Source organism: Nocardia sp. NPDC004711 (genome assembly GCF_053601595.1).
The window spans coordinates 56,840-112,404 of record NZ_JBSGCB010000004.1 but is presented as its reverse complement, the minus strand read 5'-3'; the positions used below and the strand labels follow the sequence as shown (position 1 = coordinate 112,404).

The window sequence follows — 55,565 nt, the reverse complement described above, 5'->3', positions numbered from 1 at the left end:
CCGGCTGCATGTGTTCGTCCGGTTTACGAAATGTTCTGCGGCGAACGGTGCGTCACCAATAATGGGAGCGACCGCCGATCGGGCGGCCGGCCATACCGAGCAGCCAGGCGACTGCGCCGACGAGCATCAGGACAACGCCGACGGTCGTCAGGATCGAGAGGCCGAAAACAATTCCCACGATCAGCAGAATTAGGCCCAGGATGATCATGATTATTCCTTTCTACGCGATTGAGGCATCCTGGCTGTTCCCGGTGTACGAGCGCTCAAACTTGGATTACCAACATTTTGCTGAACAGCGAAATACCTGCTGTCGCAGCGCTTTGATCAACTGATGCGGGAGTTGCGCGTGATGCCGGCGGGTATGCGCCTGACCTGGTAATTTGCAGCCAATTGCAAAGAAGGCGTTCAATGGTGCGAGAACTGGGTACCCCATCTTCATGCAGTTCAGCCGAATACGGGGTGATTCCGATGACGGGTGACAGCTACGACGATATCGAGCCGCTGCTCAAACAACTGGCTGTAGCCGTCGAAACCGATGCTCCCGAGCGAAGCGCCTTGCGAGAGGAAGCGATAGATCGCTGCCTGCCGCTGGCCGATCACATCGCACGCAAGTTTTCCGGTCGCGGCGAAGCATTCGAAGACCTGCTCCAGGTCGCACGGCTCGGGCTGATCCAATCCATCGACCGTTTCGATGTGTATCGCGGCTCCCGCTTCCTGTCCTTCGCGGTCCCGACCATCATGGGTGAGGTCCGCCGCTACTTCCGGGACAGCACCTGGGCCGTGCGGGTGCCGCGGCGAATCAAGGAGACCCAGGTCCGGCTGGGCACCGCCATCGAGATCTTGGCCCAGCGCCTGGGCCGGATGCCGAAGGCCCGCGAACTGGCCGCCGAGCTGGAGGTCGATCCGGAAGAGCTGACCCAGGCGATGCTGGCGTCCAACGCCTACCAGAGCGCCTCATTGGAAGCGGCCTGCCCGGATGACGGGGAGAACACTCCGCTGGCGATGCTGGACGCGCTGGGGGACGAAGAGGCCGGCTACGAACACGTGGACCAGCTGCTCGCGGTCCGGCCGCTCATCGCCCAGCTGCCGGATCGGGAGCGCCGGGTCCTGGTGATGCGATTCTTCGAGTCGATGACCCAGAATCAGATAGCCGCACGCCTCGGCGTCTCGCAGATGCAGGTATCGCGCATTCTGGCCAAGACCCTCGGGCAGCTCCGCGCCGAATCCCTCGCGAATTGAGCGGGTGACCGATCTCGCCGGGGCGGTGACCGATCTCGCCGGGGCGGCACGGCTCGCCCCGGCGGATGTCAGAAGCCGACCAATCCCGAAGCCAGGTCCGGGAATTGGATCGCCTGCACGGCCGCGTCGCGGACATCCGGGCAGGCGGCCGTGGTGGTCTGGTCGATGACCGAGCGATTGCGCATCACCGCGAAATTCACGCCGTTGTTGCGCAACGCCCAATCCTGAACGGTGGCATTGAATTTCAGTCGTGCCTCGGTGGGGCCGTCGGCGCGCCACTTGTCGACCTCGGACCGGATCATGTCGCAGAGCCGCTGCGCGGCATCCGCGGTGATGGTGGGCCCGCCGGACGACTGCCCGGAGGGCTGCGGCGCACCGGTTCCCGGAACGCCCGGCGCGGTGCTGTTCGCGCAGCCGGCGGCGACGGCGACCGCCGTCGCCGCCGCGCACAGCCACAAACCCGTTCGGGCCGTTCGGGATACGACGTGCTGAGACGTCATGGTGTCGGCTCCCGTCATCGTGTCCGGCCGGCGGCGTCGCGAGCCGCGTCCGCCGCCCGCTCACCGCGTTCCCGCGCGGCCCGTGCGAGCCGGCCGCCGCGCTCGCGCGCGGTGGTGGCCAGCTGTGCGCCCTGCTCCCGCGCGGTTCCGGCGAGCTGTGCCCCGTGCTCCCGTACGGTGTCCGCGAGCGGCCCGCCGTGTTCCCGTGCGCTCTCGGCGAGGTGGCCGCCGTGCTCGCGCGCCGCATCGAGGAGATGGCCGCCGCGTTCGGAGGCGGTCCTGCCCCACTGGGCGCCGACATCACGGGTGGTCTCCGCGAGCTGTTCGCCGCGGTGCTGTGCGGCCTCGGCGAGGCGCTCGCCCCGATCACGCACTGCCGCAACGAGTTCGGGACCATGCTCGCGGGCGGACTCGGCGAGGCGTTCACCCTGCTCCCGTAGTGTCGCGGCCAGTTCCGGTCCGTGTTCCTTCGCGGCATCGGCGAGCTGGGCGACGCGATCGTGGGCCGGGCCGGTTTCCGAGTGGAGCTTGTCGAGGGCGCGACGGCCGCGCCAGCCGAGCGAGGGCTTGCCCTGCCGATCGGTGGAGGCGATCAGCAGGCCGCCCAGCAGGCTCATATCCTTCAGCAGCGCAGTGCGTTTCGCCGCGCGCCGCTCCGGGTCCTCCTCGCTCCAGTATCCCGGTTCGGACAGCGCCGCGGGGACCACGGTCGCGGCGAGCACCGCGGTGGACAGCCGCGGCAGCTTCCCGAGCGCCAGCAGCACACCGCCGCCGATGCGGACCGCCGCATTGATCCGGACCACGCGCCCCGGATCGCCGGGCAGGTACTTCGCCAGCTGCGGTGGGAGCTTCTGCTCGCCCTTCTGCACTGCGGAGGTCGCGGTCTTGACCCGGGGATCCGGATTGGTGAGAGTGTCGATTCCGTCGACGACGAAGACGGTCGCGAGCATGGGGTGGGCAATTCGCCGCAGCATGGTGGGCTCCTTTCCGGAAGACTTGCCTTACGTGGGCTCGACGTTGTCGCTGTTCCCGGCACACCTCTCTTCCATGTTGGTTACGCGCGTTGCGCCAGGCGGGGTATCAGGCCGCCGGCCAGGACGTCCTGTACCTGTCGTGGCGAAAGACGATGCCGGACGGTGAAAGTCGTTTCCTTGCTCATGTTGAGCACCTGCAATGTCGTCCGGTGCGCGATCTCGCCCGGATCGTCGATGCGCAGGAAGTCGTCACGGTCGATGCCGTCGTAGTCGGCGGGATCGGCGAATTCGAGTGCCAGGACACCGAAGTTGGCCAGGTTCTGCCAGTGGATGCGGGCGAAGGATTTGGCGATGACCGCTCGCAGTCCGAGGTAGCGGGGGGTGATCGCGGCGTGCTCGCGGGAGGAGCCCTGACCGTAGTTCTCGCCGCCGACGATCAGATGGCCGGATTCGGAAACCCGTTGTGCCCGTTCCGGATAGGTCTCGTCGATCTGGGTGAAGGTGAACATCGCCAGCTTGGGGATGTTGGACCGGAAGGGCAGGGCCCGTGCTCCGGCGGGAGAGATCTCGTCCGTCGAGATATTGTCGCCGACCTTCAGCAGCACCGGCCCCTCGATCCGTTCGGGCAGCGGGGCCAGGGGCGGCAGGCTGGAGATATTGGGCCCTTTCACCGGCCGCACCTGCCGGGCCTGTTCCGGATCCAGTGGGGCGACCAGCATCATGGTGTTGATCGCGGCGCGTGCGGGCAGATCGAGCTTCGGGTAGTCCATGCGCACGGTGCGCGCCCACTCCCGCGGATCGGTGATCACGCCGGTGAGCGCCGACGCCGCGGCGGTTTCCGGCGAGCACAGCCAGACCGAGTCCTCCTTCGTGCCCGAGCGGCCGGGGAAGTTGCGCGGCATGGTGCGCAGTGAGTTGCGACCCATGGCCGGCGCCTGGCCCATGCCGATGCAGCCCAGGCATCCGGCCTGATGGATGCGAGCCCCGGCGGCCACCAGGTCGGTGACGGCCCCCATCGCGGTCAGATCGGTGAGGATCTCCCGCGAGGTGGGGTTCACGTCGAAACTGACCTGTGGCACGGTCTGCCGCCCGGCCACCATGGCGGCCGCGATCGCGAAATCGCGCAGGCCGGGATTGGCGCTGGAGCCGATCACCGCCTGCGCGATATCGGTGCCCGCGACCTCGCGTACCGGCACCACGTTGCCGGGCGAGGACGGCTTCGCGATGAGTGGCTCGACGGTGGACAGGTCGATCGAGTCCTCGAGGTCGTAACCGGCGTCGGCATCCGCGGCCAGCTCGACCCAATCGTTCTCGCGTCCCTCCTCACGGAGGAAGGCCTGTACGGCCGCGTCGCTCGGGAATACCGTTGTGGTGGCCCCGAGTTCGGCGCCCATGTTCGCGATCACATGGCGATCCATCGCTGACAGACTCGACAGGCCCGGGCCGTGATACTCGATGATGCGGTTGATCCCGCCGCTCACGCCGTGGCGGCGCAGCATCTCGAGAATGACATCCTTGGCCGAACACCACTGCGGCAGTTCGCCTTCCAGCCGGACACCCCACACCTGGGGCATCCTCAGGTGCAGCGGCCGACCCGTAATCGCCAGCGCCACTTCCAATCCGCCCACTCCGATGGCCAGCATGCCCAGCGCACCGGCCGCCGGAGTGTGCGAATCCGAACCCGCGAGAGTCTTGCCCGGTATCCCGAACCGCTGCATGTGCGTCGGGTGCGATACACCGTTGCCCGCCTTGGAGAACCACAGGCCGAAGTGCTGGGCGGCCGTGCGGAGATATTCGTGGTCCTCGGCGTTCTTCTCATCGGTCTGCAGCAGATTGTGGTCGACGTACTGAACGCTGACCTCGGTGCGCGCCCGCTCGAGGTTCAAGGCCTCGAGTTCCTGCATCACCAAGGTGCCGGTGGCGTCCTGGGTCAGTGTCTGGTCGATCCTGATCGCGATCTCCGCACCCGGCGTCATCGCACCGGACACCAGGTGCGACTCGATCAGTTTCCGAGCCAGATTCGCCGACATGGTCGCGGGCGGGTCTAGGAGGTGGCGGCCTGCGGTCCGACCACGAAGGTGGCATTACCCTTCGCGTCGAGGCCGGCGTCGAGAATCTTGTCGTCGAAGAATTCGGCGGCCTTGCGGTCCATGAAGACGCGGGCTCCCTCGGCGGTCAGCACCTCGTCGTCCTGCGACGGCTCGGCGGCGACGGCCAGGTGGAAGCTCTGGGCGTCATCGGGGGTGGAGATCCGCAGTCCGGCGTCCTGCGGCGCGCCTTCTCCGGAGGTGATATCGCGAACTGCCTCGACGGCAGTGGGGGTGAGCATCAGCATGTTTTTCGCCTTTCCGCTGTCGTGAGCGCCGGCCGGACTGCCGGCAGTCGGTCGAGTAACCGGGAGAATCACCGCGAAACATCTCGCGCCGGGGGAATCGTGTTTGTTCGAGGTTGCCGCGGGTACGGCACCGGTATGGACCACGACGACCGGGACACCGGGACCCGCCTGGGGCTGCCGGGTGCGATCAGCGCGGTGTTGTTCGACATGGACGGCGTGCTGACCGACTCCGCCGGGGTGCACGAGCAGGCGTGGAAGAGCGCTTTCGACGACTTTCTGCACCAGCGCTGCGGCGCTGGATTCCAGCCCTTCTCGGAGCGGGACTACGAACTGTACGTGGATGGGAGACCTCGGTTGGACGGAGTGCGCGAATTCCTGAAGTCTCGGGACATCGAGCTGCCCGAGGGCTCCGACGAAGACGGTCCCGACGCGCAGACCGTGCATGGCATCGGTGAGAAGAAGAACGAGCTCGTGCACACGCTGATCGAGCGAGAAGGCGTGCGCGCCTTCCCCGGGTCGGTGCACTATCTTACCGCTGTGCAGCGGGCCGGTCTGCGGATCGGCATCGTATCCTCGTCGGCGAACGCCGCGGCGGTGCTGGCCGCCACCGGTCTGGATCGCTACGCCGAGATCCGCATCGACGGGAACACGTTCGAGGAGCGTGGGCTGCCCGGCAAGCCCGCACCCGATGGGTTCCTGGCGGGCGCGGACGCCCTGGGCGTCGATCCCCGGGCCGCGGCGGTGTTCGAAGACGCGGTCGCCGGAGTGGAGGCCGGCCGCGCGGGCGCGTTCGGATTCGTCGTCGGCGTCGACCGCACCGGCGACCCGGACCATACCGATCAGCTGTACCGGGCCGGAGCCGACGTCGTCGTCCACGACCTGGCCGACTTGCAGGAATCCTCATGAGTGATGCGAGATTCGAAGTAGCGCCCTGGGAGTTGCGTTGGCGCGGGCTCGATCTCGATGCGCTGCAGCGCACCGAATCGATCTTCGCGCTGTCCAACGGGCACATCGGCCTGCGCGGCACCCTCGACGAGGGCGAACCGGTCGGCAAACCGGGCACCTATCTCAACGGCTTATACGAATCCCGGAAGATGCCGTACGCCGAAGCCGGATACGGCTATCCGGCGGAGGGCCAGACGGTCGTCAATGTGACCGACGGCAAGATCATCCGATTGCTCGTCGAGGACGAGCCGATGGATCTGCGCTACGGCAATACGGTCGAGCACGACCGCGTCCTGGATTTCCGGTCCGGCACCCTGCGCCGCTCCACCGTGTGGACCTCGCCGACCGGCCGCCGCGTGCGGATTCGTTCGGAGCGCCTGGTGTCGTTCACCGAGCGGGCGCTGGCGGCGATCCGCTACGAGGTCGAGCCGCTCGATGGCGATCTCGAGGTGGTCGTGCAGTCGGATCTGCTCGCCAATGAACCGGATCCGGTGAAACCGGACGATCCCCGCTTGGCCGCGGCGCTCGATCACCCGCTCGTGGGGGAGTGCGCCGTGGCGCGCGACCTCTTCGCGGTGCTGGTCCATCACACCCGGCGGTCGCAGCTGCGCATGGCGGCCGCGATGGACCACGAGTTCGATGTCAGGGTGGCCACCCGCTGCGATGTGCGCGCCGAGGACGACCTCGCCCGGATGACGATCGCCGCGGGCGTACCCGCGGGGGATCGCCTGTGCCTCACCAAGTTTCTGGCTTACGGGTGGTCGGCGCGGCGCTCGGCGTCCGCGCTGCGGGCCCAGGTGGAGGCCGCGCTCGCGGCCGGGCTGGAGATCGGCTGGCAACAACTGCTCGACCGTCAGCGCGCCTATCTCGACGACTTCTGGGCGCAGGCCGACATCGAACTGGACGGCCCTCCCGAGCTGCAGCAGGCGGTGCGATTCGCGCTGTTCCATGTGCTGCAGGCGGGCGCGCGCGGTGAGGCGCGGGCGATTCCCGCGAAGGGCCTCACCGGTCCCGGATACGACGGCCACGCATTCTGGGACACCGAAACCTATGTGTTGCCGGTGCTCACGTACACCATGCCGATGGCGGCGGGTGACGCGCTGCGCTGGCGGCACTCGACCCTCGGGCAGGCGCGGCAGCGGGCCCGGGAGTTGGGGCAGGCCGGGGCGATGTTCCCGTGGCGGTCGATCAACGGTGAGGAGGCGTCCGGGTACTGGCCGACCGCCACCGCGGCCGTCCACGTGAATGCCGATATCGCCGACGCGACCGCCCGCTACCTGGACGCGACCGGCGACGAGCAGTTCGAGACCGACTGCGGTGTCGAGCTGCTGGTCGAGACGGCGCGGCTGTGGGTGAGCCTGGGCCACGACGACTCGGCCGGGGACTTCCGCATCGACGGCGTGACCGGTCCCGACGAGTACTCCGCCCTGGCCGACAACAACATCTACACCAATCTGATGGCGGCTCGGAACCTGCGCGAGGCCGCCGAATCCTGTACGCGGCGGCCCGATCTGGCCGAACGGCTCGGTGTGGAGCTTGCGGAACTCACCCGCTGGCGTCACTGTGCCGACTCCATGTATCTGCCCTACAACGACGAACTCGGGGTACACGAGCAGTCCGAAGGGTTCACCCGGTACGCCCCATGGGATTTCGCCGCCACCCCGCCGGAGAACTATCCACTGCTGCTGCACTACCCGTATTTCGATCTGTATCGCCAGCAGGTGGTCAAACAGGCCGACCTCGTGCTGGCAATGTACCTGTGCCCCAACGCCTTCGGTCGCGATCAGAAGATCCGCAACTTCGAGTACTACGACCCGCTGACCGTCCGCGATTCCTCACTGTCGGCGTGCACCCAGGCCGTCCTCGCCGCCGAGATCGGTCACCTCGCGCTCGCCTACGACTATTTCCGCGAGGCCGCGTTCACCGACCTGCACGACCTGCACCACGATGTCGCCGCAGGCATCCACATCGCCTCGGTCGCAGGTACCTGGATCACCTGCGTCGGCGGCTTCGGCGGCATGCGCGACCACGACGGCGACCTCGGCTTCGCCCCGCGCCTCCCGGAGCAGCTGAATCGGCTGTGCTTCCGAATCCTGTGGCACGGCAGCCGGATATCCGTCCACATCACCGCTGAGTCGACCACCTACCGGCTCGAATCCGGCGACAGCGTCACCCTGACCCACCACGGCCGCCGTATCACCCTGACCGACAGCCCGGTGGAGCTACCCAACCCGACGGCAGCCGCGGGCGCAGCTGCGGAATAGGTTCCGATGGCCCGGGCTCCGGAAGCGGATCCGGCGGCGCCGGAATCGGTGGTCCGGGTGCGGGGAAGGGCACGGGCGGCGCGGGTTCCGGAATGGGCTGCCCCGGCTCCACCGGCGGGATCGGTTCCGACGGCCGGATCGGCGGAACCGGAACAGCGTACGGTCCGGCACGGAGATCGAGATGTACAAGTTCCATACCGCCCGCTTACCCGGCACGGGCGAGGGTAAGCGGCAAGCGGGGAGAAGAAACGAACATTCGGCGGAAGGGAACCGCTTCCGCCGCGCCCGGACCGAGAGCCGCACGAGCGGCGCACCGCCGGTTCACCGGCTATCGGGCATGATGCGTCCCGTTCGGTGCAGGTGCCGATGTTCGGCGGGTACCCGGACATCGGGTCGGCAATCTCCGCGCACCGCTCGAACCGATAGGGTTGCCGAGTGGATGAAGCGATCCGGGGACTGCGGGCGGTGCGACATTTCCGGGCGGATCCCGTATCGATCCCCGTGGTCGAGCGCATCATCGACACGGCCCGCTGGACCGGCTCCGCGCGCAATCGGCAGCCCTGGCGCTTCGTCGCCGTCACCGATTCGGCGGCGCGGGGGGAGCTGTCCCGGCTCGGCGGCTATGCCGTCCATCTGGCCGCCGCGCCCCTGGTGCTGGTCCTGGCCTCGCAGGACAACGGCTTCGCCGACACCGAGTTCGACATGGGCCGGCTGACCCAGTCGCTGTGTCTGGCCGCCGCCGGACAGGGGCTCGGCAGTTGCCCGACCACCCTGTATCCCGCCGAGAATGTTTCTCGCGCAGCCGAATTGCTCGAGCTCGCGCCGGGATGGCTGCCGCGGCATGCCATCGCCCTCGGGTACCCGGATCCGCTGCCGGCGGGTGCGCCGAATGCGATTCCGAACGGCAGGCTCTCGGTCGGTGAGCTGCTGACCTGGAAGTAGCGGTCGATGGATGCACGCCGCCGCGCCGCCCGGAAGCTGGGCGGCGCGGCGATCGGGATGGTCAGGCCGCGGTGGCGAGTTCGGGTCGCTGGTCCGCGGTGGCCTGCGGGCGAGGCTCGATGTGCGGGGGAATTACCTGCTCCGGGTCGTGGCGAGGCCACATCCGGTGGGCGACCGCGATTCCCACGGTGGCGAACACCGCCAGCGTCACCCAGGTGGTGGTGAATCCGGTTGTGGTGGTGAGCCATCCGGTGACCGGGTAGGTGAGTAGCCAGGCCAGGTGCGAGAGCGAGAACTGGGCGGCGAAGACGGCGGGGCGGTCGGCGGGTTGCGAAGAGCTGCGCAGCACCTGGCCGGTCGGGGTCAGGATCGCGGCAGTGCCCGCGCCGACGGTCGCCCACACCGCGATGGCCGCGCCCCACCGCCAGTCACCCGAGCCGGCGAGCGACAGTTCGATGGCCGCGCCGAGACCGGCCAGCAGGATAGCCGCGCCCGTGAGCATGACCGGTCGAGCGCCGATGCGATCGAGCACCCGGGGGAGCGACAGGGCCACGAGCATGGTGCCGAATCCATTGGCCGCCAGCAGCATTGCCACTCCGGTCTGAGTGCCGCCGAGGGTGTCGCGGACGTAGTTGACCGTGTTGACCATGATGATCGAGCCCGCGGCGGCCACCACCAGGTTCAGGCCGAGCAGCCCGCGCAGGCGCGGCGTCGCGGCGAAGATCCGCAGGCCCACCGTGATCCGCTCCCGGAACGAGTCTCCGCTGGTGGCGGTCGCGTTCGGGATCCTGGTCGCGATGACCAGTGCGGCCGAGACGGCGAATCCGATGGCGGTGCCGGCGAACAGCCAGTGGAAGCTCATGATCGTCAGCGCGGCGGCCGCGAGCATCGGGCTGAGCAGGGTCTCCATGGTGGCGGCCAGCTGCGCGGCCGAAAGCGCCCGGGTGTATTCCCGCTCATCGGGCAGGATGTCGGGGATGACCGCCTGATAGGTCGGTGTGTATGCGGCGGAAGCGGTTTGGAGGACCGCGATGAGCACGTAGATCTGCCAGATCTGGTCGATGAACGGCAGCGCCAGGACGACGGCGGCGCGCGTGAGGTGCAGGGCCGTCAGGAAGGCCCGGCGGGGAAAGCGATCGGCGTACGCGGCCACGATCGGCGCGACCGTGACGTAGACGAGCATCTTGATGGTGAGCGCGGTGCCGAGGACCGCGGCGGCACCACCGCCGGCGAGGTCGTAGGCGAGCAATCCCAGTGCGACGGTGGTCAATCCGGTACCGAAGAGCCCGGAGACCTGGGCGGTGAACAGGCGCAGGTAGTCGCGGTTGCGGAGGAGCGAGGTGAGCATGGGCGCGGAACGCATCGGAATCACTTCCTGGAGACGGGCTGGGGCGGGTCGCGGGGGCGGGGACAGTCGCATTCGCACATCTCGTGGCTCCTCGGTGGGTGGATGGTTCGACATGGGAGAAGTTAATACCCCACGGGGGTATGTTCAAGTCTGTGTGCTGTGATGCGGGCCACCGTGCGTCAGGCTCCTTGCCAATACCCCCGGGGGGTGGCGGGTCAAGTCGGGCTATGCTGGCTGACGTGGCTGATCAGCGCGTTGCGCCGCGAGTGACCGGATACGTCCGGCTGCTCGGAGTGCTGGCGCTCCTGTTCGGGATCGCCGCTATGCACGCGGGTGTGTTCTCGGCGCACCACAGCACGCCGGGTTCCGAGATGTCCTCGGCGACGATGGCGATGCCCTCCGTCCCGCAGCCGGGACCCGACGCGGGAATGCACGGCGACAAGCCCGGCGGGCACGGGCTCACCCACGCCTGCGAATTCTTCGTCCTCTCCGCCGTGACGGTCGCGATCGGCCTGGTACTGCTGCACTGGGCCGGAGACCGGCCCCGTGACGCCCGCCCACCGAACTTCCCGGCCCGGCGAATCCATCGAGCCCGTCCACCGCCGTGGACGGTCCCCACCCTGGCCGAACTGTCGATTCTGCGGATCTGACAGGTCCGCCGCGCCCACCGGTCGCGGCCGACTTCTTGATCCCGGCCGCCGCCGACCACCGCGTGGCGTGCCCCACATTCGACCAACCAGGGAGAAGCCATGTCCTCCAATCGATTTCCACTCGCGTCGCCACTGAGTCGGCGCGGATTCCTAGCGCTCGGAGCGGGTGCCGCGGCCGCCGCGACGCTGGCCGCGTGCACGAAGAACACGACAGCCGCGCCCAGCCTCGTGCAGCCCGATTCCGAGGCGGTCCGGGCCGCCGAGGCCGCGCGTCGCGCGGCCGGCGCCACCGTCCGCGACGTGACATTGCGTGCCGAGCCGACCACCGTCGACCTCGGTGGCGTCCAGGTGCCGACCTGGGCCTTCGGGGGCACGGTGCCCGGCCCGGAAATCCGCATCGCCAAAGGTGAGGTGGTGCGCGCCAACGTCATCAACGCGCTTCCGGCGCCGACCACGGTGCACTGGCACGGCATCGCCCTGCGCAACGATATGGACGGCGTCCCCGATGTCACCCAGGCGCCGATCGCGGCCGGAGGCAGTTTCGGTTACGAGTTCACCGCGCCGGACTCCGGCACGTACTTCTTCCACCCGCACGTCGGGGTGCAACTCGATCGAGGCATGTACGCGCCGCTCATCATCGAGGATCCGGCCGACGGCCGCGACTACGACACCGAAGCCGTTGTGGTGCTCGACGATTGGCTCGACGGCGTGAACGGGCGTGACCCGGACAAGGAGTTGCAGGCGCTGCGGGACAAGGGCATGGCGGGCATGGCCATGGGCGCGATGCCGGGCATGAACCACGACGGCATGACCATGGGCTCGGGCGGAATGTCCATGCCCGCCGACCCGAACGCGCCGCTCGGCTCCGACGCCGGCGACGTCACCTACCCGTACTTCCTGATCAACGGCCGCCTGAGCAGCGACCCCGCCGTCGTCACCGCGCGACCGGGGCAGCGCATCCGGCTGCGGATCATCAATGCCGCCGCGGACACGGCGTTCCGGGTCGCCGTCGGCGGACATCAGCTGCGGGTCACCCACACCGACGGTTTCCCGGTGCGGCCGATCACCACCTCCAGCCTGCTCATCAGCATGGGCGAACGCTTCGACGTCATCGTCGAACTGGCGGACGGCGTCTTCCCGCTGGTCGCCGCGGCGGAAGGCAAGACGGGCCGCGGATTCGCGCTGATCCGCACCGGCGGCGGCACCCCACCCCCGGCCGACGTGCAATCGGCCGAACTCGCGGTGGCGCCGCTGACGGCCGATCGCCTCACCGCCGCGGAACCGGTTCGCCTGCAGGCGAAGCAGCCCGACCAGACCCTCGACGTCACCCTCGGCTCCGACACGAAGAAATACATCTGGACCATCAACGGCAAGGCCTACCCCGACCACACCGCCCTGAATGTCTCCCAGGGGCAACGGATCCGCCTGCGCTTCCGCAACCAGACCATGATGTACCACCCCATGCACCTGCACGGCCACACCTTCCAGCTCGTCAACCGGGCCGGATCCGGGCCGCGCAAGGACACCTCCATCGTGCTGCCCATGCAGACGGTCGAAGTCGACCTCGACGCCGACAACCCCGGTCAATGGATGCTGCACTGCCACAACGCCTACCACGGAGAAGCGGGCATGATGAGCATCCTGTCCTACGTGCGCTGAGCTCGCCGCCCCGCCGCGGGTAGGTTCATCCGCATGGCCCGTACGACACCGTCCCAGTCCGAGGAAGCGGACACCGAGCCCGGCACTCCGGGGCCCGCGGGCTACCGGCGATCCACGGGTTCGGCCCGCGGTACCGCCCGGCGCGACGACCTGCTCGACCGGGTCACCGACGATCTCGCGGCCAACGGCCTGGTGGATTTCTCGCTGCGGCGGGCGGCGCGGGCGGCCGGCACCACCCACAAGGTGCTGCTCTACCACTTCGACGGCGTCGACGATCTGCTCGCGCAGGCGATCGTGCGATTGCGGGACCGGCGGATCGGCGCCGCCTTCGCGATACTCGACCGGCAGCAACCGACGCTGTCGGCGCGGGTGCGGGCGCTGTGGCCGGTGCTGGTCGACGCGGAAACCGGGCTGCGAGTTCTCGATCAGGCCATCGGACTGGCGATGTACGACCCGCAGCGGCATGCCGCACTGGGCCGGGAGGCCTCGAAGCAGTATCTGCCGCTGTTGCTTTCGCTGTGTCCCGTGGCTTGGCCGGAGCGCCGGAAGCGGGAGGTGGCCGAGCTGATCCTGGCGGCCCTGCGTGGCTTCCTGATCGACTGGCTGACCAGCGGGGATACCGCCGGAGCCGAGACCGGGCTCGAGGCGCTGTCCCGCGCCCTGGACCGGGAAGAGGCTGCCGTCGAATAGCTCTGTCCCGCACGGTATTACAGCGGGAGTCCTCGCCGTTGACATGAAGTGAACCAGGTGGTTCACTTCTTGGTATCCAGGACCCACCGAAAGGCCGGTGTGCGAATGTCCATCGAACGTGAGAAGCGTCGCTTCACCAGTGGCAGTGACGAATGCGTGGCCTGGCATTATCCAGGAACCAACGGCGCCTGCGTGATCATGGCCGGAGCCATCGCGGTCACCAAGGAGCCAGGCGCCGACCGTTTCGCCGAACGGTTCCATCAGGCCGGATTCACCGTTCTCGCCTTCGACTATCGGCACCTCGGCGACAGCGGCGGCATGCCCCGCCAGCTCGTCCGCATCCGCGAGCAACTCGACGACTGGCGGGCTGCCATCGAATTCGCCTCGGCCCTACCGGAAGTCGACCCGGCCAAGCTAGCCCTGTGGGGCCACTCGCTGTCGGGCGGCCACGTCCTGAACATCGCAGCGCATCACCCGGGCGTGGCGGCCGCGATCGCCCAATCGCCTCACGCCGATGGACCCGCGATCTCCCGCAACGCCTCTCGCCACCAGAGACCCCTCGCCCTGCTGCGCTTCACCGCCCGCGCCCTCCTCGACATCGCCGCCGGTCTGGCCGGCAGGTCACCCCTGCTGATTCCTCTGGTCGGCGCCCCGGGAACCGTCGCGGCCCTCACGACACCGGACGCCCCGGACATGCCGCATGCCCTCGACCCGCACGGCAGATACCCGGCCTGGCAACAATCCGTAGCCGCCCGCTCGGCCCTCCGCACCGCCCTCTACCGGCCCGGCCGCCACGCCTCCCACATCCACTGCCCCCTCCTGGTCATCGCCTGCAACCAGGACCGATCCGCCCTCACCGCCCCCGCACTCCGCGTCGCCGCCCGAGCCCCACGCTCAGAGCTCGTTCGCGTACCCGGCGGACACTACGCAACCTATCTCGAAGCCCACGAAGAGACTGTCGAAGCAGAACTGTCCTTCCTGCACCGACATCTCCTCACCCCGCACCCGACCAGCGACGTCACGGCCGGCCAGCCCGGAGCCGGTACCCACCCTTGACCCGTATCGAATTTCACTGTCACCAAACCGATTTCACACAACAACCCGCTCCGAACGCTGCTCCCGGCCAACCATGATCATCACGCCGCGGCTCGAGCGGACTCGAGTCAGCGTCCAACTCTCAGCGAAGCCGGTCTACTGCGCACTCGGGAGGTATTGCGGCAGTCCGAATGTGGGGAGGACAGTGCTTTCGAAGCGGGTCATGGCGCCGATTCGGTCGCCGGCCAGGGTGAGGACGAAGAGGCCGGATCCGTGGATGCCGATGGAGGGGTGTCGGTAGACCCCGAAGGCCGGCTGACCGTTGGCTCGCGTCGGCACCAGTTCGAATCTCTGTGCCGAGCCGAAAATGAGTGCGAAGAAGCGGGCCACGAGGTCTCGGCCCTGGTATTCCAGCGGCATCGGTGGCATCGACATGAAGACGTCGTCGGTCAACAGAGCCACCAACGCGTCGATGTCGGCAGCTTCGTAGGCGCTGACGAACTTCGCCACGATCGCGTGCTCGGCAGGTGAGTCGCCAGCGGGCGGCTGCTCGCGGGCAGTGGTCACCGGCAGTCGGCGCTGCATTCCCGCACGCGCGCGTTTGAGGGCGCTTTTGACCGATTCGACGGTCGTGTCCAGCATGTCGGCTACCTCGTTCGCGTGGAATCCGAGGACGTCGCGCAGGATGAGGACGGCGAGCTGGCGAGGCGGCAAGATCTGCAGGGCGGTCACAAAGGCCAGGGAAATGGATTCGGTCTGCTCGTAGCGCGCCTCCGGACCGAGCGGCACACCGATCGCACTGTCCAGCAGGTCGTCGGGATAGGGCTCGAGCCAGTGGATTTCGCCGAGTCCAGTGGGTTCCGGTAGTTCGATTCCCGGGATGTCCCACTGCTTCGCGGGACGTCGGCGAGCAGAGCGCAGCGCGTCGAGGCACCGGTTGGTGGCGATGCGGTAGAGCCAGGTGCGAAGTGAGGCGCGCCCGTCGAATCGTTCGAGACCTCGCCAAGCGGCGAGCATCGTGTCCTGGAGAGCGTCCTCGGCATCCTGAAACGATCCGACCATCCGATAGCAGTGCACCTGTAGCTCGCGACGGTGTGGCTCGGTCAGCGCTCGGAATGCCTCGCCGTCGCCGGCCTGCGCCCTCGACATCAGGTCCGTTCTCGCCAACTCCACTCCCGCCACCTCATTCCTTGTGTGCAGTTCCACGCCGTATGGACGCCGGCCGAGGCGCGAACGGGGCGGTCGCGGAGCGCCTCCTTTTCCGATGCTGCGGCGTCTGGACCAGTGATAGCCGACAACATTGTCAAAGGAGCACGGAAATGGGCAAGATCGTCATCAGCACCAACGCCACACTCGATGGAGTGGTCCAGGACCCGGACGGCCAGGAAGGCTTCGAGCTGGGCGGCTGGTTCCACCAGTTCGTCGGGGGCAAGGACCTCGAAGACTGGGCCGCCAACGAGACGGAGGAACTGCTGGGTGCCGAGGCGCTACTGCTGGGCAGGCGGAGCAGTGCGTGGTTCGAGTCCCGGATGCGCGATGGCGCGGAGGTCCGCGTAAGCCGCGAGTGGGCGGACAGAATGAACAGCATCCCCAAGTACGTCGTGTCGTCGACTCTCGAACATTCTCAGTGGAGCAACACCACGGTCCTCAATGGCGATGCGGTAAAGGAGATTTCGGAGCTGAAACGGAACGTGGACGGGGAAATCCTGGTCTACGGCAGCTATCAGCTCGTGCGCACATTGATCGCACAGAACCTGGCCGATGAACTGCGGCTGGTAATTTTCCCGGCCGTGCTGGGAACCGGCCTGCGTCTCTTCGACGAGACCAGCGACAAGAAGCCGCTGCACCTGGTCGACACACGAAAGATCGGTGACGGCCTGGTGCTCGACACCTACGAATTCGTGCCAGGCCACCGGCTGTAAACAGCGACGAAGTCGCGTTCGTCGCCTCTCGTCGGCTTCGCTGCCATCGAACTCGATGTCGAACGCCGGAGAGCGGCCGGTGAACGGGCCGAGGCCCGTGTTCCGAACCGTGAATCACTGTGAGTCATCGACGAATACACCGAGCAGGCCAGGTGCCGTGGCATCGACGCGTTCACCGTGCGGCGAAGCGCGGAAATGGCGCACGCCGTCGACCCGCAGGCGCGCCGGGAGCTGCTCGCGCGGGAACGCCCGAGCAACTTCCGGCCGCCGCTGGACCGGGTCGTCGACCACTGGAGGTGCGCTTCGGCCGCCGATGTGTGTGTGACGTGGGATTTGGCTGGTCCGTGGCGGAGTCACGACGCGCTGACCTTGACGTTCGGCCGGTTGGTGGCGTATCGAATGGGGTAGAGCTACCTATGTAAGCGGTACGACGGCGCGTGGAGAGAGGCGGTCCAGGTGTCGATGCGTCCTTCGTTGCCGACTCGGCTCTGGCGGGTGCGGCCGTGGAACCGGAATCCGCTGCTGCGTGTCTCGGATCGGGCCGAGATGGTGCTGCGGGCGGTGGCCGTGGTGGTCGTGGCCGCGGCGGTGCCGGTGGCGGGGGCGGTGGGGAGCGTGAGCTATACCGGCGCGCAGGATCGGATCGCGGCGCAGGATGCGGGGAAGGTCAGGGTGACGGCCACCGAGACCGCGGATGCCGTGCGGCTGCCGGATTCGGATCATTACGCGGGCAATCAGGCGCGGTATCAGGCGCCCGTGCAGTGGAACAGCGACGGCAAGACCGAGACCGCCACCGTGGACGTGCCCGGGCCGGAGGTCGCGGGGGCCACGGTGACGGTCTGGATCAAGAACGGGCAGCCGACGCAGGCGCCCGCACGGCCGGGAGCCGCGGCCGCCGAGGGGATCGGGACCGGGCTCGCGGTACTGGTCGAGACGTGGTGTGCGGCCGCCGCGACCGTGTGGTTCACGGGCACGGTGTTCGACGCCAGACGCTATGCGCGCTGGGAGCGTGAGTGGCGTGGCATCAATCGGCCGATCGGGAAGGACACCCTGTAGCGGGGTGGGATCGGCTGCGCCGGTTCAGTATTCGCCGTTGATGAGGTTCTGTGGCGGCTCGCCCGCCAGGTAGCGTGCGATCTCCGCGGTGGCGATGGCCCAGCCGCGCTGCAGGTTTCCGCTGCTGCTGCCGCCGACGTGCGGGGTGAGCAGCAGGCCCGGTGCGTCCCACAGCGGGTGGCCGGCGGGCAGCGGTTCCGGATCGGTGACGTCGAGGATGGCGCGCAGCCGGCCGGATTGCAGTTCGGCCAGCAGGTCGTCGCTCCGCACCACGGGGCCGCGGGCGGCATTGACGAGAATCGCGCGGTCGGGCATGCGGGCCAGGAACGCCGCGTCGACCATGCCGATGGTGGCCGTGGTGACCGGAACCATGAGCACGACCGCATCGAAATGCGGGAGCAGGTCGGGGATTTCGCCGACGCCGTGCACGCCCTCCCGGGCCTGCGTCCCGACCAGTTCGACTGTGGTGTCGAACGGCAGCAGCATGCGGCGCAATTCCGTCGCCAGATCACCCGCACCGATGATCAGGATTCGCTTGCCGTGCAAGGTGTCCGTGCGGTGCTGGATCCAGCGGTGCTCGCGCTGGGCCACGGCGAATTCGGTGAATTCCCGGTAGACCGTGAGCAATCCGGTGATCGTCCACTCGGCGGTGCTCGCCCCGTGCGCACCCCGGGCCGTCGAGATCATCACCTGATCCGGCAGCTCGCCCACCCAGGCCTCGGCGCCCGCGGTCAGCAGCTGCACCAGCCGCAGCTTCGGCAGCGACCGCGCCAGCGCCAGGCTCTTCGGCCGGCCGGCCAGGAAGGCGGGCACCAGCACCTCCGCCGCGTCCGCCCCGGCGGGCAGCGGCGCGCCGAGGGTGTAGCGCACCGGCCGCGCCCCCTCGAGCCGGGAGATCGTCGCGAAACCATGGTCGTCGGGAACCAGCACCGTCACCGTCATGTCAGCGACGCTAGCCGACCGGGCGAATCCCGGTCGGTGCAGTCGGTTCCGATCAGTATCGGGGATGGGCGAGGTAGCGGGCGGGTGCGCCCAGCAGCCAGCGGATCAGCGCCACGGTCAGCACGATGATGCCGAGGGCGGTGAGGGCCGGGGTGGCGATGAGCCAGCCCGCGTCGAGCAACGCGAGGCCGAGCACGGCGAGCATTCGATTGTCCTCTGCGGACCGGAGTCCTATTTGGCGGCGGATTCGGTTTTCGCGGGTGTCCCCGGACGGTTGAGGAAGCGGTTGACCGACCAATTCGGCTTCGCGAATACACGTTTCGGCGTCGTCTCGGCCATGGGAACCGCCTGCTTTCGGGGCTGCTTCACGTTACGCGCCGCCGTGGCCGCCGGTGCCGGTTTCGCGAGTTCCTTTCGCGCCGCTGCCATCTCGCGCCGCGACCGGCGCAGCTCGCGCCGCGCGACCGTGCCGCGCCGCGACGTGGTCCAGATTCCGGCCAGCGTGAGGATGAATCCCGCCGTGCCGATCGCGCCGATCAGGATTCCGTAGGCGAACAGCAGCCCGGCGGATCCGTGATAGGTGTGGTCGAAAACGGCGAAGCCATTGGGAAGCGCATGTGCACCACCGCTGTTGGCCTGGATCCCGGCCACGCCCACGGTCACAGCACCCAGCAGAGCGATGAGCCCGATGATTGTGAACATAGTGGGGCAATGCCCGTTCATCCGCTGGTCAAACCCCGGACCGGTGGGTTGTCCGGCGAGTCCCGTCCGCGGAGTCTGTCGGCACACGGCCATCCGGTGTCCCGTCCGTGGACTGTTCCTGTGCCGTGATGCGCTGCTGGTAGGTCCGTAGGACTGTCAGCTGGGCCGATTCGGCGGCGTGGTCGGCCTGGCGGAGGGCCGCGACTTGGTCGGGTGGGTCGGCGACGAAGAAGCTGCCGCTGCCGGGTCTGCCGGCGATCCCGAGTCGGTTCATCTTCTTCGGCACCGGTGCGCCCTGGTAGTCCAATGGGATTGGGTGGCCGTGGTCGTCGACGGGGCCGAGTGCTTGGTGCAGCTCGATGTATTCGCCATGGGGGAGGCGACGAATAACGCCGGTTTCGATGCCGTGCTCGAGTACGGTCCGGTCGGCTCGCTGCAATCCGACGCAGATCCGGTAGGCGATGAAGTAGGCCAGCGGCGGCAGCAGCAGGATGCCGATGCGTCCCGCCCAGGTGGTTGCGTTGAGGGAGATGTGGAACTTGTAGGCGATGATGTCGTTGGCGCCCATCAAGGTCAGGATCACATAGGTGGTGATGGACATGGCACCGATGCCGGTGCGCACCGGCACATCCCGGGGACGTTGCAGCAGGTTGTGGCGGGCGGTGTCGCCGGTGAGGCGCTTCTCGATCCACGGATAGACGATCAGCACCGCGAAGATCAGGCCCATGATGAGGGCGACCCAGAATGCGGCGGGGATGGTGTAGCGGCCCAGATACAGTTCCCACGGTGGCATGGTGCGGGCCAGACCCTCGGTCCACATCATGTAGAAGTCCGGTTGCGATCCCGCCGACACCTGGGAGGGGTTGTAGGGGCCGAGGTTCCAGATCGGATTGATCTGCAGCAGGCCGCCCATGAGTGCCAGCGCGGCCAGCGTGAACGCGAAGAACGCGCCCTGGTCCAGGGAGAAGACCGGCACGATCCGAGTGCCGATCACGTTGCGTTCGGTTCGTGCCGGACCGGGGTATTGCGTGTGCTTCTGATACCAGACCAGGGCGATGTGAGCGGCGATCAGGGCGAGCATGATGCCGGGGATCAGCAGCACGTGGGTGATGAACATGCGGGGCACGATGATGTCGCCGGGGAAGTCGCCGCCGAAGAGCATCCAGTGCAGCCAGGTGCCGATGACGGGCAGGCCCATCGTGATGCCGCCGAAGGCCAGCCGCAGCCCGGTGCCCGAGAGCAGATCGTCGGGCAGCGAATAGCCGAAGAAGCCCTCGAACATGGCCAGGATCAACAGGATGGCGCCGATCACCCAGTTGGCCTCGCGTGGTTTGCGGAACCCGCCGGTGAAGAAGACGCGGAACAGGTGCACGATCATCGAGGCGACGAACAGCAGTGCGGCCCAGTGGTGGACCTGACGGATGAACAGGCCGCCACGGACTTCGAAGGAGATGTTCAGGGTGGATTCGTAGGCCCGGGACATCGTGACTCCGCGCAGCGGCTGATACGGCCCGTTGTAGACCACGTCGGTCATCGACGGATCGAAGTACAGCGTCAGATAGACGCCGGTCAGCACCAGGATGATGAAGCTGTACAGGGCGATCTCACCGAGCAGGAACGACCAGTGCGTGGGGAAGACCTTGTTGATCGACCGTTTGATGAACGCCGCGAGACGATAGCGCTCGTCGGCCGCGTTCGCCTGGACGGCGAGGGCGGATGTGTGGCGTCGGATCCGTGCCATGACCGGTCTCCTTGGGCATGCCGGGCGGCGTCCGCCCGGCAGATCGTGACATCACGCCTTGTCGATCTTGGTCTACGCCGCGAAGATGAAGCATTCATGAAGATCAACTCGCTGCGTTCCGGAGGCGCGGTGTGGGCGTGGTCATGAACGGGATGGACTTTCGTGCCGGGGTTGCCCGGCGTTGCCGATGCCGAGAGTGCGGGCGGGAGGTTGATCCATATGCGGGTGCTGGTGGTCGAGGACGACCCGAAGATGGCGCGGCTGCTGCGGCGTGGGCTGACCGAGGAGGGGTACGCCGTCGATGTCGCGGCGGATGGACCCGATGGTTACGGTGCGGCCGCCAGCCGCGCCTACGACGCGGTCGTGCTGGATGCGATGCTGCCCGGATTCTCGGGGTTCGAGGTGTGCCGGCGATTGCGGAACGAGGGCATCTGGGTGCCGGTGCTGATGCTGACCAAGCGCGGCGCGGTGCGCGACCGGGTCACGGGCCTCGACGACGGTGCCGACGACTTCCTCACCAAACCGTTTCATCTCGACGAGCTGTTCGTCCGGTTGCGGGCCCTGATCCGCCGCGGTCCGGTCCCGCGACCGGCGGTGCTGCGGGTCGGCGATCTTCGCATCGATACCGCGGCACGACGATGCTGGCGCGGTGACGCTGAAATCGTGCTCACCGCAAAGGAATACGCACTGCTGGAGATGTTCGCGCGGCAGCCCGGCGCGGTGCTGACCCGGGAACTGCTCACCGAGCACTGCTGGGATTTCGCCTACGAATCGCGCTCCAACGTCGTGGACGTCCATATCCGCGGGCTACGGGAAAAGATCGACCGTCCGTTCGGCGTGATATCGCTGGAGACCGTGCGCGGCGCGGGATATCGGCTGCGTAGCGACGGCGGCCGGATAGGAAGTCCCACAGCATGATTCGCCGCCGGCCTATCCGCATCAAGCGCACCGTCGCGTTCCCCCGGTCATGGCGGCGGTGGGGTACGCCTGCAGACCGATCCCGCGCAGGATCGGTGCGGGCAGTCAGTCGAGAATGTCGAGTGCGGTGAGGATGTCGGTGGTTTCGGTGCGGGTGGCGTAGTTGGGGTGGACGTCGATCCAGCGAATTGTTCTGTCGCCGTCGATGACCAGCACCGTCGGCATCGGCAGGCCGTATCCGTTGTCGGCGTTGAATGTCGGCAGATCCAGGCCGAGGCTTCGCTGGGCTTCGCGGACCCGGTCGGTGGGTGCGGTGAGGACGCCGAGTGCTCGGGCGATCTGGTTCCCGGGATCGGAGAGCACGGTGAAGGTCAGGTCGTTCTTCTCCGCCATGGTCAGCGAGCCGTCGGGCTTCTGCGGACTGAGTGCGATCAAACCGATGCCGCGCTCGGTCAGGGTCGGCGCCAGTTGCTCTTCGTATGCCCGTAGAGCCAGGTTGCAGTAGGGGCACCAGGCACCGCGGTAGATGACGAGGACCGCCGGCTTCCCGGCGAGGGCCGCGTACAGGCTGGTGGGGTTGCCGTGCACGTCGAGGAGGTCGGCGTCCGGCATCGCGGTTCCCGCCTGTGCGACGCCCCCGGGGACCCCGTCACTGGCGAGGCCGGCCTGCTCGGCGCCGAAGGCGGCCAAGGCGCTCTCGGGGATCTGGCCGGCCATGGACTGGTGCATGAGCTCGACGCGCTGGGCGATGGTGGTGTTCGTGCTGGTCACATCCGTCCCTTTCCAGGCAGTGGAAGCGAGGAGGCAAGCACCCGGCTTATTCGGCCCGGTGCTCGGCGAAAATGGATTCGCTGCTCCAGTCCTACCTAGAAGAGATTGGAATATCAATGCCACTTTTCTGCGCGCCGTCCGAGGCGGGCCGGGTGCGCGACGCGATGTGGTCGATCATCGTGTCCAGGGCGATTTCCAGTGGCGCGGTGTCGCGTTGCAGCTGGGTCAGCAGCAGCGCGCCCTGCAGCGCGGCCAGGGTGGTGGTGGCAAGTTTGTCCGGGTCGGCGGCGGGATCCAGGCGACCGGCCTCGGCCATGGACCGCAGCCCGGACCGAACCCCGGATTCCCAGCGACGGAACGCGGTGGCGACATCGGCGCGGGCAGTGGAATTGATCTCGGCCAGTTCACTACCCAGGGAACCCAGGGGGCAGCCGCCCCGGCAATGCATCCGCCGCTGGTGCGCGACGAGGAAGTCGCGCCAGGCCCGGAAACCGTCGATGGTGTCCAAGCGGGCGAACATGGGTTCCTGCCCGCCGACGACGGTGTCGCTCTGGTAGGCGATCACCGCGCGGATCAGTGCGTTCTTGTCGGTGAAGTAGTGGTAGACCTGCGAGTTGCTCACCCCGGCGGCATCGCGTACGTCCTCGACGGTGGTCGCGGCGACACCGTGCTCGAACATCAACTGCGCCGCCGCCACCACGATCCGTTGCCGCGTCTGCTCGCCCTTCGGTGTCAGGCGCCGTGGCTTCGTGCTGCTCATGACCTTCACGATATCGCACTTTCTGGAATTGACATTCCATTTTTGTCAGCACTCGATTGGCCTGATAGAGCCAAATTCTTCCATCGAGGGAGATCGTCATGAAGAACCTGCAGGCGCGGTACGGGCCCTATGCCGCGTCGCGCGCAGGCGATCTTGTTCGGACAGCTGATCGGCCGCGTCAGCGCCAGCCACTGACAACCCACATTGGCCTCGCGACACACGATTTCGTGGGTGCGAGGTCGGCTGCTTCGAGGGCTGGGCGAGTGCCTTCGTCGCTGAGAGCACTTGAAAAAGCCTGCCGGAAGGTATTATTCGAGCAGCTGTCAAGACGCAACGTTCGAGTTCGCGAGAGGACCGGCGATGGCAGTGAGACGGAGGTGACCGGGCTGCCGCGGTACGCGCCGATGCTGGCCACGGCCGGCGTGGTTCCCCACGATGACGCGAGATGGAACTACGAAGTCAAGTTCGACGGCATTCGCGCCATCTGCTACGTCAGCGATGGTCTGCGGCTGATGTCCCGCAACGACAAGGACATCACCGCGGCCTGGCCGGAACTCGCCGCGCTCGGGCCCTCGAGCCCCGCCTTCGTCGTGGACGGCGAAATCGTTGCGCTCGCCGAGGACGGACGATCCTCCTTCGAAGCGCTTCAGCCGCGGATGCATCAGCGCAACCCGGCCATGATTCGATCCCTGGCCACTACGACCCCGGCCACCTACATGATCTTCGACCTGCTCCACGTCGGTGATCGCTCGCTGATCGACCTGCCCTACCGGCAGCGGCGGGAATTACTCGAACAACTCGACCTACGCGGACCGCACTGGCAGACACCACCCCGCCTGCAGGGTCCCGGTGCGGCGGTGCTCGACGAATCACGACGCCTGCGGCTGGAAGGCATCGTGTGCAAACGCCTCGACGGTCCCTATCTGCCCGGGCGGCGCAGCCCGCTCTGGATCAAGGTCAAGAATGTCCGTGATCAGGAAGTCGTCATCGTCGGCTGGCGCCCGGGCGCCGGGCAGCGGGCCGGTCACATCGGCTCACTACTGATGGCAGTTCGCGACGACACGGGCGAACTCACCTACATCGGTAACGTCGGCACCGGCTTCACTCAGGCAACACTCGACGACCTGAGTGCGAAACTCCAACCGCTGCAACGCGACACGCCTTCCGTCGCGGCTCCCGTGCCCGACGCGGTTTGGGTCGAACCCGAACTCGTCGGCGAGGTGACCTTCACCGGCTGGACCAGCGATGCCCGACTCAGGCATCCATCGTGGCGTGGATTGCGGTTCGACAAGAACCCACGCGAAGTCCGCCGAGAGCCGTAGCGCCGCATGGGCTGTCGGGTTGGAGGCCGCGCGCCGGGGCGAGCCGGTTCTGGTCGCCGATGCCGAGCCGATGACGGTGTTCGGCGTCAGCGTGCAGACCGCCGCGGCCGCGCGGCTGTGGCGCGTGCACCCGGGTGGTGTACCGCCCGGGTGCATGAGCGAAGGGATTGCCGGCGGGCTAGGCGGCGGATGGATTGGTGCGCTGGGCCGCGGCCTGCGCATGCGCGCTGTAGCGGATCGTGAACACGGCTGGGATCGCGAAGGCCGCGACCTGGACTGCGGTCCGCGGGCCATCGGTGTGTGCCAGCACTGCGAGGGCGATGCACCCGATGGTGAAACTGACGGTCCACGCGGTGGTGATGACGTAATTGACGCGGATGAACTCTGGGTTCGACCACAGTGCCGGCGGCGTCGACTGCTTGGCGATCGGCAGGGTGAACGGCGTGCCGACGAGCATCGAAATACCCGCGACGAGCATCAGGACACCACTGGAAATCGCAGGTGAGTACGGGTGCAGTGGAGTGTTGGGGTCGGTGAACGCGAGGATCGTCAGCGCGATGAAGAACACCGCTGTGCCGATGTCGATGACCATCGCGGTGACATCCCGCCCGGCCCGCAACAGCCGGGCGATCTCGATCAGCGACAGGCACGCGGCGATCAGGGCGGCCCACTGCCAATGGTGTGCCGGCACGACCGCATAGACGATCCAGGGGGCGAAAGTACGCAGGTAGGACATGACTGGCTGGCTCCTCGGAGATGTCACTTCGATATGTTGGATGCGGATAGTCCGGTACCGGAATGTCAGCCAATAGTGATATTCCGGTGCCGACATGTCAAGACCGCAATATAGACTGGCGGCATGAGCCTCAGACATGCCCTGCTGGGCCTGCTGGCGGACCGGCCGGCCAGTGGCTACGACCTGCTGCAGCGGTTCGCCGGATCGCTGGACAGCGTGTGGTCCGCATCGCAGACCCAGGTGTATACGGAGCTGACGAAGCTCGCCGGCGAAGGCTTGATCACCGCCTCCGAAGAGGGTCCACGCCGGCGCAAGGAATACGCGCTCACCCCCGCCGGGGACGCTGAACTCGAGAACTGGCTCGTCGCATCCGAATCGAAGACGCCCGCGCGGAACGAGATGCTGCTGCGGGTGTTCTTCCTGGGCTTCCTCTCCCGGCGCCAGGCTCTGGACCATCTCGCCGGCATCGAGGAGCGATCCCGGGCAGGACAAGACGAACTGGCGGCGATGGAGCGCGCGACCGAATGGTCCGGCGACGATTTCTCCGCCAACGGGCGACTGGCCTTGGAGTGGGGGCAGCGCTTCTGGACGATGAACCGAGAATGGGCGCAGTGGGCACAGGAGCAGATCGCCGCACGGCAACCACCCGAGTCCGGGGAAACTCCCATGCAATGACCGTTCGTGTGAACCTGGGCCGTCACGACAGAGCGCCTCATCACGCACAGCCGTGCACGAAACCGTCAGCGCCACAACGTCACAGGTCCAGTGGTCGCCGCTGACACCGATCTCGCGAGACAGCGCAGAGGGTCAGCGTTGTGGCCCCGGGCGCAGGGCTCCCAGCAAGGCGGCGAAGCCGAGTGCGGATCTGGGTTCGTAGGCGGCGCGCCACAATCCGCCGTGCAGTGCCTGGTCGCTGAACAGCGCTTCCGGGTGCGGCCGCGGTGTCGGCGGCCGGTGCAGGTCGTGGACCAGCAGGGCGGCCATCAGTACGCGGCAGGTGTCGGGTTCGAACACCTCGACCCGGAAGTGGTGCGCGCCCCCGTAGGCGGCAGCCAGTGCGCGATTCTTGGTGACCGAACAGGTCCACGACGCGGGCGCGACATTGAACGAGACGAGCTGACCGTCGCGTTCCGCGGTGATGCCGCGCCAGCGCTGGAGGCGTTTGGCCAGCGCATAGCTGGGTCCCTGCTGGGGCACGAGAACATCGGCGAGCCCGGTCCCGTCCTCGTGTGTCGTGGCATACGGCGGTCGGAAGAGCGTGCCTCGCGATACCGAGCGGGCCACGCTGTCCAGGTATTTCGGCCACCCGCGTCCACGCCATGCGCTCACCCCGGCGTCCACGACCTCGCGAGGGACGACGAAGGCGTCGGTGGGGGTGGCGAGGTAGGCGAGCGCGGTCCGCGCATCGAGCCCGGACAGATAGGTGGCCAGGAGGTCGGCGGCCATTGTGATACGGACGTGCGCGCCGCGATCGGCATAGGCGTACATGCCGAGAACCAGTGGCAGCTCATGGCTTTCGGCGGTCAGCCAGGTACTCAGCTCGGGCAGCTCGGTGGCCAGGTCCAAGCCCGGAGTGCCGTCGGGGCGCAGCGGCCACCGGACCGTGCCCGCGCCGCTGCGGGCGGTTTCGCCGATCCGCTGCCACAGATCACGGCCCGCCACATCGACGGCGAGGATGTCGGCACCCCACGCGGACAGCGTGGTCAGCGGGCTGAGCTCGGCCCCGGCGCCCAGCAGCACGATGCTGCGGCCGGGCACCGACAGCCACTGCGGATTGGCCACCACCCGGCCGATGGCCGCGCGGAACGAGGGTTCGGCGACACCCTCGGCAACCCAGCTGTCGAGTTGCCCGAGCAGATCGGCGCCGCTCAGCTGTCGGCCGCGGTAGGGAATCCGTAGCTGCGTCACCGGGCGGTTGCGGCCGGTGACGGTGGCCGTATCGGCTTGCCAGACCGCACCGGTCGCGAGATCCAGGTCGGACAGCGGAATATCCACCGTGCCCTTGCGCCAGACCATGTTTCGTCGGGCCGATGTGAGTCCCCGTGCCGCGACCGCATGCGCGACCTCCGAACTTCCCGCCGAGGCGCTGGTCAGTTCCGCGAGCAACGCGGCGTAGTCGGTGCGCCACGCCCGGTTTCGACGAATCCGCGGCACCAGCTGAGGCGCGGCCGGGTGCGCGGCATCGGCCAGGATCCGGGTCAGGGTCGGGGTGGTGGGGCGTGCGCCGGACGCCTCGGGAAAGTCGACGGTCATGTCACCTGTTCCTGTGAATGATCTTGCGGCAGCGGCGTTCCAGCAGGACGGCGGCGAGCCCGAAGAACCGGAATGCCGGATTGGTGGTCTGCCTGTGGTGGTACCGGAAGTAGATCTGCTGGCAGATGACCGCCAGCCGGAACAGGCCGAAGACCTCGTAGAAGGCCCATTCGCGATCGGTGAGACCGATTCCTGTTCGCCGGCAGTAGTATTCGACGACCTCTCGGCGCGTCAGCATGCCGGGGGTGTGGGTGGGCTGGCGACGGAAGAACTTGAACGCCCGGCCGTCGTCCTGCTGGACCCAGTACGCGAGCGCGCTGCCGAGGTCCATCAGCGGATCCCCGATGGTGGCCATCTCCCAGTCGAGCAGCCCGATGGGCCGGGTCGGATCGGAGTGGTCGAGGACGATGTTGTCGAAACGAAAGTCGTTGTGGATGAGCACGGCCCCGCGATCGGGCGGCTGATCGGCGGCCAGCCATGCCATCACCGATTCGAACGAACCCACATTCCAGGTCCTGGCCCGGCGGTAGCGCTTCGACCAGCCCGCCACCTGGCGGGCGACGTAGCCGGGCCCCTTCGACATCCAGCTCAGTCCCGCCGCCTCGGGATCGATCGTGTGCAGATCGACCAGGACGTCGAGAACGTTCGTACACAGCTTGCCGACTTGCAGCGTGGTGAGCTCCAGGTCCGGGGGGAACTCCTTGCGGGGGATGATGCCGTCGAGCCGTTCCATCAGATAGAAAGGGGCCCCGAGAATTTCGGGGTCCTCGCACAGCGCGACGGTCGACGGCGCGTAGTCGAACACCGGCCCGAGCGCGGTCTGCACGCGGTACTCCCGGGCCATGTCGTGCGCCCCTTCGCCGTGCCGCCCGGCCGGGGGCCGCCGCAGAATGAGGTCGCGGCCCGGGTACTCCAGCAGGTACGTCAGATTCGAAGCGCCACCGGAGAACTGGCGCACCGCGGGGATACCGCTCAGTGTTTCGTCGGCGACCTGAGTACGTAGCCAAGCGGCCAGTGCGTCCACGTCGAAGGCGTCCTCGGACCGCACCTGTCGGGCCTCCGTCCGCGTCGGGCCGGGAGTCGACGTCATGTCAGCTTCCTCACGATCGACAGGGGCAGCACCTTCATGGCCACCGCGAGCGGAACCCACGGCCAGCTCGGGACATACGCGACGGCTCGGCGAGCCTCGATGGCGGCGACCATGGACGCGACACCGGGCACCGTGTCGACCATGAATGTGGTGCGGTCCGCGGCCGCGGCATTGATCTCGGAGCGGATGTATCCCGGCAGAATCAGCGAAATATCCACGCCGGGAATGCGTTCGGAGCGCAGTCCCTCGGCCAGCGCCGCCACCCCGGCCTTGCTGGCCGCATAGACGGTCATCGAGCGCCGCATCCCCCGCACCGCCGAGAACGACGAGATCAGCACCAGATGGCCGCGCTGTTGCGCACGGAAGATCTCCAGCGCGTGTTCGCTCTGCGCCAGCGCGCCGACGAAGTTGGTCATCGCCGTGGTGCGGTTGGCTGCGGCGCCGCCGGTCCCCAGCGCCGCGCCCAGACCACTGCCAGCATTGACGATGACCCGATCGATGGTCCCGAACGCCGCGCGGAAGACTCCGAGAGTAGCCCGCACGGCGTCGTCATCGGTGACATCGAGGGCCGCGATCTCGACCCGGACGCCCGGATGGGCCTCGGCGAGTTCATCCTTCAGTGCGGTGAGCCGATCGACACGCCGTGCGCACAGCCCGAGGTCGTACCCCCGCGCGGCGAACTGGCGCGCCATCTCCTCGCCCAGACCGGAACTGGCTCCGGTGATGATGATCGTGCCCTTGCTCATGGAATGTGGTCTCGCTTTCTCGGGTTCTCTCATCGGCGCTCGGCGTATTTGGCGAGTTCGACACGTCCGACTAGGTCCAGGTGCACCTCGTCGGGCCCGTCGGCCAGCCGGATCGCCCGCGCGGCCGTCCATGCCGCGGAAAGCGGGAAGTCGTCGGATATGCCTGCGCCGCCGTGGATTTGCATGGCGAAGTCGATGACGTCCTGCGCGACCGCCGGCACATGCGCCTTGATCTGGCTGATCTCACTGAGCGCACCGAACGCGCCGACCGTGTCGAGTTTCCATGCGGCATTGAGCACCAGCAGCCGTGCGGAGTCGATGGCGATGCGCGCCTTGGCGATCCGCTCGCGGTTGCCGCCGAGGTTCGCCAACGGTTTTCCGAATGCGGTGCGATCGAGAGCGCGACGGCAGGCCGCCTCGAGGGCGGACTCGGCGAGTCCGATCAGGCGCATGCAGTGGTGCACGCGGCCGGGACCCAGCCGCCCCTGCGCGATCTCGAAGGCCCGGCCGGGGCCGAGCAGGATATGGGACGACGGCACATGAACATCGGTGAACGAGACTTCGCCGTGCCCGAAGGGCTCGTCGTATCGCCCCATCGTGGGCAGCATCCGCTCGACGCGGACACCGGGGGTGTCGCGGGGGACGATCACCATGGTGTGCCGGCGGTGCTTACCGGCGTCCGGATCGGTCAAACCCATGAAGAGAATGACCTGGCAGTCCGGATGGCCGATGCCGGTGGTCCACCATTTCCGGCCGTTGAGGACGACCTCGTCTCCGTCGAGCACCGCGGTGGCCGCCATGTTCGTCGCGTCCGAGGACGCGACGCCGGGTTCGGTCATCGCGAACGCCGAGCGAATCCTGCCGTCGAGCAGGGGCTCCAGCCAGCGATCGCGCTGAGCCTGATCCCCGTACTGCAACAGGACTTCCATGTTTCCCGAATCGGGTGCGTTGCAATTGAATACGTGCGGGGCCAGGAACGATCGCCCGGTGACCTCGGCGATCGGCGCGTAGTCGGTGTTGGTCAGGCCCGCACCACCGTCGGTGCCGAATCGTGCGGCGTACTCACCCGCGTGCGCGGCCGGCAGGAACAGATTCCACAGGCCCTCCGAACGGGCCTTGGCCCGCAACTCGGCCAGGATCGGCAATGGGTGCCACGGATCCCCACCCGCGTCGCGCACCGCGGCGAGCTCCCGGTGATACCCGGGCTCGACGGGGAGGATCTCGTCGTCCACGAAACGGCGTACGCGCTCGACAAGATCGGCGGCGCGAGCGCTGGGTGCAAAGTCCATGACTCCTCGACTTCCTGAGGCAAGATGTGCATATGCCATTCTGGTGGGGTCCGAATATCGATTGAATGGGCATGAGAACCCCATTGGGTGTGCATATGCATACGGGTGAGCTGACGAGGAACTCGCGATGGTGATGAACACGGACCGGCCGGCGGTTCCGCTCGGGCCGGGCCGGAGGGAAACCGCCGCCCGGATAGGGTCGATGATCTCCGCAGCCGACCCGGAACTGCGCCAGATCTCGGCGGACCTCACCCGCCTGTACCGCGACAGCATTCCCGTCTATGACCAGGTCGACCCCGACTCGATCGAGCAGAACACGCGTGCCGTGCTCGAGATCGCGGTCCGTCACCTGCGCACGGACCTGGCGCAATCGAGTTTCGATGAGCTGGCCGCCCTCGCTCGCGTGTGGGCCGACCAGCAGATCCCGCTCGAACTCGTCGCACACAGCATCCAGATCGGGGCACGCCGGATATTCGCGATCGTCCGTGAACGCGCGGTCGCCGCCGAGATACCGGCGGCCGAGATCGACGCCATGCAGGACCTCATGTGGGAGTGGGCAACCGCCTCGGCCACCGCGGTGCACATGGTCCTGCAGGACCGCGCCATCGACGGCGCCACCCGGCGCGCGGACTTCCTGCGCCGTCTGGTCGACGGCAGCCTGTCCCCTTCGGCGATCGCCGCCGAGGCCGGGCACCACCGGGTGGATCCGGATCACCGCTACCACGTCGCCTATGTCGCCTGGGATGAGACGAAATCCGCCTCCGAACTCCTCGCTTACCTGCGCGCACGCGGATCGACGTCGAAACTGCCGGTCGTCGACACCGTCATCGACCGCCATCTGGTCGCCCTGCTCCCGCACACACCGGACGACCCGCCCCCGGCGGGGACGGTCGCCCTGGGGCCCTCGGTGCCGCTGACCGAGGCTCCGCTGTCCTATCGCCACGCCCGCCAGGCCCTCGACCTCGCCGCCCGCAACGATCGGACCGGGCTGGTCGATCTGGCGACGCTGGGCCCGCTACCGTTGCTCGCGTATCCCGACGAGGCGGTCGACGTGCTCGCCGCGAAGCACCTCGCGCCGCTGTTGCGTCACAGCGCGGGCGCCGAGGTGGCCGCCACGGTGGAGGCGTACCTCGACTGCGACCGTCGTATCGACGAAACCGCCGCGAAGCTCTACCTCCACCGCAATACCGTCCGAAACCGGTTGCTGCGCTTCGCCGAGATCACCGGCCTGAACCTCGACCGCACCGACGATCTGATCGTGGCCTGGTGGCTGCTCACTTACCGCAGGAACCGCGAATCGGGGATCGGCGCATAACGCCCGGAGTCTTCATTTCGGTTCGCGCGGACGATATTTCGAGCCGTTCGGACGATGCAGAACACCGGTCATCAGTGTCGCCAGGGATTCTTCGAGCGCGGCGCACACATCGATGCGAAGTGCGGCCAGGCCGGGGTCGGCATCGTAGGCCGCCACCGTGCTCGGCGAGGGCCGGGCATGGGCGTACAGCCCTGCGACCATGGCCACGCCCATCAGGCAGATCGTCAACGCCTTGTCGCCGAGTTCCGGCACCACTTGACGGACACGGTCGGCAAGGATGGTGAGGTTCTCGAGGGTGGAGCGCTTGTATCGAACGACCACGTCGACCGACACATTGTGCTCGAGCACGCCCGCCTGCGCGCTCACCAGATCGGAGAACGCGGTGTGGTCCTGCAGCGAACAACTGAGGACAGCCGCGAGCCGATCGATCCGTTCCTCCACCGGCAGGTGCGGATCGATGGCGTCGGGCAATTCGTCCGCCAACTCGGCAAGCCACCGGCGGAACCCCCGATCGAGCAGTTCGAGCAGAATCTCCTCGCGAGATTCGAAGTAGCGCAACACATTCGATTTCGCCAACCCGACGCGGCGGCTGAGCGCGTTGAGGGTCAGATCGGCGACCGGCATGTCATCGAGCATGGCCGCGGCGGTATCCAGAATCGTGCTGCGGCGCACCTCCCGCTGTTCCTGGGTGCGCGCTCTCTGGAATCCCACGCACCGATGGTACCGACCACCGTTTCATTGACTAGAGACCGGCGGTCTCTTACTGTGGGTCCTAACCGGTTAAGAGACCGGTGGTCCTTAATTCGATTGATTCCCGCAGCGGAGGAACCATGGCGCACAAGTGGACCGAGAACGATGTCCCCGAACAGCAGGACCGGCTCGCGGTCGTCACCGGAGCCAATACCGGACTGGGCTTCGAGACCGCCCGCGTGCTGGCGGCGCACGGAGCGTCGGTGGTGCTGGCGGTCCGTGACGTCGAGAAGGGCAAACAGGCCGTTGCCCGGATCACCGAAATCGTGCCCGGCGCGCGCCTGAGCGTGCTCGCCCTCGACCTGGCCTCGCTCGAATCGGTCCGCGCGGCCGCCGCGGAGCTGCGCGCCGCGCATCCGAGGATCGATCTCCTGATCAACAATGCCGGCCTGATGTACCCGCCTCGGCAGAACACAGCGGACGGATTCGAGCTGCAATTCGGTACCAACCATCTCGGGCACTTCGCCCTGACCGGGCTGGTCCTCGACCTGTTGCTGAAGACCCCGAACTCCCGGGTGGTCACGGTGGCAAGCCTCGCGCATCGCCTCCGCGGCAAGATCCATTTCGACGACCTGCAGTGGGAGCGGTCCTACGACCGGGTCGCCGCGTACGGCCAGTCCAAGCTGGCGAACCTGATGTTCACCTACGAACTGCAGCGCCGACTGACCGCGCACGGCGCCAACACCATTGCGGTCGCCGCGCATCCGGGCGGCTCGAACACGGAACTGATGCGCAACTCCCCGGCCGTCATTCGGTGGCTCGCACCGGCGGTGGCCCCGCTGGTCACACAGAGCCCGGCGAGGGGCGCGCTGCCCACACTGCGTGCCGCCACCGATCCGGGTGTGCTCGGGGGTCAGTACTACGGCCCCGATGGCCTCGGAGAGGTCCGGGGATATCCGCGAGTCGTGGCCTCCAGCAACCGATCTCACGATCTGGCCGCGCAGCGGCGGCTGTGGGCCGTCTCCGAACAGCTGACCGGCGTCACCTTCGAGGTCTGACCGGCGACATCGCGGGTGTGGCGGGCTGGTTCGCGCGCCGTGCTTCCAGGTGCCGGGTGCGGCGGCGCAGTGCGCGAGCCTGCACATCCTGATCGGCGGCCAAAGCCAACGTCGGGCTGACATGGACCGGCGGGTGTGCGGGCGCGAACGCCAGGATGAGATGTAAGCGCTGTCAACACTTGTTAAATTGGTTCCATGGCAACGTCGAACGCGCCGTATCACCACGGCGATCTGCCCAGCGCGCTGGTGCGCGCGGCTGTGGAACTCCTCGAGGAAGGCGGTGCGGGTGAGCTTTCGCTCCGCGCCGCCGCGCGGCGGGCAGGCGTGTCGACCGCCGCGCCGTACCGTCACTTCGCCGATCGCGATGCCCTGCTGTCCGCCGTTGCCGCCGTGGGTTATCGCGAACTGACCGCGCAACTGGTCGCCGCGGCCGCCGCGCCGGCCACTGCCGCGGACCTCGCCGAGATCGCGGTCGCCTACGTGCGGTTCGCCCTGACGCGGCCCGGGCTCTTCCGGGTGATGTTCTCCGAGCCGTGCGATCCCAGCAGCCCGGAACGGGTGGCGGCGACCACCGCGATCCACGAGTACGTGAAATCGATTGTGCGGCAGATTTTTCCCACAGCCAGCGAGGAAGACCTGGCGACGGCGCTGTGGGCGTTGGTCCACGGCCTGGCCTTCCTGTACCTGCACGGCAAGTTCGAGGCCGATTCCGTCGAAAGCCGCGTCCGGAGCGCCGTTTTCGCGGCGCTCGACGCGACGGTCACGTCCAGCGAGCCCTCGGGCGCCTGATCCGGGCCGCGGGTGTGCCGAGGCGACCGGGCTCGCCGGCGGGGGAGGGGCGCCTCAGGGCTTGCGCACCTGCAGCAACACCTTGCCCACGGTATCGGCGGAATCCAGTAGCGGGTGCGCTTCGGAGGCATCGTGGATGGGCACCACGGCGGACACGACCGGCGCGATGGTGCCCGCGGAAATCAGCGGCCACAGCCGTCGGCGCACGTCGGAAATGATCTCGGCCTTGGATCCGAGGCCGTATTCGGGACGGCGACGCAGGTTCGTCACGTGAACCGAGGCCCGTTTGCTCAGCATCACACCGAGATTCAGCTCGGCGACCGCCCCATCCTGGAGGCCGATGATCGTGAGGTCGCCGTCGGTGGCCAGGGCGTCCACATTGCGTTGCAGGTACCCGGCGCCCATGATGTCGAGGATCACGTCGGCGCCGCCGTACTCCTCGGTCACGACGGTGACGAAATCCTGATCGCGGTAGTTGATCAGGGTGTTCGCGCCGAGTTCCCGGCAGCGATCCAGCTTGAACTGCGAACCGGCGGTCACCGCGACGCGGGCGCCCAGCGCCCGGCCCACCTGGATCGCGTGCGTGCCGATGCCGCTGCCGCCGCCGTGGACGAGCAGCGTCTGGCCGGCGCGAAGACCGGCGGTCATCACCACATTCGACCACACGGTGGCGGCCGCCTCGGGGAGCGCGGCGGCCGCGGTGAGGCTCACTCCGTCGGGCACGGGCAGCAGCTGCGTGGCGGGGACGTTGACCCGTTCGGCATAGCCGCCGCCGGACAGCAGCGCGCAGACCGCGTCGCCCGGCTTCCAGTCCTGCACGTCGGTGCCGACCTCGGCGACGATGCCGGACACCTCCAGGCCGAGAATGTCGCTGGCCCCCGGCGGCGGCGGGTAGAGGCCGTAGCGCTGCATAATGTCGGCGTGGTTCACTCCCGCGGCCACCACGTCCACTGTCACTTCCCCCGGGCCGGGGGCCGGTAGGTCGTCCACCTGCGACCACTTCATGACCTCCGGACCGCCGTAGCCGTCGAGTGTCACCGCGAACATGTCATCCCCTTTCGGTCACCGTAATGTGTACACTGCTTACATTACTCTCGAAATTAGCGCCGTCAACATTCGAGCCGTGGATCACGATCCGGGTGCGCACCAGCCGTGGCCTGTCCATCACCGCGCGGGCCCGCCCCGCCAGTGGACGATCTCCAGGCCGAACGCTTTGGCGGGTCTTCGGGGCCGAAAAGTGCTGGCCGAGATGTCGATCGACGCCTCGGCCAGCGCTCTTGCGGGGGATTCAGTGGGCTCCAACCCTTTTCAGCACCTTCAGCAGGACCGTCAGCATCGCTGCCCAGGCCCGCTCCGAGACACCGGACGGCGCTGTGAAGCCGAGGAGGCGCTGGTGGGCAACCGTTTGCGGCTCCGTGTATTTCAGCAGGCCGTCGGCGCCGTGGCGGCGCCCGAGTCCGGAATCGCCCATGCCGCCCATCGGCGCGTCGACGCTACCCCAGGCGGCTGCGTAGGCGTCGTTGACATTGACGGTGCCGGTGTGGATGCGGGCCGCGACCGCCCGGCCCTTCGCGCCGTCACCACTCCAGACACTGGCATTGAGACCGTAGGCGCTGGCATTGGCCAGCGCGATCGCCTCGTCCACGTCCCGGTAGGGGTAGATCGACACGAACGGGCCGAAGGTCTCGTGGTCGTAGAGCGTCATGTCCGGGGTGACACCGGTCAGGATGGTCGGTTCGTAGAAGAGCGGCCCGAGATCGGGGCGTGCCCGGCCACCGGCGCGCACGGTCGCGCCCTTGGCGATCGCATCCTCGACATGGGCGGTGACCGTGTCGAGCTGGGACCGGTTGGTCAGGCACCCGACATCGGTGCTGTAGTCGCGGCCTTCGGCCGGCGGTAGCTGGAACAGAAACAGCGGGGTGTCGGTGGCCTTCGCGAACTCGACCGCCTCGGCTTCGAGCACCGGCTTGATTTCCGTCATCGCACTCTCCTTCTGGTCTGGTGTTCTCGGATTCCGGATGTACCGCGTTCCGGGACAGTCAGCGCCGGGCCGGGACCGAGGTCGGGACCGGCATGTGCAGGGCGAGTTGCCCTTCGGTGATCACATCGAGTCGAACGGTCTTGATCGGTGCGAGCGATCGCAGGTCCTCGGACAGGCGGCCGCGGCCCAAGGTCAGATCGACATTGCGGGGCAGGCTCACGCTGCCGGCCGACAGCACATTGGTCTGGCTCAGCGTCGAATGCCACGCGCCGGCGATCGAGGTGTACGAGGTGAGCGTCGAAACACGATCTCCGCTGCGGTATTCGGTCTGGGCGGGCGTGGCGACCGAGAGCGACAGGTCGGTGTTGCCGCTGTCGTCGGCGACGCGTGCCGTGGTGCGGGTGGCGTCGATGTCGACGTCGATGTCGGTGACCCACTTGGGAAATCCGTAGCCGTCGTGCCCGCGGACCTGGGCGATATGGGTGTTCACCGGCAGCGACAGCACATAGGAATCGAGGTGATCGTTGTCGAGTCCGGCGAGGAGGTCGACGAATCCGAGCCGGCCGTGCCGGGCCGGCCGGACGGCGACCCCGACGGCGGCTTCGGTGTAGAAGTCGATGTCGCACACGTCGTATCGGAAGAACATGACCGAGACCAGGCCGATTCCGGGCGCGATCTCCAGCGGCGCCAGCTCCTCCGGCAGGCGGGAACGGATCGCGCGCGACGGGGCCAGCATGGTCAGCCGCGCACTCGACATGCGGTAGTAGAAGTTCGGGGTGAAGGTTTCACCGATCCGCGAGTCGACCTTGACCTTGGGTAGCTGCCGGAAGAAATCCACACTGCTCACCCGGGGATCCCGCGCCACCTCGTCCAGATCGGTGTCCATCCGGAACCGGTCGTACAGACCGCCTCCGGGCACGGTGACCAGGTGGCCACCCAGATCGACCTCGACGGTGCTGAGTTGAGTCGGTGACATCGGTGTACTTCTCTCGCTCGCTTGGTATGTGGCGGACCGACGTTAACCGCGAATGTTAGCAGTGTCAACACTGGGGTCTGGGAATTCCGGCCGATCTCGGCGCGGCCGATCGGCGCCCCGTGTTCCATGACGGGACGACTCTCGGACGCGCCACGCTCAACGGCATGCCACGGCCGAAATCACTTCGGGGGCAACGGGTATCGGCCCGTCATGAGCTCATCTCGAGGACTGCGTCGCACCGATGTCGGCGACGAGTCGCTGTGCCAGATCGGCCGAAGACTGCGGATTCTGGCCCGTGTACAGATTCCCGTCGACCACGACGTACGGCCGCAGCGGCAGCCTCGCCTTGGCGTAGTCGGCGCCCAGTTCCTTCAGTTTGTCTTCGAGCAGCCACGGGGCCTTCCGGGCGAACCGGTTGAGCAACTCCTCCCGGTTGGACAACCCGGTCATCCGGCGGCCGGCGAAGGGCGATGTTCCGTCCGGCGCGGTCGCGGCCAGGATGGCCGCGGGGGCATGGCACAGCAGCGCGAGCGGGCGGCCGGATGTCAGCCGATGACTCAGCAGCGCACCCGAGGTCTTGTCGTAGGCGAGATCCTCCATCGGGCCGTGCCCGCCCGGGTAGAACACCAGGTCGAAGTTGTCCGCATCGACGGCATCGAGGGGTTCCGGCGTGGCCAGGACATCCGCGATGCTGTCGAGGTAGCGCTCCACCTCACGGCGCTTCCATGGCATCCCGCCGGCGATTCCGATGCTGAGCCGATCGAGCGTCGGAGCCTTGCCGCCCGGCGTCGCGACGGTGATGTCCCATCCGGCCTCGCTGAAGGTCCGGTGCGGAACTGCCACCTCCTCTGCCCAGTACCCCGACGGATGTGGCGTTCCGTCGTTCAATGTCCACCGGTCAGCGGCAGTGATAACGAACAGCACCTTCGTCACGCTCTTTCCTCCTGATGCGTTGTTCTGCAGACGGACAGGGCACCGGCGGCCGCGGTGGGACGAGATCGGTAGAGCATCGATCAACTCGACACGCACCGCCGAAGCGACGAATGCCGCCACCGAATGTATTCACCGCTAACATTAGCGGCGACGTTGCCTGCCGTCAATGGTGTTGACAGCGCTCACATGGCAGTTCAGCGTCATGTTGACACTGAATACCTTCCTGAAACAGGGAGACGACCGTCGTCTCGGACATCGCTTGACAGGAGACCTGATGGCTTGGGCCGCAGAGCAACTCGCTACCCCGGCCTGCCACCCCATGCGGAATTGGGTATGAGGTATTCGTCGCGGAGGTGGGTCGGGCGAGCGCTGCTTCCGCACCTGTGATCGCCCCGTGCGACTGGGTACGCATGTCACTTCCCGAACTCGGAGAATTCGCATCCTAGATGCGGGGAATGCGAGTCGTCTCAATTCCGTGAACCATGGGATGGATCGCATATCTGATCGACCGCATGCGCTGACGTGATGCCGGGGCGATCGCTACCATCGCGGGAGGGCACCACATCGCCGATGCCATCGAGTGCGGGATCGACCAGCGCAGGACCGAGGCGGAAATTCTCATGGAGGCCGCTGAATCCGATCGCCCACTGGGCGAGAGCGAGCGCGAGGAACTCACGCGGTTGCGGGAACTCGCGGCGCATCGCGATGCTCCCAGTGCCGGCGACCCGGCCGGTGCCCGGACCGGGCGCGAACACCGCGGCGCACTGCGCTGGACGGCCACGGTCGTGCTGCTGGCCCTCGTCGCCGTCCTGGCCATCGGCTCGGTACTCGCGCGATTCGCCCACGGCGAAGTGCTCGACACCGACCGTTACGTCCGGATCGTCACGCCGCTGGGGGCCGATCCGGCGCTGCAGAGCGAGCTGGCCGACCGGATCACCGACGCGATCATGGATCGTGTCGACGTCGAGGCCATCACAGCCCAGGCGCTGGCGGCGATCACCGAGAACAACCCTCGGGTGCCCGCCGCGTTTGTCGGGGTCGCCCCGCTGGTCGGCAAGCAGGCGCGAGACTTCGTGCGGGACACGGCGACGTCCGTCCTCGCGTCGGATGAGTTCGAAGCCCTGTGGATTCAGGCGAACCGGCAGGCGCACACGGGCATTGCCGCTGTTCTCACCGGCCATGCCCATGCGGCAGTCGGCATGAGCGAGGACGGCACCGTGAGCGTGTCGCTCGGGCCGATCATCGACAGGGTGCGGACCGTGCTGACCGAAGAAGGCTTCACCTTCGTCGAGCAGGTGCCGGCCATCGATCGGTCCTTGGTGCTGTTCCGTTCGCCGGAACTGGTCAAGGCGCAGTGGTGGGTGTCGTTCCTGGACCGGGCCGACCGGGTGGCGCCGTGGCTCACCGTGCTCCTGGCGGCCTGCGCCGTCTGGGTCGCGCCGAAAGGCGCACGCCGGCAAGCGTTTTCCTGGGTGGGGGTGGCGCTGGCGCTGGCCATGGCGGCACTGGCGGTAGCCATCGGCATCGCACGATCGGCGTACCTGGACGCGGTGCCCGCCGAGGTGATGACCCCGCCAGCGGCCGCGACGGTGATCGATGCCTTTCTCGTGCCATTGCGGACCACTGTGCGCGCGGTGTTCACGGCCGCCGTGGTGATCGCGCTCGCCGGCTTCCTCAGCGGGCCCTCGAGATCCGCGGTCGCGGTGCGAGAAGGCTACAACCGGGCCCTCGCCGCGGTGCGGTCACGGCGAGACGGCCGCGATCCACAGGCGATCGAATCCGCCGTGGGCCGGTTTCGCCGCCCGCTCCTGGGCGGCATCATCGCCGTCGCGGTGATCGCCCTCGTCTTCTGGCGGTATCCGACGGGGCTGGTCGTCATCGGGACAGTGCTCGTCACCATCGCCGCTCTGCTCGCCGTGGAACTGGTGGCCGGACCGAGGCCCGTTCGACGCGACCGAGCCCACCGCTGAGCTCACGCGCCGGTCGCCGGGGCCCGGTGCCGCAGATAATGCCCGACGGCTGTGTCGTCCGATGCGACGGCCTTGACGATCGCTGCCGCACCCACGATCACCACCGACATCACGAAAAGCCAACTGACAGAGGTGAAAGCGAGCCCCCACGGCCCGAAGTGCCGCTGGGCTTGCGCCGTTATGCGTGGCAGCACGATACGAGCGACCACGTGCACCGCGGTCAGCCCGACCGCGGTCAGCACGCCGGTCGTCCAGAGCACCCGCCCGGTCAGCGCGCCCTTGGTGAGCAGGAACGGCGCGAACGCCCACACCAGGGTCCACACCGCGACCTCACCGAGCAGCGCGAGCGGCTGCCCCGCCACCCGAATCTGGGTCAGATCACGGGTCTGCTCGACGAGCGCGGTCGACAACGCCACCGCGAGCAGCGCGGTCAACCACCGCCAGGCATCCCGCGGCCCCATCGACGGCACCCGCCACACCGCCCCGTAGACACGGCCGAGGGCCCGAGCGAACGAGGTGCCACTGAGGATGATCATCAGCAGCCCGACCACACCGAACGCGGTCAGTGACCGATCCGATGACGTGGCCGCATCCCCGGCGTGCAAGACGGCGGGGTCGAAGCCGAACTGATCGCGAATGGTGTCGGTGGTCGGTTGCCAGCCGCTGAACGCCGACGCGGCGATGATCACCGGAAGCACCGAGGTGAAGATCTGCGCTGCCAACGCCAGTGCTCGATCGACGAGCTCGATCTCGACGAGGGTTCCGGCCACGCGCCATGCTGTCCGGCCGACAGGTGTGGCGCGTAACCAGCGGATAGCGACCCCGGCGCGCGCCGCGGATGCTCGCAGAGCCGCCGATGGCCGGGATTTCACGGAACGCGCGATGGGCCGATGGGCGACTGCCGCACGGGCGAGGTCATGAATACCTCCCTCAGCTCGACTTGCGACCGGTGATCCGAGACTCCGATCCATCAAACCAAGAACCGGTGTCCGTGCCGCCGCTCTGCGAGCAGCGAGTCCGCATCGGCGTGTGCACCGGCGAGGGCGCTTCCGCCGCCGCGCCGGCACGGTGCCGCCGGTTCGCTGGCACGGTGCCGGGTCAGCGGCGATGCTGGGAGCGAACCATGAGATGCGGCAAGGCAATTGGCGTAATCGCAAGCGATCGACCACAATTGACGGAATGGGTGGCGTTGGGGCACGAAAGCTACGCGAGCTCTCGGCCGCCGAGTCACTGAAACGGCTGGCCGGCGCGCAATTCGGGCGAATTGTGTACTCGCGCCGTGGACTTCCGATCATCCGGCCGGTCAATCACATCGTCGAAGAGGATGTGGTGGTGGTGCGGGCACAGCTGGGCGCCAGCCTGCTGCGGGGTGACGGCCAGGTGGTGGCGTACGAGGCCGACTCGTTCGACGAGCACACCCGGCAGGGCTGGAGCGTGATCGTCACCGGGGTCGCACGGGTGGTGATGGATCCCGAGCAGGTGCAGCGTTACGAGACGCTGCTCGACCCCTGGATCAACCTGCCGATGGACCATGTCATCCGCATCGAGGCCGAGGTCGTCACCGGCCTCGAGCTGATCGACGAGGGCAGCTGACCGCACGCCACGTGCGGCGGCGACTGTGACCTCGGATACCACTCCGGTAGCGTGACACGCCGTTGGACCGAGCCCGGCAAACCGCCGGCAGACTCGGCGCGGCCGGTGGCTCCCGATCACGAACGGCGGGTTCCGGCCGCACGCACGCGAGAGGAACCGCATTTGACAGCCTCGGAAAGGCAGCTACCGGACATCGGTACCGCACGCACGGACGACGAGGGGTATTCCCGCGGCCTGTCGCCGCGCACCATTCAGATGATCGCCATCGGCGGCGCGATCGGCACCGGCCTGTTCTACGGCGCGGGCGGCGCGATCCAGAAGGCCGGCCCGGCGCTCATCCTCTGCTATCTGGCCGCCGGCCTGGCCATCTTCGTCATCATGCGGGCCCTGGGCGAACTGCTCACCTACCGGCCCGTCACCGGCAGCTTCGCCGAATACGCCAACGAGTTCCTGGGCCGCTTCGCGGGTTTCGCCACTGGCTGGACCTACTGGGCGGTCTGGGTGGCCACCTGCATGGCCGAGATCACCGTGGCCGGCAAGTACGTGCAGTACTGGTTCGACATCCCGCAGTGGGTGACCGCGCTGGTGGTGCTGGGCATCATGTTCATCGCCAACCTGGTGTCGGTGCGGCTGTTCGGCGAGGGCGAATTCTGGTTCTCCGCCATCAAGGTGACCGCCATCGTGGCCATGATCGTGATCGGCGTCGGCGTGCTGATCTTCCACTTCGGCCACGCCACCAACCCGACCGTCACCAACCTCTGGAACGACGGCGGCGTGTTCCCCAACGGCTTCGGGCAGGCGCTGCTGGCCCTGCAGATCGTGGTATTCGCCTACGTCGGTGTCGAACTGGTGGGTGTCACCGCGGGTGAGGCGCGTGACCCCAAGCGCACGCTGCGCAAGGCGATCAACAGCCTGCCGCTGCGCATCGGCCTGTTCTACGTCGGCGCGCTCGTGGTCATCATGTCGGTGTCGAGCTGGCGCACCTTCCACGCGGGCCGCAGCCCGTTCGTGGAGGTCTTCGAGCAGATCGGTATCCCGGGCGCGGCCGGCATCATCAATTTCGTGCTGCTGACCGCGGCGCTGTCGTCCTGCAACTCCGGCATCTACTCGACCGGCCGCATGCTGCGCAGCCTGTCGCAGCGCGCGGAGGCCCCGGCCGCCCTGGGCTCGCTGAGCGGCCGGTCGGTGCCCGCGGCCGGTATCGCGGTCTCGGCGGCGGTCATGGTGATCGGCGTGGCGGTGAACTATTTCTCGCCCGACAAGGCCTTCGGCTACATCACGTCGGTGTCCACCATGGGCATCATCTTCGTGTGGGGCGTGATCCTGGTCTGCCACCTGCTCTACCGCCGCCGCGTGAAGCAGGGTGCGCTGCCGGGCAGCGACTACCGCCTGCCGGGCGCACCCGTCACCACGGTGCTCGCCCTGGCCTTCCTGGCCCTGGTCGTCGTCCTGCTGTTCTTCACCGAGGACGGCCGCAGCGCTCTCGTGGTCGGCCTGGTCTGGGGCGTCCTGGTCTGCGCCGGCTACCCCCTGCTTTCCCGCAAGCATTCGGCGAGCGCTGTTTAGCAGCTAGTCTCGATGGGCATGACGCATGCTCGAGATCGTCGGGGGAGGCAATCGGCGGCGTACGACCCCGCCACGGTGCCGCTACGCCCGACGAGACCCAGCAGGTCGACGAGACCCGGCCGGTCCAGACCCCGCCCGCCCGCCGCCCGCCGCCCTCGTGAACGCCCCGAGCGAACACGCCGGGCGCTGGCGGCCGGGCGGGTGGCAATGGCCCTGCTGGCGGTCGCGGTGCTGACCGCCACCGGCGCGGCCTGGCGCAGATACCATCAGGAATTGAGCGGGCTGACCATCGCCGGTGTCACTCCGGGCGGCCCCAAATCCAGCGGCAAGACCCAGAACATCCTCGTGATGGGCCTGGACAGCCGCCTCGACGAGCACGGCAATCCACTGCCCCAGGACATGTACGACGCGCTGCACGCGGGGGACGACAGCGAGGGCGGCTTCAATGCGAATGTGCTGATCCTGGTGCACATTCCGGGCGACGGCTCCAAGTCCACCGCCATCTCCATTCCCCGCGACGACTACGTCACCCTCGATCCCGCGTCCTGCGCCACCTCCCCGTGTAAGGGAAAGATCAAGCAGGCGTACGGATTCGCCTACGCGCGGGCCAAGGACAAGCTCACCGCCGCCGGGGTCAAGGATCCACTGGAACTCGATCAGAAGTCCCGCGACGCGGGCCGCCTCGCCGAGAGCAACACGGTCGGCAAGTTCCTCGGCAATGTGCCCGTCGACCATTTCGTCGAGATCACCCTGGCCGCCTTCTTCCAGATCGCCGAGGCCGAACAGCCGATCACCGTCTGCCTCAACGAAGACACCTCCGACGGCTACTCGGGCGCCAACTTCAAGAAGGGCAAGCAGCAGATCGACGCGGCGCAGGCCATGGCCTTCGTGCGCCAGCGTCGCGACCCGGATCAACCGCTGTTCACCGACCTGGACCGCACCCGCCGCCAGCAGGCCTTCATCGTGTCCCTGGCGCGGCAGCTGCAGGACGGCGGCACCCTCAGCAGTCCCGGCAAGCTGCGCGCGCTGCTGGATATCGCCAAGCAGAACACCGCCATCGACAGCGGCCTGGACCCACTGTCGTTCGCGCAGCGCGCCTCCGCGCTGCTCGACGACGGGCTGTCGCTGTACACGCTGCCGGTCAAGGACTTCGGCACCGACGACGCGGGGGAGTCGATCAATATCGTGGATTCGGACGAGATCAAGGGCATCGTGCGAAACCTGCTGTCCCCGGGCGATTCCGGCACCACCACGACCACCACGCCGGCGCCCGCCACCACCGCCATCCCGGATGCCACCGGCATCGTGCTGAACGTCGTCAACAGCTCCGGTGAGAACGGCCTCGCCGCCAAGGTCGAACAGGCCCTGGCCACACGGGGTTTCACGCAGGGCGCCGCGACCACCGGCGCGGCCCGCGACACCACCACGCTCACCTACGGCGCGGGCGCCGAATCCGCCGCCACCGCCCTCGCGGCCCAACTCGGACTCACCGCCACCGGTTCGGCGGCCGTGGAAGCCCAGGCCGTCCAGCTCACCCTCGGCAGCGACGCCCGCAGCGGACCCCTCGCGAATGTGCCGGTCGACCAGACCGATCCGACCACCTCGGCCACCCGTACCAGGACCCCGGCCACGTCCACCACCCCGCCCGTTCCGGTCTCGGCCACCGCCCCCGGCGCCAACGCGCCCGAGGCCACCGACCTGTCGCAGATGGATACCGGCGGCATTCCCTGTGTGAGGTAACCGAATTCGCGCATGCCCCGGGCACGGCGGGCGTAGCTTTCTTGGTGCAGGCTATGGTTCGAGGGGCGAATATGAACGATCCGCGGCGTTACGTGGTCATCGGCGGGGGACTGGCAGGATTGGCGTCGGCGGTGTGGCTGGCCGAAGCCGGGAAACAGGTCACCCTCCTGGAACGGCGCGGACGCCTCGGCGGCCGCACCCACGCGCTGGAGGTCGCGCCGCTGCGCGACATCCCCGACAACGGCCAGCACGTGATCGCCAGCGGCTACCGCCATCTGTTCCGATACCTGACCAGCGTCGGCACCCGCCAGTACGTGACCTTCCCGCAGCAGGGCATTCTGCGCTGGCCCGGCGGGCGCACCGCGATCATGGGCACCACCGGTTTTCCCGCACTGCGGGCCCTGTTCGGCGCGCATCCTGACGCGAGCACCGGCGACCGGCTGCGCGCGGCCACGGCCACCCTGCGGATGGGGTGGCAGTGCCTGCGTCAGCCCGGCGATCTGGCCGACCTCACCACCGACCAGTGGTTCCGGCGGCTCGGTATGCCCGCCATCGCGCGGGAGGCACTGTGGGATTGGCTGGCGCTGGGCATCGCCGCCGAACCGGTGCGGCAGGAGTCGGCCAAGGTGTTCGCCGACGTGCTGGCCACCGGAATCCGGCTGGGCGTCAGGCATTTGCGGCCCGTCAGCATCGGCTACCCCACCACCGACCTCGACACCCTGCTCGTCTCCGGCGCGCAGCGGGTGTTCGACCGGCACGGGGTACAGGTGCGACACCGGGCGGTGGCCCGGCGCATTCGCATCGAGGACGGCGCGGTGACCGGTGTGGTGCTGGCCGGCGGCGAGGTCCAGCCCGCCGACGCCGTGGTGTGCGCGGTGCCCAACTCCTACATCGGCGGCCTGCTCGACGAGCTACCCGAGCACGACCGGATCTATTCGGCCGCCGACAAACTCGGCTACACCCCGATCGTCAGCACCAACCTGTACCTGGACCGCCCACTCGGCACCCAGGCCGCCATGGAGGCGCTCATCGGCGGGGCGGGGGTCGTCGACGAGGTGTTCGACCGGCAGCGCATGCACGGGCGCGGCACCCTCGACGGCTGGCTGTACTGCCTGACCACCAGCGGTGCCTACGATCAGATCCACAAGCCGCACCACGCGGTGGTGGACGAGCAGATGGCGCTGCTGCGGCGCTACTATCCCGGCGCCGCGGACGCGAAAGTGGTGCACGCACAGGTGGTTCCGATGCCGCGGGCCACGTTCTCGCAGGTGGTCGGGACCGATGGGCTGCGGCCGGGGCAGCGCACCTCGGTGCCGACGCTGGTGCTGGCGGGGGATTGGACCCGAACCGACTGGTCGGCAACGATGGAGAGTGCCGCCCAGAGCGCGGCGCAGGCCGTGGATCTGCTGCTGGCCCTGCCTGCCGCCCGCCCTGTCGACCACGCGGTTTGATTACTCGCGTTCTGCTCGCGCCGGCGGCTCCCGGAAGAAGTTCAGGATCAGCCGCGTGATGTCGGCCAGAAACCGCTCACGGGGAATGGGCGGAGCATCGAGCAGGTAGCGGATGGTCAGATGCTCGACCGTGCGCACCAGCATCCAGGCCGCGGCATCGGCGTCCACCTCGGCCGCAATCGGATACGGCCGCAGGGACAGCGCCACCCGGGCCAGCTCACCGATCTGCTGCTCGAACGCCACCACCGGCCCGTCCGCACCCAGCCGTGGCGTCTGCTCGACGACTGCGCGCAGCAGCTCGCGATCGTTGCCCAGGGCATCCATCAGATACGAAATGGTCTCCGGCACCGACACTTCCGGCGGTCTGCCGATATTCGACAGCACCCGCGCCCGGACCCGCTCGGCCACGTCGCGGGTGTAGCGCTCGATCACCGCCGCCACCACCGCGTCCTTGTTCGGGAAGTACTGATACAGCGAGCCCGGGCTGATGCTCGCCCCCGCGGCAATCCGATTGGTGGAGGCGCCGTCGTAGCCGTGGGTGATCAGCACCTGCTGCCCGGCGTCGACAATGCGGGCCACCATGGCGCGTGAGCGTTCCTGCTGCGGGGTGCGGCGCGGCGGTGGCACGGGCGATTTCGGGGTGCGGCGCTTCGATGGCATGGCGTTCGGGGCGAGATTCGGAATGCGAATTGAATGCGAGTGAATAGTCGTGTCAGCGTGGAAACATGGTGTCACACAGTGCGGTGTCGGACCAGGGCAAGGAACCGGCGCATCCTCTACGACGAGATCCGTTGCCGCTCGGGCCGGAAACGCTGACCTGGAAGACCTTCGGGTCGCTGTACTTCCTGCCCAGCGCCCTGTTCGTCGGCATGGTGCAGAACATGCATCCCGGGCTCGGGGCCGGCGTGGAATTCCACTCCGAGATCCACGACGAGTTCTATCAGCGGATCCTGCGCTCGCTGTACCCGATCTACGGGGTGGTGTTCGACGGCGACCAGGCCCGCGACACGGCCCGCGAGATCGTCGGGTACCACCGCGACATCAAGGGCGTCGACGCGCGCGGGCGCCGATATCACGCCCTGGATCCCGGCACCTTCTACTGGGCGCACGCGGTGTTCTTCGTCCAGAACCTGCGTGCCGCAGACCTGTTCATGGGCGGGCTGAGCGAGGGCGAGCGCGAACGACTCTGGCGCGAGCACTACCGCTGGTACGAGCTGTACGGCATGAGCATGCGGGTGGTGCCGCCGAGCTGGCCCGCGTTCCAACGTTATTGGCGCGACATGTGCCGCGACACCCTGGAACCGACCAAGGCGGCCCGGGATGTCTTCCATCTCGTGGACACCGTGCCGGTGCCGCCGTTCCCACTGGTGCGGCGGCTGCCGAAACCGCTGTGGGAATACCTGATCCGCCCCGCCGGCGGACAGTTCTACCGGTTCGTCACCATCGGCCTGTGCGATCCGGAGATCCGCCGCACCATGGGGTTCACCTGGACCGCCCGCGACCAGCGCCGCTTCGACCGGCTGTGCCGGACACTGTCGGCGATGAACCGGGCGACCCCCGACTCGGTCAAATACTTCTTCCCCCGCATCCACGCCGCTCGCCGCCGCGTGGCCGGGAAACGTCCCGCGTGGCTGCCGCCGCCCGAAGCACCCGAAATGCTGTGGCCCGCTGCGGGACACCGCGCAGACCCCAAGCACTACTGCCCGGTCCACGCCGACCGCGGCGCCGACTCGATCACCAGATTCCGCCAGCTGACAGGGTTTTGACGCCATGACCGAGGATCTCGAAGCGACACCGTCGCATCCCTGCGACTACTACTACCGCCCGGGCCTGCCGCTCCGCCCGCCACCGCCGCGCGCCGTGCTCTCGGAGCTGTGGTTCGAACCGCGAAAGGCCATGCTGGGTCCGTGGATCGACGTGCGCCCCGAGCCCGCCGACACTCCGCGTGCCCGGATGATGGCCGACCATCTGTGGCAAGGCGACGAACCGATGGACGCGCTGGTGGCGGCCTTCCGGCGGCTCGGCTCCGCGGGCGGTCGCCGCATGCTGAACCAGGCGCTCGCCCACGGCATCGACAGCGTCGAGGATCCACTGCCGGAACTCGTGAATCTGTTCGCGCTGCTGGACAATCCACCGGACTGGTACGACCCCGACCTGTGGGAGTACGGCCGCCGGCTCTGGATCAATGTGTCGCTCGCCGGGAAGATGGCGATGGGTGTGCAGGATTTCATGGGCACCTTCGTGGGTGCGGAGGTCGCCTCCGCGGTCGGGCAGACGGGTCGTTTCGTCCGGGATCCCTACCGCCGCAATCTCGAATCCTCGGTCTGGTTCCGCAGCGTCACCGCACCGCGCGCGCTGGAACGCCGCAACCCGATCTTCCACGACACCGTCCGGGTCCGGCTCATGCACGCCCAGGTCCGTGCGATGCTCCGGCGAACCTGGGGCGCTGCGCATTTCGCCGAGCACGGCAATCCCATCTCGAGCGCCACCACCATGGGCGCGGCCGTCACCTTCGGCCTGTCACCCATGTGCTTCGACCATGTGCACGGCCGCCGCTGCACCACCCGCCAACTCGATGCGGTCATGCACTACTGGGCCTACATCGCACACGTCTTCGGCGTCCCCGGCGAACTCATTCCCCGCAGCGCCGCCGAAGGCCTGGAACAGGCCGACTACATGGTCGCGACCGCCGGGGTGGCCCCGCAGTGGACGGCCACCATGGCAGGTGCGGCCACCCGCCGCTTCACTACGGCCACACCGACCGGTCGCCTCCAAATAGTCGCTACCGCACCGCTTCTGGGTGCGCTCGCCTACTACAGCAGCGAACCCCTGGTCGGCACCCTACTGGCGGACACACCTCTGGAATCGGTACCCCTGCGCCCGTTCGCACAGCTGGCGGGCCTGGCCGCCACCACCGGCGTCCGCCTGCGTGCCCTCGACGACCACCTCCCCGGCGCCCGCGCCCGCATGGTCCGCCGCGCCCGCCATATCGACCCCATGTGGGACCGCAACACCCGGGTGGCCCGCTACCTCGCCGCCCGCGTCGGCATCCGCGGCACGCCCTTCGACCACCACGACACCTCCGCCGAAGCCACCCGCTGCCCGATCTGATCACCTAACCTTGCGTCCCCGCAATACTCAGGTACACGACCATGATCGTGAACAGAAACCACGCCGCCCCCTGCCAGATCGGCCACGCCCGCGCCGCCCGCCACGCCCGGAACGCGATCACGAGCGCCCCGATCCCCCCGAACAGCAAAACCCCACCCGGCCCCAGCCCCACCACCACCCGCGAGGTGCCATCGCACAGGCTCGACCCGGCGTTCAGGCACGCAGGCCGCGCCGCCGCCCAAACCAGCGCGACGACCGCGACAACCGCCGTCCCGCCGAGCACGGCCAGCACATAGGTGGTCGCATGCCGCAACATCGATGGATCGTTCCACCGCTTCTCCACGTCGTTCACCATGACCACACCACCTCCGCTCAGCGCCCGATCCGCGCCCGCCGATACCCCCATGGTCGTCCTGCCCGCCACCCTCTGCCACGCCGAGCACCACAGCGTCGTGCCCCCCTGACTTCCACCGGATACCGCACTTGTGCGCGCAAGCCTTATCGAATACCGCGCACCCCATTTCCGACCACTCGTTTCGACACGCCCTCGAACACCGAACAGGGAGTGCAGCGCTCCGCTCGGCGAGCACTCGATGACGACCCGAAAAGGATCGGCGAGCACGGCAGCCGGGATGCGTTCGATGCGGCGGGATTCGTATCGGTGCCGCCGGATTGATTCCACCGCCTGCTGCGTCGGGCTCTTCGTGGCGCCACGAGGTCGTGCCCGAAGCGCCTGCCTCGGAAGGATGCGGAGTCCGTGTTCAGCGGGCGTCGGCGGCGAGGCTCAAGCCCAGGCCGACGAGGATGGCGGCGAGGGTGCGTTCGATGCGGCGGCGGATTCCGGTGCGGCGCAGCCAGGTTCCGGCTCGGTCGGCGGCGAGGACGACGCCGATGCACCAGGTGGTGTCGATGGCCAGCTGGATGACGGCCAGGATCAGGACCGTGGGGAGGACCGGGCCGCTCGCGGGAAGGAATTGGGGGAGGATCGTCAGGCCGAAGACCGCGGCCTTCGGGTTGGCGGCAATGGAGATCAGCGATGCCCGGAAGGCGGAGGCCGGGGTGCGGCCGCCGGGCAGGGCCGAGGTCAGCGCGGCGCCGAAGGCGTCGTCGCCCCGCGATCCGCGCCAGGCCTGGATGCCGAGCCACACCAGCACGACCGCCCCGAGCAGATGGATGCCCACATTGAGCACTCGGTTGGCCACCAGCAGCGCCGACAACCCCGCGCCGCCCGCCAGTGTCCAGCCGAAGATGCCGATCTCATTGCCCGCCACCGCCGCCAGCCCGGCGGCCCGGCCGTCCCGCACCGACCGCTGCAGGAACAGCGCGGTCGCCGGACCCGGCAGCGCAGCCAGAATCAAACAGGCGAGCGTGAAGGCAGGAAGTACTTCGACCCAATGCGGCATGCGTCGATGCTGTCACCGCCGCCCCGGCCCGGCCAGCGAATTGCGCCGCACGAGCCGACTTCGCACCCCAACCGGCGAGTCTCGCCGCGACACGCCACCATTCGCCCAGTCGGACCCGACCCTCGCCTGCCGCCTGCCGCCTGCCATGCTCCAGCGCCCGCCACCTCGTCCCTCCGAACATCCGGCCTGCTGTGCCGCCTCGGGCGCGGGCGGATCGCCACGTCGAGGCGCGGACGAAGAATCAGCCTTGCGCGGTGGCCGGTGCGGTGACCGCCGCGGGGAGGTAGTCCTGGCCGCCGACGTACACCGTGTGGCCGGGTGGGGTGTCGAGGGTGGTGGCGTCGGCGACGGCGGTGGCGAAGTCCTCGACGGTCGGCAGGTCGCCCTGGTCCCGCCGCGCGGTGACAGCATCGGGGTCCCGGCGTTCGAGCAGGCGCACGATGATGGTGCCGTCGATCATGTCTCCCGACACCACGGTGAAATCGATACCGCGGCTGGTGAATTCGCCGGTCATGGCCCGCAGGGCGTCCTCGCCGGCGCGCTTGCTCGCGGCGATGGGCTCGTAGCCGGGCGGGACCTCGCGAGTGGGGGAGAAGTGGGCCTGGTGGCTGGTGACGAAGACGATGCGACCGCCTTCGGGCAGGTGCGGCAGCGCGAGCCGGGTCAGGCGAGTCTGCGCGTCGCGGTTGAGCTGCATGGCGTAGCCGGGGGCGGCGTCGCGTTCCAATCCGCCGGAGGCGTTGAGCACCAGCACATCCAGCCGGCCGAACTCGGCGATCACCACGTCGATGAGGGACCGCGCGCTGTCCGGGTCGGCGATGTCCGCCCCCGCCACCGACGCGCTGCCGCCCGCGCCGGCGATCTCGGCGGCCAGGGTCTCCGCGCGTTTGCGCTTCTCCCGGTAGTTGATCACCACGTGGTCACCGCGGGCGGCCAGCACCCGCGCGGTTTCCGCGCCGATGCCGCGGGAGGACCCGGTGATCAGGACGATGCGCCGCCCGGTACCCATTGTCGCCATCTGCGACCTCCATCCACTGAGTTGCTTCTAATCCAGAAGCACTAGATTGGTACTTCGAAATGAGAAGCGCAAGTCAGCCACCCCCCGCCAACAGCCGCGCCGACGCCTCCGCGACTCCGCTACTGGCCGCCATGGACCTGCTCGGCCAGCGCTGGATGCTGCGCGTGATCTGGGAACTCGAGCCCGGCCCGCTCGGCTTCCTGGAACTGCGCCGGCGCATGGGCAACTGCTCGTCGAGCATGCTGTCGGTGCGACTGCAGCGGCTGGTGGAAGCCGGTGTGGTGGACAAGAAGCCCGACAAGTCCTACGAATTGACCACGGCCGGAGTGGAATTGGGCGACGCCCTGGAACGGGTTTGGCGGTGGTCGGAGCGCTGGGCAGGTAGCCTCGAGCGCGCAGGGGGCGAGGACGAGGCGTAGGAACGGGATGAAACGCAGGCTGCTCATCGGCGGCGCGCTCACGCTGGTGCTGCTGGCCCTGATCTCCGTCGGGTTGTACACCGTGATGAACTCACGCACCTACCAGGTAGCCGGCCGCATCGTGCCGCGCGTCGACACCACCGACAAGATCGTCGCCCTCACCCTCGACGACGGCCCCAGCGAGCGCACCCCCGAAATCCTGAAAGTCCTTGCCGACGCGGGCATTCCGGCCACCTTCTACCTCATCGGCGGCGAATTGGCCGCCCATCCCGACCAGGGCCGGGCCATCGCCGCCTCCGGCAACGAGATCGGTAATCACACCTACCACCACCAGCGCATGGTCTTCGTGACCCCCGGCTTCGTCCGTGACGAGGTGGAGCGCACCGACGCCGAGATCGCGAAAACCGGCTACCGGGGCCCGATCACGTTCCGGCCGCCCAACGGCAAGAAGCTCTTCGCCCTGCCCTGGTACCTGTCCCGCCACGATCGCACCACGGTCACCTGGGACGTCGAGCCCGACTCCGGCAAGGCGCCGACCACCGATCAGATCGTGGCGGAGACCCTGTCGACGGTGCGCCCGGGCTCGATCATCCTGCTGCACACCATGTATGCGACCGGCGGGCCGTCGCTGGCCGCCATTCCCCGCATCGCCCGGGCGCTGCAGGATCAGGGCTACCGCTTCGTCACGGTCTCCCAGCTGCTCGCGCGCTAGCGTTCAGGCCGCGTCGCCGGATCCGGTGATACCGCGCCGGATCTCACCGGGCGTGTGCTCTTCCCGTGGCATGGCCCGCGCGTGCGAGGAACGCAGCTGCCACGGCACACTGGTCACCATCACCCCCGGCTCGAACAGCAACCGCGCCTTGAGCCGCAGCGAACTCTGGTTGTGCAGCAGGTTCTCCCACCAGCGCCCGACCACGTACTCGGGGATGAACACGCTCACCACGTCGCGTGGCCGTGACTTCCGCTGGCGTTTGATCTCTTCCAGCACCGGCCGGGTGATTTCGCGATACGGCGATTCGATGACCTTCAGTGGAATCCCGACCTGGTAGATCTCCCAGTCCCGGGCGAGGTGGCGGGTGTCGGCGTCGTCCACGTTCACGGTCACCGCGGTCAGGGTGTCGGGCCTGGTGGCGCGCGCGAACTGCACCGCGCGCTGGGTCGCCTTGTGCCAGCCCGACACCAGCACCAGCGCGTGCACCCGCCCCGGCAGCGTCTCCAGATCGTCCCGGTCGATCTCCAGTTCGGCCCGCACCGACGAGTAGTGCCGGTGGATCAGCCACATGATCGCCACCAGCACCGGCATGGCGATGACCACCAGGTAGGCGCCGTGGGTGAATTTGGTGATCATGACGACCACCAGCACCACCCCGGTGAAGCAGGCGCCGAAGGCATTGATGAAGCGCGCCCGGTGGATTCGCAGGCGCTCGGCCCGGCTGTCGACGTTGCGCAGCTCCTTGTTCCAATGCCTGACCATGCCCGTCTGGCACAGTGTGAACGACGTGAACACGCCCATGATGTAGAGCTGGATGAGCCGGGTGGTGGACCCGTCGAAGGCGTAGATGAGCCCACCGGCCACCACCGCCAGCAGAATGATGCCGTTGGAGAAGGCCAGCCGGTCCCCGCGGGTGTGCAGCTGCCGCGGCATGTAGCGCCGCTGCGCCAGGATCGAATTCAGCAGCGGGAAGCCGTTGTAGGCGGTGTTGGCGGCCAGGATCAGGATCAGCGCCGTGGTCACCATCAAGTAGTAGAAGGCGATGCTGTGCCCGCCGAACACCGCGGCCGAGATCTGCGCGATGACGGTCTTCTGCGCGTCGGTCCGGCAGTCGCCCTCGAATCCGATGAGATCGCAGGTATTTTCGACCACCCGGGTCTTGGTGATCATGGCCAGCGCCGTGACGCCGGAGAACATGGCGATGGCGATGACGCCCATGGCGGTCATGGTGCGGGCGGCATTGAGCGCCTTGGGCTTCCGGAACGCGGGCACCCCGTTCGAGATGGCCTCGGCGCCGGTCAGCGCGGTACATCCGGAGGAGAACGCCCGCAGCAGCAGGAACGCTATGCCCGCGGTCGAGAGCCCGACCTGCTCGGCGTGAATCTGATAGTGCGCACTCTCCGCCACCGGCGTGTGCCCGAGCAGTGTCTGGCCCAGCCCCACCACGATGAGCGCGAACACGCCGAGCACGAATCCGTAGGTGGGAAACGCGAAAGCCCGCCCGGATTCCCGGACGCCGCGCAGATTCATCGCGGTCAGGAAAACGATGAATGCGAGATTGACGGCCACCCGGTACGGATTCAGATCCGGAATGGCGGAAATGATGTTGTCCACTCCGGCGGCCACCGATACGGCGACGGTCATGACATAGTCGACCAGCAGTGCCGCCGCCACGACCAGGCCGGGCAGCGCCCCCAGGTTCTCGGCCACCACCTCGTAGGAGCCGCCGCCGGACGGATACGCCTGCACCACCTGCCGATACGACAGCGCCACCACCGCCAGCAGCACCACCACGCCCGCGGCTACCACCGGGGTGAAATGGAGGTAGGCCAGCCCGCCCAGGGTCAGAATGAGCAGGATCTCCTGCGTGGCGTAGGCGACCGACGACAGTGGGTCACTGGCGAAAATGGGCAGCGCGAGCCGTTTGGGCAGCAGGGTCTCCCCGAGCCGATCGCTGCGAAACGGGCGTCCGAGCACGAGTCGTTTGGCTACGTCGATCGGTGAAACCACG

At 68.0% G+C, this 55,565-nt stretch carries 53 protein-coding genes and 1 pseudogene; 25 read left to right on the top strand and 29 right to left on the bottom strand.

The genetic code is table 11. The features are described from left to right. Positions 1–52: 52 nt before the first annotated feature. Positions 53–208, bottom strand: coding sequence for a hypothetical protein (locus tag ACWEKS_RS05045; protein ID WP_452338874.1), 156 nt, complete (start codon positions 206–208; stop codon positions 53–55). Positions 209–468: 260 nt separating this feature from the next. Between ACWEKS_RS05045 and ACWEKS_RS05040 the strand changes: the two genes are divergently transcribed. Further along, positions 469–1,239 (top strand): RNA polymerase sigma factor SigF, encoded by a 771-nt coding sequence (locus ACWEKS_RS05040; RefSeq protein WP_452338873.1) that lies wholly within the window; start codon positions 469–471, stop codon positions 1,237–1,239. Between the two features lie 68 nt (positions 1,240–1,307). Here ACWEKS_RS05040 and ACWEKS_RS05035 read toward each other — a convergent pair whose 3' ends face one another. The 4 genes from ACWEKS_RS05035 to ACWEKS_RS05020 form a co-directional block, all read right to left on the bottom strand. After that, on the bottom strand, positions 1,308–1,739 hold the full coding sequence (locus ACWEKS_RS05035) for a hypothetical protein (RefSeq protein WP_452338872.1): 432 nt from the start codon (positions 1,737–1,739) through the stop codon (positions 1,308–1,310). A gap of 14 nt (positions 1,740–1,753) precedes the next feature. Beyond that, entirely contained in the window at positions 1,754–2,713 is a 960-nt protein-coding gene (locus ACWEKS_RS05030; RefSeq protein WP_452338871.1) for a DoxX family membrane protein, read from the bottom strand. An 80-nt stretch (positions 2,714–2,793) separates the two neighbouring features. Beyond that, positions 2,794–4,743 (bottom strand): aconitate hydratase, encoded by a 1,950-nt coding sequence (locus tag ACWEKS_RS05025; protein WP_452338870.1) that lies wholly within the window; start codon positions 4,741–4,743, stop codon positions 2,794–2,796. A gap of 14 nt (positions 4,744–4,757) precedes the next feature. Next, positions 4,758–5,048 carry a hypothetical protein gene (locus ACWEKS_RS05020; RefSeq protein ID WP_452338869.1) on the bottom strand — a complete coding sequence of 97 codons (291 nt, stop codon included), beginning with the start codon at positions 5,046–5,048 and terminating at the stop codon, positions 4,758–4,760. Positions 5,049–5,183: 135 nt separating this feature from the next. On the opposite strand from ACWEKS_RS05020, the gene ACWEKS_RS05015 reads away from it, so the two are divergent. The 3 genes from ACWEKS_RS05015 to ACWEKS_RS05005 all read left to right on the top strand — a co-directional run bounded on the left by ACWEKS_RS05015 (position 5,184) and on the right by ACWEKS_RS05005 (position 9,199). Next, positions 5,184–5,954, top strand: coding sequence for a beta-phosphoglucomutase family hydrolase (locus ACWEKS_RS05015; RefSeq protein ID WP_452338868.1), 771 nt, complete (start codon positions 5,184–5,186; stop codon positions 5,952–5,954). Further along, positions 5,951–8,257, top strand: a complete 2,307-nt coding sequence (locus tag ACWEKS_RS05010) for a glycoside hydrolase family 65 protein (protein ID WP_452338867.1) — start codon at positions 5,951–5,953, stop codon at positions 8,255–8,257. Before ACWEKS_RS05015 ends, ACWEKS_RS05010 begins: the two co-directional genes overlap by 4 nt. A gap of 435 nt (positions 8,258–8,692) precedes the next feature. Further along, on the top strand, positions 8,693–9,199 hold the full coding sequence (locus tag ACWEKS_RS05005) for a nitroreductase family protein (protein WP_452338866.1): 507 nt from the start codon (positions 8,693–8,695) through the stop codon (positions 9,197–9,199). A 61-nt stretch (positions 9,200–9,260) separates the two neighbouring features. Here the strand turns inward: ACWEKS_RS05005 and ACWEKS_RS05000 are convergent, their stop codons facing one another. After that, positions 9,261–10,562, bottom strand: a complete 1,302-nt coding sequence (locus tag ACWEKS_RS05000) for an MFS transporter (protein WP_452338865.1) — start codon at positions 10,560–10,562, stop codon at positions 9,261–9,263. Positions 10,563–10,786: 224 nt separating this feature from the next. On the opposite strand from ACWEKS_RS05000, the gene ACWEKS_RS04995 reads away from it, so the two are divergent. The 4 genes from ACWEKS_RS04995 to ACWEKS_RS04980 all read left to right on the top strand — a co-directional run bounded on the left by ACWEKS_RS04995 (position 10,787) and on the right by ACWEKS_RS04980 (position 14,602). After that, positions 10,787–11,197 carry a DUF6153 family protein gene (locus tag ACWEKS_RS04995; protein WP_452338864.1) on the top strand — a complete coding sequence of 137 codons (411 nt, stop codon included), beginning with the start codon at positions 10,787–10,789 and terminating at the stop codon, positions 11,195–11,197. Between the two features lie 99 nt (positions 11,198–11,296). Then, on the top strand, positions 11,297–12,856 hold the full coding sequence (locus ACWEKS_RS04990; RefSeq protein ID WP_452338863.1) for a multicopper oxidase family protein: 1,560 nt from the start codon (positions 11,297–11,299) through the stop codon (positions 12,854–12,856). Positions 12,857–12,889: 33 nt separating this feature from the next. Further along, complete coding sequence (locus tag ACWEKS_RS04985) at positions 12,890–13,546, top strand: TetR/AcrR family transcriptional regulator (protein WP_452338862.1); 657 nt, start codon at positions 12,890–12,892, stop codon at positions 13,544–13,546. A gap of 105 nt (positions 13,547–13,651) precedes the next feature. Continuing rightward, entirely contained in the window at positions 13,652–14,602 is a 951-nt protein-coding gene (locus ACWEKS_RS04980; protein ID WP_452338861.1) for an alpha/beta hydrolase, read from the top strand. A 135-nt stretch (positions 14,603–14,737) separates the two neighbouring features. Here ACWEKS_RS04980 and ACWEKS_RS04975 read toward each other — a convergent pair whose 3' ends face one another. Beyond that, entirely contained in the window at positions 14,738–15,730 is a 993-nt protein-coding gene (locus tag ACWEKS_RS04975) for a sigma-70 family RNA polymerase sigma factor (RefSeq protein WP_452339032.1), read from the bottom strand. Between the two features lie 170 nt (positions 15,731–15,900). Between ACWEKS_RS04975 and ACWEKS_RS04970 the strand changes: the two genes are divergently transcribed. Together ACWEKS_RS04970 and ACWEKS_RS04965 are read left to right on the top strand one after the other, a co-directional pair. Further along, a complete protein-coding gene (locus ACWEKS_RS04970; RefSeq protein WP_452338860.1) occupies positions 15,901–16,503 on the top strand; it encodes a dihydrofolate reductase family protein in 603 nt (200 codons plus the stop codon). A 462-nt stretch (positions 16,504–16,965) separates the two neighbouring features. Further along, positions 16,966–17,559, top strand: coding sequence for an Rv1733c family protein (locus tag ACWEKS_RS04965; protein ID WP_452338859.1), 594 nt, complete (start codon positions 16,966–16,968; stop codon positions 17,557–17,559). A 24-nt stretch (positions 17,560–17,583) separates the two neighbouring features. On the opposite strand, the gene ACWEKS_RS04960 is transcribed toward ACWEKS_RS04965, so the two are convergent. The 4 genes from ACWEKS_RS04960 to qcrB are packed head-to-tail and all read right to left on the bottom strand — an operon-like array spanning position 17,584 to position 20,944. Next, complete coding sequence (locus ACWEKS_RS04960; protein ID WP_452338858.1) at positions 17,584–18,501, bottom strand: 2-hydroxyacid dehydrogenase; 918 nt, start codon at positions 18,499–18,501, stop codon at positions 17,584–17,586. 52 nt (positions 18,502–18,553) lie between these two features. After that, positions 18,554–18,706, bottom strand: a complete 153-nt coding sequence (locus tag ACWEKS_RS04955; RefSeq protein WP_354850676.1) for a hypothetical protein — start codon at positions 18,704–18,706, stop codon at positions 18,554–18,556. A 26-nt stretch (positions 18,707–18,732) separates the two neighbouring features. Further along, a complete protein-coding gene (locus ACWEKS_RS04950) occupies positions 18,733–19,203 on the bottom strand; it encodes a hypothetical protein (protein WP_452338857.1) in 471 nt (156 codons plus the stop codon). Positions 19,204–19,231: 28 nt separating this feature from the next. Continuing rightward, positions 19,232–20,944 carry a cytochrome bc1 complex cytochrome b subunit gene (qcrB, locus tag ACWEKS_RS04945; RefSeq protein ID WP_452338856.1) on the bottom strand — a complete coding sequence of 571 codons (1,713 nt, stop codon included), beginning with the start codon at positions 20,942–20,944 and terminating at the stop codon, positions 19,232–19,234. A gap of 219 nt (positions 20,945–21,163) precedes the next feature. On the opposite strand from qcrB, the gene ACWEKS_RS04940 reads away from it, so the two are divergent. Beyond that, positions 21,164–21,862 (top strand): response regulator transcription factor, encoded by a 699-nt coding sequence (locus ACWEKS_RS04940; protein WP_452338855.1) that lies wholly within the window; start codon positions 21,164–21,166, stop codon positions 21,860–21,862. A 105-nt stretch (positions 21,863–21,967) separates the two neighbouring features. Here the strand turns inward: ACWEKS_RS04940 and ACWEKS_RS04935 are convergent, their stop codons facing one another. Both ACWEKS_RS04935 and ACWEKS_RS04930 read right to left on the bottom strand, forming a co-directional pair. Next, entirely contained in the window at positions 21,968–22,633 is a 666-nt protein-coding gene (locus ACWEKS_RS04935) for a peroxiredoxin-like family protein (protein ID WP_452338854.1), read from the bottom strand. Between the two features lie 91 nt (positions 22,634–22,724). After that, positions 22,725–23,393 carry a TetR/AcrR family transcriptional regulator gene (locus tag ACWEKS_RS04930; RefSeq protein ID WP_452338853.1) on the bottom strand — a complete coding sequence of 223 codons (669 nt, stop codon included), beginning with the start codon at positions 23,391–23,393 and terminating at the stop codon, positions 22,725–22,727. A gap of 98 nt (positions 23,394–23,491) precedes the next feature. Here ACWEKS_RS04930 and ligD point away from each other — a divergent pair, with 98 nt between their 5' ends. Next, positions 23,492–24,715 (top strand): non-homologous end-joining DNA ligase, encoded by a 1,224-nt coding sequence (ligD, locus tag ACWEKS_RS04925; protein ID WP_452338852.1) that lies wholly within the window; start codon positions 23,492–23,494, stop codon positions 24,713–24,715. A gap of 178 nt (positions 24,716–24,893) precedes the next feature. Here the strand turns inward: ligD and ACWEKS_RS04920 are convergent, their stop codons facing one another. Beyond that, positions 24,894–25,451 (bottom strand): hypothetical protein, encoded by a 558-nt coding sequence (locus ACWEKS_RS04920; RefSeq protein WP_452338851.1) that lies wholly within the window; start codon positions 25,449–25,451, stop codon positions 24,894–24,896. Positions 25,452–25,574: 123 nt separating this feature from the next. Here ACWEKS_RS04920 and ACWEKS_RS04915 point away from each other — a divergent pair, with 123 nt between their 5' ends. Beyond that, positions 25,575–26,126, top strand: coding sequence for a PadR family transcriptional regulator (locus ACWEKS_RS04915; RefSeq protein ID WP_452338850.1), 552 nt, complete (start codon positions 25,575–25,577; stop codon positions 26,124–26,126). A gap of 132 nt (positions 26,127–26,258) precedes the next feature. Here ACWEKS_RS04915 and ACWEKS_RS04910 read toward each other — a convergent pair whose 3' ends face one another. The 4 genes from ACWEKS_RS04910 to ACWEKS_RS04895 are packed head-to-tail and all read right to left on the bottom strand — an operon-like array spanning position 26,259 to position 30,829. Then, on the bottom strand, positions 26,259–27,704 hold the full coding sequence (locus tag ACWEKS_RS04910; RefSeq protein ID WP_452338849.1) for a hypothetical protein: 1,446 nt from the start codon (positions 27,702–27,704) through the stop codon (positions 26,259–26,261). A 1-nt stretch (position 27,705) separates the two neighbouring features. Then, complete coding sequence (locus tag ACWEKS_RS04905; RefSeq protein ID WP_452338848.1) at positions 27,706–28,794, bottom strand: phosphotransferase family protein; 1,089 nt, start codon at positions 28,792–28,794, stop codon at positions 27,706–27,708. Further along, the gene (locus ACWEKS_RS04900) at positions 28,791–29,540 is read right to left on the bottom strand and encodes an SDR family oxidoreductase (RefSeq protein WP_452338847.1); all 750 of its coding nucleotides are present in this window, start codon (positions 29,538–29,540) and stop codon (positions 28,791–28,793) included. Before ACWEKS_RS04900 ends, ACWEKS_RS04905 begins: the two co-directional genes overlap by 4 nt. Before the next feature lie 29 nt (positions 29,541–29,569). Beyond that, the gene (locus ACWEKS_RS04895; RefSeq protein WP_452338846.1) at positions 29,570–30,829 is read right to left on the bottom strand and encodes an acyl-CoA dehydrogenase family protein; all 1,260 of its coding nucleotides are present in this window, start codon (positions 30,827–30,829) and stop codon (positions 29,570–29,572) included. A 202-nt stretch (positions 30,830–31,031) separates the two neighbouring features. Between ACWEKS_RS04895 and ACWEKS_RS04890 the strand changes: the two genes are divergently transcribed. After that, on the top strand, positions 31,032–32,144 hold the full coding sequence (locus tag ACWEKS_RS04890) for a PucR family transcriptional regulator (RefSeq protein WP_452338845.1): 1,113 nt from the start codon (positions 31,032–31,034) through the stop codon (positions 32,142–32,144). Between the two features lie 12 nt (positions 32,145–32,156). On the opposite strand, the gene ACWEKS_RS04885 is transcribed toward ACWEKS_RS04890, so the two are convergent. Then, positions 32,157–32,855, bottom strand: a complete 699-nt coding sequence (locus tag ACWEKS_RS04885) for a TetR family transcriptional regulator (RefSeq protein WP_452338844.1) — start codon at positions 32,853–32,855, stop codon at positions 32,157–32,159. 119 nt (positions 32,856–32,974) lie between these two features. On the opposite strand from ACWEKS_RS04885, the gene ACWEKS_RS04880 reads away from it, so the two are divergent. Both ACWEKS_RS04880 and ACWEKS_RS04875 read left to right on the top strand, forming a co-directional pair. Continuing rightward, positions 32,975–33,892, top strand: a complete 918-nt coding sequence (locus ACWEKS_RS04880) for an SDR family NAD(P)-dependent oxidoreductase (RefSeq protein WP_452338843.1) — start codon at positions 32,975–32,977, stop codon at positions 33,890–33,892. A 195-nt stretch (positions 33,893–34,087) separates the two neighbouring features. Then, complete coding sequence (locus ACWEKS_RS04875; RefSeq protein WP_452338842.1) at positions 34,088–34,681, top strand: TetR/AcrR family transcriptional regulator; 594 nt, start codon at positions 34,088–34,090, stop codon at positions 34,679–34,681. Between the two features lie 54 nt (positions 34,682–34,735). Here ACWEKS_RS04875 and ACWEKS_RS04870 read toward each other — a convergent pair whose 3' ends face one another. The 4 genes and pseudogenes from ACWEKS_RS04870 to ACWEKS_RS04855 all read right to left on the bottom strand — a co-directional run bounded on the left by ACWEKS_RS04870 (position 34,736) and on the right by ACWEKS_RS04855 (position 38,571). Then, a complete protein-coding gene (locus ACWEKS_RS04870; RefSeq protein ID WP_452338841.1) occupies positions 34,736–35,728 on the bottom strand; it encodes an NAD(P)H-quinone oxidoreductase in 993 nt (330 codons plus the stop codon). A 241-nt stretch (positions 35,729–35,969) separates the two neighbouring features. Next, positions 35,970–36,560, bottom strand: a pseudogene (locus ACWEKS_RS04865) (aldehyde dehydrogenase family protein); the annotation flags it as partial. Between the two features lie 160 nt (positions 36,561–36,720). Then, on the bottom strand, positions 36,721–37,638 hold the full coding sequence (locus ACWEKS_RS04860; protein WP_452338840.1) for an acetoacetate decarboxylase family protein: 918 nt from the start codon (positions 37,636–37,638) through the stop codon (positions 36,721–36,723). 216 nt (positions 37,639–37,854) lie between these two features. After that, a complete protein-coding gene (locus ACWEKS_RS04855; RefSeq protein ID WP_452338839.1) occupies positions 37,855–38,571 on the bottom strand; it encodes a type 1 glutamine amidotransferase domain-containing protein in 717 nt (238 codons plus the stop codon). Between the two features lie 620 nt (positions 38,572–39,191). Between ACWEKS_RS04855 and ACWEKS_RS04850 the strand changes: the two genes are divergently transcribed. Then, entirely contained in the window at positions 39,192–40,541 is a 1,350-nt protein-coding gene (locus ACWEKS_RS04850; protein WP_452338838.1) for a hypothetical protein, read from the top strand. Between the two features lie 2 nt (positions 40,542–40,543). On the opposite strand, the gene ACWEKS_RS04845 is transcribed toward ACWEKS_RS04850, so the two are convergent. Beyond that, positions 40,544–41,311, bottom strand: coding sequence for a hypothetical protein (locus ACWEKS_RS04845; RefSeq protein ID WP_452338837.1), 768 nt, complete (start codon positions 41,309–41,311; stop codon positions 40,544–40,546). Between the two features lie 409 nt (positions 41,312–41,720). Between ACWEKS_RS04845 and ACWEKS_RS04840 the strand changes: the two genes are divergently transcribed. The 4 genes from ACWEKS_RS04840 (at position 41,721) to ACWEKS_RS04825 (ending at position 46,891) form a co-directional block, all read left to right on the top strand. Next, positions 41,721–42,134, top strand: coding sequence for a pyridoxamine 5'-phosphate oxidase family protein (locus ACWEKS_RS04840; RefSeq protein ID WP_354849802.1), 414 nt, complete (start codon positions 41,721–41,723; stop codon positions 42,132–42,134). A gap of 162 nt (positions 42,135–42,296) precedes the next feature. Next, the gene (locus ACWEKS_RS04835; protein ID WP_452338836.1) at positions 42,297–43,700 is read left to right on the top strand and encodes an amino acid permease; all 1,404 of its coding nucleotides are present in this window, start codon (positions 42,297–42,299) and stop codon (positions 43,698–43,700) included. A gap of 207 nt (positions 43,701–43,907) precedes the next feature. Further along, positions 43,908–45,440, top strand: coding sequence for an LCP family protein (locus tag ACWEKS_RS04830; protein ID WP_452338835.1), 1,533 nt, complete (start codon positions 43,908–43,910; stop codon positions 45,438–45,440). 71 nt (positions 45,441–45,511) lie between these two features. After that, entirely contained in the window at positions 45,512–46,891 is a 1,380-nt protein-coding gene (locus ACWEKS_RS04825; protein ID WP_452338834.1) for a hydroxysqualene dehydroxylase, read from the top strand. On the opposite strand, the gene ACWEKS_RS04820 is transcribed toward ACWEKS_RS04825, so the two are convergent. Continuing rightward, the gene (locus ACWEKS_RS04820) at positions 46,892–47,551 is read right to left on the bottom strand and encodes a TetR/AcrR family transcriptional regulator (RefSeq protein ID WP_452338833.1); all 660 of its coding nucleotides are present in this window, start codon (positions 47,549–47,551) and stop codon (positions 46,892–46,894) included. A 65-nt stretch (positions 47,552–47,616) separates the two neighbouring features. Here ACWEKS_RS04820 and ACWEKS_RS04815 point away from each other — a divergent pair, with 65 nt between their 5' ends. Together ACWEKS_RS04815 and ACWEKS_RS04810 are read left to right on the top strand one after the other, a co-directional pair. Further along, positions 47,617–48,657: an oxygenase MpaB family protein gene (locus ACWEKS_RS04815; protein ID WP_452338832.1), complete on the top strand. Its 1,041-nt coding sequence runs from the start codon at positions 47,617–47,619 to the stop codon at positions 48,655–48,657. Between the two features lie 4 nt (positions 48,658–48,661). After that, a complete protein-coding gene (locus ACWEKS_RS04810) occupies positions 48,662–50,002 on the top strand; it encodes an oxygenase MpaB family protein (RefSeq protein ID WP_452338831.1) in 1,341 nt (446 codons plus the stop codon). Between the two features lie 4 nt (positions 50,003–50,006). On the opposite strand, the gene ACWEKS_RS04805 is transcribed toward ACWEKS_RS04810, so the two are convergent. The 3 genes from ACWEKS_RS04805 to ACWEKS_RS04795 all read right to left on the bottom strand — a co-directional run bounded on the left by ACWEKS_RS04805 (position 50,007) and on the right by ACWEKS_RS04795 (position 52,423). Beyond that, positions 50,007–50,357: a hypothetical protein gene (locus ACWEKS_RS04805; RefSeq protein WP_452338830.1), complete on the bottom strand. Its 351-nt coding sequence runs from the start codon at positions 50,355–50,357 to the stop codon at positions 50,007–50,009. A 406-nt stretch (positions 50,358–50,763) separates the two neighbouring features. Further along, positions 50,764–51,405 (bottom strand): LysE family translocator, encoded by a 642-nt coding sequence (locus tag ACWEKS_RS04800; RefSeq protein ID WP_452338829.1) that lies wholly within the window; start codon positions 51,403–51,405, stop codon positions 50,764–50,766. Between the two features lie 241 nt (positions 51,406–51,646). After that, positions 51,647–52,423 carry an SDR family oxidoreductase gene (locus tag ACWEKS_RS04795; protein ID WP_452338828.1) on the bottom strand — a complete coding sequence of 259 codons (777 nt, stop codon included), beginning with the start codon at positions 52,421–52,423 and terminating at the stop codon, positions 51,647–51,649. Between the two features lie 59 nt (positions 52,424–52,482). Between ACWEKS_RS04795 and ACWEKS_RS04790 the strand changes: the two genes are divergently transcribed. Continuing rightward, positions 52,483–52,842: a winged helix-turn-helix transcriptional regulator gene (locus ACWEKS_RS04790; protein WP_452338827.1), complete on the top strand. Its 360-nt coding sequence runs from the start codon at positions 52,483–52,485 to the stop codon at positions 52,840–52,842. 7 nt (positions 52,843–52,849) lie between these two features. Further along, a complete protein-coding gene (locus ACWEKS_RS04785; RefSeq protein WP_452338826.1) occupies positions 52,850–53,554 on the top strand; it encodes a polysaccharide deacetylase family protein in 705 nt (234 codons plus the stop codon). A gap of 3 nt (positions 53,555–53,557) precedes the next feature. On the opposite strand, the gene ACWEKS_RS04780 is transcribed toward ACWEKS_RS04785, so the two are convergent. After that, positions 53,558–55,564: an APC family permease gene (locus tag ACWEKS_RS04780; protein ID WP_452338825.1), complete on the bottom strand. Its 2,007-nt coding sequence runs from the start codon at positions 55,562–55,564 to the stop codon at positions 53,558–53,560. Position 55,565 lies beyond the last annotated feature (1 nt).

What these genes read in the sequence shown, in the direction of transcription:
- ACWEKS_RS05045 (WP_452338874.1), bottom strand. Translation starts at nt 208, where the DNA reads ATGATCATCCTGGGCCTAATTCTGCTGATCGTGGGAATTGTTTTCGGC.
- ACWEKS_RS05040 (WP_452338873.1), top strand. Translation starts at nt 469, where the DNA reads ATGACGGGTGACAGCTACGACGATATCGAGCCGCTGCTCAAACAACTG.
- ACWEKS_RS05035 (WP_452338872.1), bottom strand. Translation starts at nt 1,739, where the DNA reads ATGACGTCTCAGCACGTCGTATCCCGAACGGCCCGAACGGGTTTGTGG.
- ACWEKS_RS05030 (WP_452338871.1), bottom strand. Translation starts at nt 2,713, where the DNA reads ATGCTGCGGCGAATTGCCCACCCCATGCTCGCGACCGTCTTCGTCGTC.
- ACWEKS_RS05025 (WP_452338870.1), bottom strand. Translation starts at nt 4,743, where the DNA reads ATGTCGGCGAATCTGGCTCGGAAACTGATCGAGTCGCACCTGGTGTCC.
- ACWEKS_RS05020 (WP_452338869.1), bottom strand. Translation starts at nt 5,048, where the DNA reads ATGCTGATGCTCACCCCCACTGCCGTCGAGGCAGTTCGCGATATCACC.
- ACWEKS_RS05015 (WP_452338868.1), top strand. Translation starts at nt 5,184, where the DNA reads ATGGACCACGACGACCGGGACACCGGGACCCGCCTGGGGCTGCCGGGT.
- ACWEKS_RS05010 (WP_452338867.1), top strand. Translation starts at nt 5,951, where the DNA reads ATGAGTGATGCGAGATTCGAAGTAGCGCCCTGGGAGTTGCGTTGGCGC.
- ACWEKS_RS05000 (WP_452338865.1), bottom strand. Translation starts at nt 10,562, where the DNA reads ATGCGTTCCGCGCCCATGCTCACCTCGCTCCTCCGCAACCGCGACTAC.
- ACWEKS_RS04990 (WP_452338863.1), top strand. Translation starts at nt 11,297, where the DNA reads ATGTCCTCCAATCGATTTCCACTCGCGTCGCCACTGAGTCGGCGCGGA.
- ACWEKS_RS04985 (WP_452338862.1), top strand. Translation starts at nt 12,890, where the DNA reads ATGGCCCGTACGACACCGTCCCAGTCCGAGGAAGCGGACACCGAGCCC.
- ACWEKS_RS04980 (WP_452338861.1), top strand. Translation starts at nt 13,652, where the DNA reads ATGTCCATCGAACGTGAGAAGCGTCGCTTCACCAGTGGCAGTGACGAA.
- ACWEKS_RS04975 (WP_452339032.1), bottom strand. Translation starts at nt 15,730, where the DNA reads ATGTCGAGGGCGCAGGCCGGCGACGGCGAGGCATTCCGAGCGCTGACC.
- ACWEKS_RS04970 (WP_452338860.1), top strand. Translation starts at nt 15,901, where the DNA reads ATGGGCAAGATCGTCATCAGCACCAACGCCACACTCGATGGAGTGGTC.
- ACWEKS_RS04965 (WP_452338859.1), top strand. Translation starts at nt 16,966, where the DNA reads ATGCGTCCTTCGTTGCCGACTCGGCTCTGGCGGGTGCGGCCGTGGAAC.
- ACWEKS_RS04960 (WP_452338858.1), bottom strand. Translation starts at nt 18,501, where the DNA reads ATGACGGTGACGGTGCTGGTTCCCGACGACCATGGTTTCGCGACGATC.
- ACWEKS_RS04955 (WP_354850676.1), bottom strand. Translation starts at nt 18,706, where the DNA reads ATGCTCGCCGTGCTCGGCCTCGCGTTGCTCGACGCGGGCTGGCTCATC.
- ACWEKS_RS04950 (WP_452338857.1), bottom strand. Translation starts at nt 19,203, where the DNA reads ATGTTCACAATCATCGGGCTCATCGCTCTGCTGGGTGCTGTGACCGTG.
- qcrB (WP_452338856.1), bottom strand. Translation starts at nt 20,944, where the DNA reads ATGGCACGGATCCGACGCCACACATCCGCCCTCGCCGTCCAGGCGAAC.
- ACWEKS_RS04940 (WP_452338855.1), top strand. Translation starts at nt 21,164, where the DNA reads ATGCGGGTGCTGGTGGTCGAGGACGACCCGAAGATGGCGCGGCTGCTG.
- ACWEKS_RS04930 (WP_452338853.1), bottom strand. Translation starts at nt 23,393, where the DNA reads ATGAGCAGCACGAAGCCACGGCGCCTGACACCGAAGGGCGAGCAGACG.
- ligD (WP_452338852.1), top strand. Translation starts at nt 23,492, where the DNA reads ATGAAGAACCTGCAGGCGCGGTACGGGCCCTATGCCGCGTCGCGCGCA.
- ACWEKS_RS04920 (WP_452338851.1), bottom strand. Translation starts at nt 25,451, where the DNA reads ATGTCCTACCTGCGTACTTTCGCCCCCTGGATCGTCTATGCGGTCGTG.
- ACWEKS_RS04915 (WP_452338850.1), top strand. Translation starts at nt 25,575, where the DNA reads ATGAGCCTCAGACATGCCCTGCTGGGCCTGCTGGCGGACCGGCCGGCC.
- ACWEKS_RS04910 (WP_452338849.1), bottom strand. Translation starts at nt 27,704, where the DNA reads ATGACCGTCGACTTTCCCGAGGCGTCCGGCGCACGCCCCACCACCCCG.
- ACWEKS_RS04905 (WP_452338848.1), bottom strand. Translation starts at nt 28,794, where the DNA reads ATGACGTCGACTCCCGGCCCGACGCGGACGGAGGCCCGACAGGTGCGG.
- ACWEKS_RS04900 (WP_452338847.1), bottom strand. Translation starts at nt 29,540, where the DNA reads ATGAGCAAGGGCACGATCATCATCACCGGAGCCAGTTCCGGTCTGGGC.
- ACWEKS_RS04895 (WP_452338846.1), bottom strand. Translation starts at nt 30,829, where the DNA reads ATGGACTTTGCACCCAGCGCTCGCGCCGCCGATCTTGTCGAGCGCGTA.
- ACWEKS_RS04890 (WP_452338845.1), top strand. Translation starts at nt 31,032, where the DNA reads ATGATCTCCGCAGCCGACCCGGAACTGCGCCAGATCTCGGCGGACCTC.
- ACWEKS_RS04880 (WP_452338843.1), top strand. Translation starts at nt 32,975, where the DNA reads ATGGCGCACAAGTGGACCGAGAACGATGTCCCCGAACAGCAGGACCGG.
- ACWEKS_RS04875 (WP_452338842.1), top strand. Translation starts at nt 34,088, where the DNA reads ATGGCAACGTCGAACGCGCCGTATCACCACGGCGATCTGCCCAGCGCG.
- ACWEKS_RS04870 (WP_452338841.1), bottom strand. Translation starts at nt 35,728, where the DNA reads ATGTTCGCGGTGACACTCGACGGCTACGGCGGTCCGGAGGTCATGAAG.
- ACWEKS_RS04860 (WP_452338840.1), bottom strand. Translation starts at nt 37,638, where the DNA reads ATGTCACCGACTCAACTCAGCACCGTCGAGGTCGATCTGGGTGGCCAC.
- ACWEKS_RS04850 (WP_452338838.1), top strand. Translation starts at nt 39,192, where the DNA reads ATGGAGGCCGCTGAATCCGATCGCCCACTGGGCGAGAGCGAGCGCGAG.
- ACWEKS_RS04840 (WP_354849802.1), top strand. Translation starts at nt 41,721, where the DNA reads ATGGGTGGCGTTGGGGCACGAAAGCTACGCGAGCTCTCGGCCGCCGAG.
- ACWEKS_RS04830 (WP_452338835.1), top strand. Translation starts at nt 43,908, where the DNA reads ATGGCCCTGCTGGCGGTCGCGGTGCTGACCGCCACCGGCGCGGCCTGG.
- ACWEKS_RS04825 (WP_452338834.1), top strand. Translation starts at nt 45,512, where the DNA reads ATGAACGATCCGCGGCGTTACGTGGTCATCGGCGGGGGACTGGCAGGA.
- ACWEKS_RS04820 (WP_452338833.1), bottom strand. Translation starts at nt 47,551, where the DNA reads ATGCCATCGAAGCGCCGCACCCCGAAATCGCCCGTGCCACCGCCGCGC.
- ACWEKS_RS04815 (WP_452338832.1), top strand. Translation starts at nt 47,617, where the DNA reads ATGGTGTCACACAGTGCGGTGTCGGACCAGGGCAAGGAACCGGCGCAT.
- ACWEKS_RS04810 (WP_452338831.1), top strand. Translation starts at nt 48,662, where the DNA reads ATGACCGAGGATCTCGAAGCGACACCGTCGCATCCCTGCGACTACTAC.
- ACWEKS_RS04805 (WP_452338830.1), bottom strand. Translation starts at nt 50,357, where the DNA reads ATGGTGAACGACGTGGAGAAGCGGTGGAACGATCCATCGATGTTGCGG.
- ACWEKS_RS04800 (WP_452338829.1), bottom strand. Translation starts at nt 51,405, where the DNA reads ATGCCGCATTGGGTCGAAGTACTTCCTGCCTTCACGCTCGCCTGTTTG.
- ACWEKS_RS04795 (WP_452338828.1), bottom strand. Translation starts at nt 52,423, where the DNA reads ATGGCGACAATGGGTACCGGGCGGCGCATCGTCCTGATCACCGGGTCC.
- ACWEKS_RS04790 (WP_452338827.1), top strand. Translation starts at nt 52,483, where the DNA reads ATGAGAAGCGCAAGTCAGCCACCCCCCGCCAACAGCCGCGCCGACGCC.
- ACWEKS_RS04785 (WP_452338826.1), top strand. Translation starts at nt 52,850, where the DNA reads ATGAAACGCAGGCTGCTCATCGGCGGCGCGCTCACGCTGGTGCTGCTG.